Genomic DNA, 57473 nt, shown 5'->3' on the forward strand with positions numbered 1-57473 from the left:
GGGTCGGTAGGTCGATGATGTGGTCCTTCATCTTGCCGATCACATGCATCTCGCAGGGTTTGCAGTCGAACTTGAGGGTCAGCACTTCATCGCCATGCACCAGTTGCATCGGTGCGACCTTGGTACGTACGCCGGTGACGCCCTTGGCCTGTTTGGGACACAGGTTGAAGGAGAAACGCAGGCAGTGCTTGGTGATCATCACTGGCACCTCGCCGTGCTCTTCGTGCGCTTCGAAGGCAGCATCGATCAGCTTCACGCCATGGCGATGATAGAAGTCGCGTGCCTTCTGGTTGTAGACGTTGGCCAGGAACGACAGGTGCGCCTCAGGGTAGACCGGTGGTGGGGTGGTCTCGGCCTTGCGCCCGCCACGGGGGTGAGCCTTGACCCGCGCCTCGGTAAGCGCCTCGATGGCTTCGCGGCGCAGGGCCTTGAGCTGCGAGTTGGGGATGAAGTACGCCTGCGGAGCGTCCAGCTCGATGGCGTCTGCGTGGTACTGGGTGGTGCCCAGTTGGCCGAGCAGGTCGTGCAGTTGATCCAAGGCCTGCTGGGGCTTGTTGGCTTCACCGAACGGGCCGTCCAGGGCGACCTGCACGCTGACGCCCTCTTCACTGGTGACCGTCAGCGCCAGGCGCTGTTCGCGCAGCACCGCGTGCCATTCGACACCCACACGACGCTCGGCGGAGGTGCGTTGCAGCGCCTGCTGCCAGTTGTGGTCCAGGTTGCGTGAGAGCGGATGGTTCGGGCGCAGCTTGTGCAGGCCCTCGGGCATCTCGTTGGGTTCGACGCGGTAGCGGTAGCGTTTCTGGCCGTCTTCGTCGAACTCGCCCTTGGGTTCGGCGATGTTGGCCCGGAAGCCCACCACTTCACGCTTGACCAGCACGTTGAGGCCATCGCCGTTGGTCAGCGGCACCTCGGTGACCACCAGCAGGTCGCGCTTGCCGACTTTCTCCACCACGCCCACCGGCAGGCCGGTGAAGGTGGGCGAGTCGAAGGCGCCGATGTCGATCTTGCGGTCACTGACGAAGTAGTCGGTGCTGCCGCGGTGGAAGGTCTTGTCCGGATCGGGCACGAAGAAGTGCTCGGTGCGACCGCTCGAAGCGCGGGCCAGGTCCGGGCGGTCTTCGAGGATGGCGTCGAGTTCCTTGCGGTAGTGGGCGGTGATGTTCTTCACATAGCCCATGTCCTTGTAGCGGCCTTCGATCTTGAACGAGCGCACGCCGGCATCGACCAAGTCGCGCAGGTTGGCGGTCTGGTTGTTGTCTTTCATCGACAGCAGGTGCTTTTCGAACGCCACCACACGGCCCTGGTCATCCTTGAGGGTGTAGGGCAGGCGGCAGGCCTGGGAGCAATCGCCACGGTTGGCGCTGCGGCCGGTCTGGGCGTGGGAGATGTTGCACTGGCCGGAGAAGGCCACGCACAGGGCGCCATGGATGAAGAACTCGATGGTCGCATCGGTCTCGCTGGCGATGGCGCGGATCTGCTGCAGGTTCAGTTCGCGCGCTAGCACCAGCTGGGAGAAGCCGGCCTGGTCGAGAAACTTGGCTCGCTCCAGGGTGCGGATGTCGGTCTGGGTGCTGGCGTGCAGCTCGATCGGAGGGATGTCCAGCTCCATCACCCCCAGGTCCTGGACGATCAGCGCATCGACACCAGCGTCGTAGAGCTGGTGGATCAGCTGGCGGGCAGGCTCGAGTTCGTTGTCATGCAGGATGGTGTTGATGGTGGTGAAGACGCGCGCGTGGTAGCGGTGGGCGAACTCCACCAACTCGGCGATATCGCTGACTTCGTTGCACGCGTTGTGGCGGGCACCGAAGCTCGGGCCGCCGATATAGATGGCGTCAGCGCCGTGCAGGATCGCTTCGCGGGCGATGGCCACGTCACGGGCAGGGCTGAGCAGTTCCAGATGATTCTTTGGGAGGGACATGTCGTTAGGGTCGGGCTGTCACGGTCAAGGCGCGCATTGTACCGGTGAAATGGCCCGGGGGCATCCATCGGCTGTCCGATGGTGGCAGGCGGGTACGGCTGACGATGAATACGTCGGTGATTTCACCATCGCATTCGCGGGTAAACCCGCACAAGGTCGATCCCACCCCCTGGGCGAGGGGTAAACACACTCCCAACAGGCCACGCGCAGACCCTGTGGGAGCGGGTTTACCCGCGAAGCAGACGCCGCGGAGCCAGACGTTTGGGCTTAACGTGCAGCAGTCAATGACACCGGGCTTTCAACAGGGGGTCAGGCCTTGGCCGCCATCGCCGTGACTTCCACGCGCATCCCTTCGACCGCCAGCGAGGCCACGCCAACTGCCGCCCGCACAGGCCAGGGCTTGGCGAAGAAGCGCTGGTACACCTCGTTGAATGCCGGGCGATCGGCCATGTCGGTCAGGTAGATGGTCAGGTGCAGCACGCGGTCCATGGAGCTGCCGGCGCGCTCCAGGGCATCCTTGAGGGCCTGCAGGGTGCATTCGCTCTGCTCGACGATGCCGCCAAGCTCCAGGCTGCCGTCGGCGCGGGTCGGGATCTGGGTGGTGACCAGCAGGCCGCGAAAATCCGCGACGTCGGAGGAGATGGACTCAGGATCCGGGTCCGGGATGAAGGTGATGTCTGCGTTTGCCATGAGGTATTTGCCTTGCAACGGAAGGAAACCGGCAAGCCTACGCGAGCGGCCCGGGCGGGTCGAGCGGTGGCTCTGGTCGGCGGTATTTGAAATGCCGGGCATTGCTCGTCAGAATCGCGCCCCGAACCGGCCAATGGCGCCGGTCGAATGTTGCGAAAAAGGGGCAAGGGTTGAACGAACAGACATTGTCGATGCGCCTGGAGCGCGTGGCGGCCCATGTGCCGGCCGGGGCACGACTGGCCGATATCGGCTCGGACCACGGCTATCTGCCGGTGGCGCTGATGCTGCGTGGCCGCATCGAAGCCGCCGTGGCTGGCGAGGCGGCGATGACGCCGTTTCGCTCAGCCCAACGCAAGGTGCGCAAGAACGGCCTGGAGCAGGCGATCACCGTGCGTCTGGCAGATGGCCTGGAGGCCATCGAGCCTCAGGACCGCATCGACGCCATCAGCCTGTGCGGAATGGGTGGGGAGAAGATTCGCGAGATTCTCGAACGGGGCAAGGATCGGCTGAGCGGCAAGGAGCGGCTGATTCTGCAGCCGAACGTACGCGAAGGCACCCTGCGCGAGTGGCTGATGCAAAACGACTACCGCATCGTCTGCGAGGAGTTGCTGGAGGAAAACGCGTTCACCTACGAGATCATCGTGGCCGAACCTTGCCAGGCGGTGGCGTATACCCCCGAGCAGCTGTACTTCGGGCCTTTGCTGATGCAGGAGCGCAGCCCGGCGTTTCTGGCCAAGTGGGGCCTGAACCTGCAACGCAAACAGCGGGTCATGGCGCATTTCGCCCGTGCCCGCCAGGCAGTGCCTGAACAGAAGGCCCAGGAAGTGGCCCTGCAGGTGCGCTGGATCCAGCAGTTGCTGGCGTAAGCCCCGTTACAGCTGCGAGCAGTTGCCCATTTCCCGGTAGTCGACCTTGTGGGTTTGGCCTTGGTGGTCGATGTAGACCATATGGGCGGTACCCACCGCGCAATCGACCGCGTTGCTGGCTGGGGTGATGGAAATCACTTTGGCCACATCCAGGGGCATGCCGTATTCGTAGGTCTCGCTGGTGGCCGCGACGGGTTGGTTGCTCGCAGGATCGGCGACGGCGCCGAACGAGGCCAAGGCAGCGAACAGGGCGAGGAAGGCGATCGAAGGTTTCATGGCAGGTTTCTCTTTTGGCGATGACTCATGATGTATTTCTTGGGGATTGCCAATAAAGAGACTGTTCCGTGATAGATTCCTGCTTCGAATGCACGAATAGGTCACAAGGAACGACGCACCATGGACATGCTGCACGCCATGCGAACTTTCGCCCGGGTAGTGGAATGCGGCAGTTTCGCCGCCGCCGCCAACGCCCTGGATATTTCTGCCGCCCAGGTGTCTCGGATCGTCGCGGAACTGGAAAACCAGCTGCAGACCCGCCTGCTGCACCGCACTACCCGGCGTCTGCGCATGAGCGAGGCGGGCGAGCGGTTCCTTGAGCGCTCGCGGCAGATCCTGTCGCTGACTGATGAAGCGATGGACGAGGCACGCGGCGCCCACCTCACGCCTCGGGGGCGGTTGCGCCTTCATTGCTCCCATGGCCTGGGGCTATTGATGATGCCGCTGGTGGCCCGCTACAACGCCAGTTGCCCGGAAGTGGTCATGGAGCTGACCTTGTCCCAGCGCAACCCGGACCCTCTGGCGGACGGCCAGGACGTGGTGATCGCCATCGGCCAGGGCCTGCCGGATTCACAACTGATCGCCATCCCTCTGGGCAGCATCCACAGCATTCTCTGCGCCTCTCCCGACTACCTCGCCCGCCATGGCGTGCCCCAGCGCCCGGAAGATCTGCACGGGCATGTATGCCTGCGCACGGTGGACCCGTTGTTCGAGGAGGACTGGTCGTTCGAGGGGGAGAACCCTTGCGTGATCGTGCCCCAGGACACTTTCCTGACCAACGTGGCCGACGCCATGCTCAAGGCCACGGAGCTTGGCATGGGCATCGGCCTGCTGCCGTACTACTCCGCGACCCAAGCGATCGAGCAAGGGCGGCTGTGCCGCTTGCTCGCGCCCCATCGGCTGCGTCAGCGGGAGATCTATGCGATCTACCCGTCACGGCATTACCTGGACGCCAAGGTGCGCACTTGGCTGGACTTTCTCAAGGAGCAGTTGCCGCTGTTGTTCCAGGCCCATGAGCAGGTGGCGGACGATCCGCGCTACTGGCGCTGACCCTTGCGGGGCGGCCCTGAGGTGTCCTCTTGGCGGTTGAACCCACAACACGATCCAGGGCAGCACCTCATGCCATCCTCGGGTTTGGCCCGGCATCTATTCCAGGCCAATCCAACGTCTGTTCAGCGGCTGTCCTGATCCTCGGCGGCACCGCCCGAGGCACCTGCACCGGTGCCGGTGGCCTCACCTGTGTTGTTCGAGCCCCCGGTGGTGCCGTCGGGTACGTCGGAGCTGGGGTTGGTTTCGCTGCTGTCGTTGTCGCGGGTGCTGTCTGGGTCATTGACACTGTTGCCTTGGCCGCCGGTGTTGCCTTGGGAATGCTCACCGGAGGAGTGGTCGGCCTTGGGGTGGGTGTCGGTGCCGTTCATGTCGGTGGCGGCCAGGCTGGCGGTGGTGGTCAGGCCCAGGCACAGGGCGAGGAACAGGGGCTGGAAGCGAACCATGGCGAATCTCCTGTCGGGATGATTGTCCTGTGTTCGGCCGTGGGAGACGGGGCAGGGTGCCTTTCAGGCGACGGATGGTCAGGGGATAAATAGGTGGGAGCGTCGGTTCGACGCTCCCACAGGGCCTTGCCGGGTCAGCCCATCATGAGGCGGATTCGGCGCGCTGCGAGGAGGTGTCGCTACTCGCCGCCTCGCCCATGGGCGGATGCTCTTGGGCCGCATGCATCAGTTCCTCGGTCACCCGCAGCTCGGCGCCGGTCGGCGAAAAGGTCGCCGTCGGTGCGAAGGGCGCCGGGTGTTCCGGGGCCGGTCGCTTGCCGCGGCGCCACAGGAAGAACCCCACCATCGCCAGGTTGATCACGGCAAAGGCCCAGAACAGCCCGGTCTCGCCATAGGCGTTCATCACCGGGGAGATCGCCAGCGGGGCCATGGACGAGCCCAGCGAGTTGATCAGCAGCAGGCCCTGGATCATCGGCACCAGCGCATCGGCCGGGGCACGGTCGGCCGCACTGCTGACTGCCACCGGGTACATGGCGAATACGCCGCCGCCGAGCAAGAACAGCATGGCTGGCAGCAGTTGCGAGTCAGCCGGCAGCAGCACGATCACGACGGACAGCAGGGTACACATCGCCGCCAGGGCGACCAGCACGGTTTGCCGGTCCTTGCGGTCGGACCAACGCCCTACCGGATACTGGAGCAGCATTGCGCCGAGGATCACCCAGGCCATCATGTTGCCGATCTCGCCCACGTCCAGGCCGATGCGTTGCAGGTACAGCGGCAGCAGGGCGTAGATCCCGGCGATGGCCACGCCTGAGCCGAAGCAGCCGACCAGGCCGGTCGGGGCGATGCCCAGCAGCTGGCGCGGCTTGAGGGGCTCGACCTGATCGAGCAGCGGCGAGACCCGCGGCAGGATCACGATCGGCAGCACAGACAAGGTGGCGAGCATGCCAGCGACCATGAACGGTGCGGTCTCGCCCCAGCCGGTGACTTCGCCTAGCGTCGCCTGGGCCAGCACCCCGGCGCCGTAGAAGGCGATCATGTACAGCGCCAGCAGGCGGCCACGGATCTTCGGATCGCCCGCGAGCAGCAGCCAGCTCTCGATGACCAAGAAAACGCCGACCGCGGCCCAGCCGTTGATCAGGCGCAGGGCGAACCACCAGGTGGTGTCATAGAACAGGCCCTGCAACAGGATGGTCGCGGCGATCAGCGAGGCGAAGCTGGTATAGGCGCGGATATGGCCGATGCGCAGAATGAGCCTGTCGTTGAAGATCGCCCCCAGCGTCAGGCCGATGAAGTAGGCCGACGAGACGATGCCGATCATGGTGGCCGATTCGCCAGCCGAGCCCAGGCGCAAGGTGGTAAGGGAGGACAGAAAGCCGTTGCCCAGGGCAATGATGAACAGCCCGAGCAGGGGTGCCAGCGCCATGGCCAGCAAACGCGGAGACATAGTTACCTCTAGTTGGAAAACGCCGAACGTGTGCCTTTTCGGTGGGCGCAAGGGCTGCGCGGGTGTGCCTGGCTGTCGGTGCGAGCGAGGTGCGGCTCGGCCGTCTGGGATGACGGGCATGGCCGCAGAGCGAAAAGGCGGCGCGATTCTAAGGCCTGGGCGATGGCCCGGCCCTGCGACCAGAAGCCGCACCGAGCAAAACTCAAGCCGTTGCACGTCCTTGTCGGCGCGGCATACAGAAAACGTGGGACCGGGAGAAAAGCGTTTCCACCGTTCTGGAAGGAAAACCGCATAATGTCGCTTCGACTCTCGGGGGATCCGCTTCATGCTGGCTTCGTTGTTCGCCGTCCTGGCGCCTGTCTTCATCGTTGCCGGTATCGGCTATGGCTGGGCCCGCCGTGGTCTGGACTATCCCACCGAATTCATCGCCCGCATCGTCATGACGGTCGGCACGCCATCGCTGGTGCTCTCGACCCTCAGCCGCACGCAACTGGACCCCGCAGCCTTCACCAGCATGGCCGTCGCCTGCGTGCTGTGCATGCTGGGCATGGCGCTGGCCGGGTTTCTCGTCAGCCGCGCGTCGGGCCAGCACTGGCGTGTGCTGATGCCGGCGTTCATGTTTCCCAACACCGGCAACATGGGCCTGCCGATCAGCCTGTATGCCTTCGGCGAGCATGGCCTGGCGTTGGCGGTGGCGTTCTTCCTGACCTTGTCGATCTTCCAGTTCACCTTAGGCATTGCCATGTCCGGTGCCAGCGCGTCCTTCAAGGCCCTGCTGCGCAACCCGATCGTGATCAGTCTCGCAGGGGCTCTGCCAATCATCTTCCTGGACCTGGAATTGCCGCGCTGGCTGGCCAACACCGCCGACCTGCTCGGTGGCATGACCATCCCGCTGATGCTGCTCACGCTGGGCGTGTCCCTTGCCAGCATCCGTCTGCATCACGTCGGCAGCGGCTTGTTGCTCGGCGGTCTGCGCATCGTGCTGGGTGCGGTGGTGGGGTGGGGCGTGGGCACCGCACTGGGGTTGGAATCGCTGGAGCGCGCGGTACTGGTGGTGCAGTCCTCGATGCCGGTGGCGGTATTCAACTACCTGCTCGCGGTGCGGGCCAACCGGTCTCCCGAGCAGGTGGCCAACCTGGTGATGTGTTCGACGGTGCTGTCCTTCGCCTGGCTGCCGGCGGTGCTGGCCTGGTGGCTGTAGGCCGCGGGTGCGGCATCCTGTCTCGCCGACAGGCAAAGTGCCACGGCTCATCCATACTCCACTGGCCTGTCGCGTCCATGCGCCAGGCTCAGGCGTCACCGGCAGCGCCGGGACAACCCTCGGTTTGCAAGAGGAGCATGCGATGGCCAAGGCCGTGAACAAGAAGCACAAGGATGAGCTCCCGGAAAAACTGGGACGCAAAGCCTACGAACAGGAGCTCAAGCGCCTGCATGTGGAGCTGGTCAAGCTCCAGCAGTGGGTGGTGGCCAAGGGGCTCAAGGTGTGTATCGTTTTCGAGGGGCGCGACGGTGCCGGCAAGGGCGGTACGATCAAGGCCCTCACCGAACGGGTCAGCCCTCGCGTCTTTCGTGTGGTGGCGCTGCCGGCGCCAACCGAGCGCGAGAAGACCCAGATCTATGCCCAGCGCTACCTGACCCACCTGCCGGCGGCGGGCGAGGTGGTGATCTTCGACCGCAGTTGGTACAACCGCGCCGGGGTCGAGCGGGTGATGGGCTTTTGCACCGAGGAGCAGGCACACAAGTTTCTCGCCGTGGTGCCGCTGTTCGAGCGGATGATGATCGATTCGGGGATCATCCTGATCAAGTACTGGCTGGAGGTGAGCGCCGAGGAGCAGACCCGCCGCCTGCAGGATCGCATCAACGATGGGCGCAAGCTTTGGAAGCTCTCGCCCATGGACATCAAGTCCTATACCCGCTGGGACGACTACACCCGCGCCCGCGACGACATGTTCGCCGCCTCCGATTCATCCTGGGCACCATGGTTCATGGCGCGCTCCGAGGACAAGCGCAAGGCGCGGCTGAACATCATCAGCCATTTCCTGCAGCAGATCCCTTACCAGGACCTGAGCGCCAAGCAGAAGATCGTCTTGCCCAAGCGCGGCAAGATCGGCAAGTACAAGGCGGTGCCATACCCGTTCAAGATGGTCTCCGAGCGCTACTGAGGCCCGCACATGGACACCTCGACACCACCGCCAAAGCCCTTGGCCTATGCGGCGCGCCCGCTCGATCGCGGCTGGCAGCGCTGGGTGCCGGGCCTGCGTGTGGCGCGCCAGTACCCGATGGCGTGGCTGCCCAAGGATCTGATCGCAGGGCTGGTGCTCACCGCCATGCTGGTGCCGGTCGGCATCGCCTATGCGCAGGCGTCCGGTGTCCCGGGCATCCACGGTCTGTACGCGACCATCGTGCCGTTGCTGGCTTACGCCCTGTTCGGTCCCAGCCGCATCCTGGTGCTGGGCCCGGACTCTGCGCTGGTGCCGATCATCCTGGCTGTGGTGCTGCCGTTGGCGGCAGGCGATCCGGGGCGGGCTGTCACCCTGGCGGCGGCCATGGCGCTGGTCTCGGGACTGATCTGCATCGGCGCAGGCCTGATGCGCCTGGGGTTCATCACCGAGCTGCTGTCCAAGCCCATTCGCTATGGCTATATGAACGGCATTGCCCTAGCGGTGCTGGTCAGCCAGGCGCCCAAGCTGTTCGGCATCTCCGGCCAGAGCACCGGGCCACTGCGCGATACCGTGCAACTGTTCAACGCCCTGTTGGAGGGTAAGGCCAACTGGCATGCCTTCGCCTTGGGGGCGGGTACGCTGGTGATCATCTTGCTGCTCAAACGCTGGGAGCGCTTGCCGGGCATCCTGATCGCCGTGGTGGCCGCGACCGTGGTCTCCGGGCTGATGGGGTTGGAGGCCGCCCATGCGGTGAAGGTGGTGGGTTCGCTGCCTCAGGGCTTGCCTGGGTTCGCGCTGCCGTTGATCGGCTTCAATGACCTGGCCACCGTGGTCATCGGTGGTGCGGCGGTGGCGCTGGTGTCGTTCGCCGATACCAGCGTGCTGTCACGTACTTATGCCGCCAAGACCCGCTCCCAGGTGGATCCGAACCAGGAGATGGTCGGGCTGGGGCTGGCCAATCTGGCCACCGGGCTCTTCCAGGGCATCCCGGTCAGCAGCAGTTCCTCCCGCACGCCGGTGGCCGAGGCTGCGGGGGCGCGCAGCCAGCTGGCGGGTGTGTTCGGTGCGCTGGGCGTCGCGCTGTTGCTGGTGCTCGCGCCCGACCTGCTGCGCCACCTGCCACAGAGCGCCCTGGCGGCGGTGGTGATCGCTGCGGCGCTCGGGTTGTTCGAATTCAGGGACCTGGCGCGGATCTATCGCATCCAGCGCTGGGAGTTCTGGTTGTCGATCACCTGTTTCGTCGGGGTGGCAGTTTTCGGCGCGGTGCCGGGCATCGGCATCGCGGTGGTCATCGCAGTGATCGAGTTTCTCTGGGATGGCTGGCGCCCGCACTATGCGGTGCTGGGCCGGGTCGATGGGATCCGGGGCTACCATGATGTGTCCCGCTATCCCCACGCTCGCCGAGTGCCGGGGCTGGTGCTGTTTCGCTGGGATGCGCCGCTGTTCTTCGCCAATGCCGAACTGTTCCAGCGCTGTGTGCTGGAGGCCGTGGCAGGGGCAGGGGGCGAGGTGCGGCGGGTGGTGGTCGCTGCGGAGCCTGTGACCAGCGTCGACGTGACGTCCGCCGATATGCTCGTGGAACTGGAGCAAACCCTGCGCGAAGCCGGTGTGGAGCTGCATTTTGCCGAGGTCAAGGACCCGGTGAGAGACAAACTGCTGCGCCTTGAAGTGCTGAGTCACATCGGCAGCGATATCTTCCAGCCCACGGTGGGCGCTGCCGTGGACACCTATCTGGAGGACCACGCCGTGGATTGGACACCGTGAGCGGCCAGGTCACTCACGGGTATCGATGCTCACCACCACCGACATCCCCGGGCGCAGCCGCTTGGCCTCCGGTTGGTCGGGCTCGACGGTGATCCGCACCGGAATGCGCTGGGCGATCTTCACGAAGTTGCCGGTGGCGTTGTCGGCCTGCAGCAAGGCGAACTCGGAGCCGGTGGCCGGCGAGATCTGCTGCACCTGCCCCCGCAACTTGAGGTGGTCGAGCGCATCGACGGTGAAGGAGACCGGCTGGCCGATGCGCACATGGGCCATCTGGGTTTCCTTCATGTTGGCGATGACCCAAAGGGTATCGGGGACCAGCGCCATCAACTGTGCGCCTGAGTTGACGTAGGCGCCCAGGCGCGTGCCGATCTGCCCCAACTGACCGTCGCGCGGCGCGGTCACGCGGGTGTTGTCCAGGTCGATGCGGGCGAGTTCGACCGCGGCCTTGGCGTTTTCCACGGCCGCTTCCAGGGCCGCGCGGTTGACCACCACGGTGGCTTTGTCCTGACGGGCGATTTCCAGTGCCGCCTTGGCCTGTTCCAGAGTGGCGATCGCGGCGGCATGGCTGGCCCGGCTCAGGTCCAGCTCCCGGCGTGAGACCGAGCCATCGCTGACCAATGCCTGGTTGCGGCGCAGGTCGGCCTGGGCCTTGTCCGCCTGGGCGGTGGCATCCAGGATGGCGGCCTCGCGCTGGGTGATGGCGGCTTCGGCACTCTTGCGCTGTTGCAGGTTGTTGGCCAGCGCCGCCTGCTGCTGTTGCAACTGGGCGATGGACTGCGCCAGACGCTGGGTGTAGATGCGATCGTCCAGGCGCACCAGCAGGTCGCCACGTTTGACGAACTGGAAGTCATGCACCGGCACCTCGACGATGTAACCGGCCAGTTGCGGGCCGATGATCGTCACCTGGCCGCGCACCAGGGCATTTTCGGTACTTTCGATGGCGCTGCTGAACGGCGGCAGGCGCCAGGCATAGAGCACCAGCAGGATGCCGGCCAGCGCCACACAGGCGAAACTGAGCGAGGAAAGCAGACGCACGCGGCGCGTGCGCGTCGGGTCGCCCGGCCCGCTGGGCGGTGCGGTGCCCTCCGGGGTTTCGGCGATGGCAGTGGTGGTCGTGGATTGGGTGGGCTGGGTCATTGGGTCGAAGCGCCGCTGGTGGTGTCGGGGGAGGCCACAGGTTGCGCCGCGCGGCGCAGCCAGTAGCTGCGAATCAAAATCCAGATCATGGTCGCCACGGCGATGGCGCCGATGAGCATGAACACATCGTTGTAGGCCAGGATGTTGGCCTCACGGGTCGCCGCGCTGGCCAAAAGACGCGTGCCGATCTCGGTGCGCAGGGCGGGGTCGGCAATCAGCCCGGCGTACCCGCCGCCGCCGCCCTGGACCCTGGCGTTGACCAGCGGTTCGAGCGCGCTCAAGCGTTCGACCAGGTTGCTGGAGTGGAACTTCTCCCGCGCCGTCTGGAAGGTGCCCAACAAGGCCGCACCGATCAGTCCGCCGAGGTTGTTGCAGATCCCGAACATCACCGAGAAGCTGACCAGGTTGCGTGGGTTGGCGCGCACGTGACTGATGCCCAGGGCCATGGAAGGGCCCAGGAAGAACGTGCTGCCAAAGGCCAGCAGGAACTGGCTCAGGTACATCTGCTCGGGCCGGGTCAGGTTGCTGGAGCTCGCATCCATGAAGGCCCCGGTGGCCATCGCCGCCAGGGAGATGAACAGCGGCGTGACCAGGTGCGTCGGGTTGATGGTCAAGGCGCTGGTCGCAAGGCCTGTGGCCGCGCCCAGCAGCATGATCCAATACAGGCTGCGCATCTGTTCACTGCCCATGTTCAGTGCCTGCAGGAAGCCCACCGCACCGGTGGATTGCTCGGAGGTGACCATGCGTATGAGCACCACGCACAAGGCCAGGCGCACCACTGCGCCGCTGCCCAGCCAGCGTGTCATCAGCAATGGGTTGGTGCGGTTGTGCTCGATGGCAAGGCCCGAGCAGACCAGGGCGATGGATGACGCCAGGGCCACGCCGATCCAGGGCGCCTCAAGCCACCAGTCGATACGCCCGAGTGAAAGCACGGCGCAGAGCAGGGCGGTGCCGCTGGCCATCAGCGAGAAGGTCAGAAAGTCCAGGGGTTCGAAGGTCTTGAAGCGATCCCCAGGTGGCAGTTTGAGCTGCAGGACGCAGCCCAGCGCGGCGAGCGCCAGGCCCAGCTCGAACATGTAGAGGCCACGCCATTCGGCGATCTGCAACAGGTCTTCGGAAAACACCCGGGCCAGCGGCACCGCCAGTTGCGAGGCGCCCAGGCCCAGCACCATGGCCTTGAGCCGCCACTGCGCGGGGAAGGCCTGGATCATGTAGTAAAGCCCCAAGGAACTGAGCGCCGCGCCGACCATGCCGTGGGCGGCGCGGACCGCGATGGCCGAGTTGAGGTCGTTGACGAACAGGTGGGCGAAGGTGACCAGGGCGTAGAGCACCAGGAAGACCTCGGTGAACGCGCGCAGGCCGAACTGCTGACGAAACTTCACCAGCAGCAGGTTCATCGAGACGTTGGTCATCACGAACGCGGCGGGCAGCCAGGCCATCTCTGCGCTGGTCGCGCCCAGGGCGCCCTGCAGGAAGGACAGGTTGGCGGTGACCAGCGCATTGCCCAGGCCGCCGGTGATCGCCACCAAAAGGCCCACCGCGCCATAGGCCAGGCGTTTGCCGGGGGCGTGCAGGGGCGTGGAGGGCGAGCCAGGCAGACTGGGCTTTTCGTGGGGGAGCCATTGGCGTGGCGCGTATTTGTCCATTGGTGATGCAGCCCTTGGTCGCGTGGAAAAACTCTACGCGACTGGTGGTGGGAATGAAAATACCGTGCCGAGCCTTTGGGAGCGCTTCACACCCCAGAATCCAGGCCACCCCACACATTCGGGGTATGTTCCCGCTCAGCGATTGTCCCGATAGTACGTCCACCGGCTCATCCCGAGCAGTCACACGATGGAGTTGCTATGGGCAAGGCACTGAAGGTGATTGGCAGTCTGTTGCTGGCGTCCGCCGCCACGGTCACAGTGGCGGCGCAAGAGGACACCAGCAACACGCTGCGGTTGTACAACTGGACCGACTACATCGGTGAAACCACCCTGGCCGATTTCGAAAAGGCCACGGGCATCAAGGTGATCTACGACACCTTCGATGGCTACGAGACCGTGCAGACCAAGCTGCTGACCGGCCGCTCCGGCTACGATCTGGTCATGCTCAACGCGTCCTTGGTGCCGCCGCTGATCCAGGCCGGGGTGTTCCAACCCCTGGACAAGCGCCAGTTGCCCAGTTGGCACAACCTCGACGCCAAGGTGGTCAACGAGCTGCAAAGCTACGACCCAGGCTTGAAGTTCTCGGCGCCCTACACCTGGGGCAACTCCGGGGTGACCTACAACGTCGAGAAGATCAAGGCACGCATGCCCGATGCCCCGATCGGCTCGCTGGCCATGCTGTTCGACCCCAAGATCGTTTCGCGTTTCGCCGACTGCGGCGTCACCTTGATGGACGCGCCCAGCGAAGTCATTCCCCTGGCCTTGCAATACCTGGGCAAGGACCCGCACAGCGCCGCACCCGCTGACCTGAAGGCCGCCGAAAAGCTGCTGATGGGCATCCGACCCTACATCAAGAAGTTCGATTCGGTGAACTACCTCACCAGCCTGCCCAACGGGGACGTGTGCATGGCCCTGACCTGGTCCGGTGACTACGCCACCGCGCAGGCCCGCGCCGAGGAGGCGAAAAAGAACATCACCCTGGACTTCTTCATACCCAAGGAAGGCTCGCTGATCTGGTTCGACAACCTCTACCTGCCCAAGGACGCGCCCCACGTGGCCAATGCGCACCGTTTCATCGAGTTCCTGCTGCAGCCGCAGACCATGGCCAAGGTGACCAACTATATCCACTACGCCAACAGCAACGGTGCCGCCACGGCCCTGGTGCAGGCCGACATCCGTGACAACCCGGCGATCTACCCCGACGACGACACCCGTGGTCGTCTGTTCGCCCAGAAGACCCAGGCCCCACGGGACATGCGCGCCATCACCCGCGTGTGGAGCACGGTCAAGACCGGTTACTGAGTTCTCTTTCTTCGTTTTCTGCCAAGGAACTGCCTTATGGCCATGCCCAGCAAAGCTTTCGCTTCGACACCTGCCCAGGACGCATTGGTGGAGGCCGACAAGGCCCACTACATGCACGGCTACCACATGTTCGACGAGCACCGGGAACAAGGTGCGTTGAACATCGTGGCCGGGGAGGGCGCGTACATCCGCGACACCGAGGGCAATCGCTTCCTCGATGCCGTAGGCGGCATGTGGTGCACCAACATTGGCCTGGGCCGCGAGGAAATGGCCCTGGCCATCGCCGACCAGGTGCGCAAACTGGCCTATTCCAACCCGTTCTCCGACATGGCCAACGATGTGGCCATCGAGCTGTGCCAGAAGCTCGCAGAACTGGCCCCCGGTGACTTGAACCACGTGTTCCTCACCACAGGCGGCTCGACGGCGGTGGACACCGCCTACCGGTTGATCCAGTACTACCAGAACTGCCGCGGCAAGCCGAACAAGAAGCACATCATCGCCCGCTACAACGCCTACCACGGCTCCACCACCCTGACCATGTCCATCGGCAACAAGGCCGCCGACCGGGTGCCGGAGTTCGATTACGCGCACCCGTTGATTCACCACGTCTCCAACCCCAACCCGTACCGTGCCCCGGATGACATGGACGAAGCCGAGTTCCTCGACTTCCTGGTGGCCGAGTTCGAGGACAAGATCCTCTCGCTGGGCCCGGACAACGTCGCGGCCTTCTTCGCCGAGCCGGTCATGGGCTCGGGCGGGGTGATCATTGCGCCCAAGGGTTATCTGCAGCGCATGTGGCAGCTGTGCCAGACCTACGACATCCTGTTCGTCGCCGACGAAGTGGTGACTTCGTTCGGTCGCCTGGGCACCTTCTTTGCCAGCGAGCAGCTGTTCGACGTGCAACCGGACATCATCACCACCGCCAAGGGCCTGACCTCGGCCTACCTGCCGCTGGGGGCGTGCATCTTCTCCGAGCGCATCTGGCAGGTGATCGCCGAGCCAGGCAAAGGCCGCTGCTTCACCCACGGCTTCACCTATAGCGGCCACCCGGTGTGCTGCACCGCGGCCCTGAAGAACATCGAGATCATCGAGCGGGAGAACCTGCTGGCACACGTTAACGAGGTGGGCGGCTACCTGGAGCAGCGCCTGGCCACCCTGCGCGACCTGCCGCTGGTGGGTGATGTGCGCTGCCTGAAGCTGATGGCGTGTGTCGAGTTCGTCGCCGACAAAGCCAGCAAGGCGCTGTTCGACGACGCGGTGAACATCGGCGAGCGCATCCACCGCAAAGCCCAGGCCAAAGGGCTGCTGGTGCGGCCGATCATGCACCTGAACGTGATGTCGCCACCGTTGGTGATCACCCATGCCCAGGTCGACGAGATCGTCGAGATCCTGCGCCAGTGCATTCTCGATACTGCCCAGGAACTGCGCAGCGAAGGGCTTTATCACGGCCAATGACTCACCTAAGACAGGCTGTGCGCGCACCTGCCCGGCAGGCTAGACTGCCGGGCATGACCCAGCCTACCCCCGATACGCCCATCACCCTGACTTTCAGCGCCCTGCAGCAGTGGCATGCAGCCTTGCAGCACGCCTTCGCCCACAGCGACACGGCCGATGCCCTGGCCCATCTGGGCGCCGCGCTCGGCCAGCTGGTGTCGGTCGAATCGATGATGATCAGCTTGGAATGCCGGGGGCGGGCACCACGGTTGCTCTACCAGCAGGGCATCCCGGAATGCCACCGCGATGCAGTGCTTAATCGGTATTTCGCCGCAGGCTACCTGCTCGACCCGTTCTGCCTGGCGGTGGAAAACGGGTTGGCCGAGGGTTTCTATCATCTGGCCGACATCGCGCCGGACAACTTCTTCGACAGCGACTATTACAAAGCCTATTACCTGGGCACCGGTTGCAGCGAAGACAGCTACTTCATCGCCGACATCGCCGAGGACCGCAAAGTCTCCCTGAGCCTGTTCCAGGGCTGCAGCGGCACGCGCCTGAGCGCTGCGCAACTGGACCTGCTGCGGGCAGTGGAGCCGATGGTGCGCGAACTGCTGGGGCGCTATGCCCGTGCGCACCTGTTGGAAGCCCCTCAAGCTAACGAGCCCGGCGACCTGCAGGCGGCGTTCGACAGTTTCGGCTGCCAGGTGCTCACCGACCGGGAGCGCGAAGTGGCGCACATGATCCTGCGCGGGCACTCGGTCAAGTCCACGGCCATCGAGCTGGGGATCTCACCGGAAACAGTGCGCATGCACCGCAAGAACCTCTATCTCAAGCTTGAGATCAATTCCCAATCGGAGCTGTTCGCCCGTTTCATCGACTGGTTGCGCCAGGGCTGACCCGCGCAGTCTCTTCAGCGGTGCTGGCGAGAAAGGCGTTGATCTGTTCGGCGGCGGCCTGTGGGTGTTCCCAGGCCAGGTTGTGACCGGCATCGGCGAAGGCGTGGAACCTGGCCTGAGGCAGGGCCTGTCGTAGCGCGGTTTGGGCATTGGCGTCGAACAGCGAATCCTGGCTGCCATGCAGGATCAACACAGGTGCCTTGAGTTTGGGCAAGTCACGGCCGAATTCGGTGACCTGCAAGGCGTGCAGCACGCCACGCCAGACCTGCAAGGGCACGGCAGCGCTTTCGACCCGCTCCCGAGCGATGAAGTCCGCATCGACCGGCAGCGGGTTGGCGTACCACTCACGCATGAAGGGCGAGTCGGGGTCGATCGGTGCCTTGAGCGCGGCGATCTGGGTGGCCAGCCAACTGCCTTCCTGGCTCAACTCGGTGGTGGAGCCGGTACTGGATACCAGCACCACTTTGTCGACGCGCTCGGGGTATTGCTCGGCCAAGGTCTGGGCGAGGATGCTGCCCAGCGAGTGCCCCACCAGGCTGGCCTTGGCGATGCCCAAGCGGTCGAGCAGCAGGCGGATGTCATAGGCCATGTCGTTCAGGGCGTAGCAGCATTCGGGCGCGCTGCTGCGGCCATGGCCACGCAGGTCGACGGCGATGATCCGGTAGCGCGCGTCCAGGTAAGGCAGGGTCAAGCTCCAGGAGCGGGCATTGTCGGTGAACCCATGCAGCAGCACCAAGGCCGGGCCTTTCGGATCGCCGGCCTCGTAGTAGGCCAGGGTGGTGCCGTTGGGCAGCAAGGCCTGCTGCTTTTGGCTGGCGAAGCGTTGTTGATCGATCGGTTGTGGCTGGGCATGGCCTTGGGTGGCGAACACGCTCACGGCCAGCAGCAGAGCAGGGGTCAGGCGCATCATGTTGTCTCCAGTCTCCAGGGGGCTGGCCAGGACTATTGTTTTTCTTGAGCGGTGGATCGGTTCCGTTAACGACAAAGGCGCTGTCAATGCTCGCCAAACATACCTGTGGGCGACATGTGTCGTTTCTGGAGTCGCGTTGTGCCTGCATTCGGGCATTCAATGTGCTGCCGGGCTGTCTGTGTGGGAGCTTCTGTGTCTTCGCATCTCTATGACCCAGTCGATCACGACGCGCTACGCGCCGCCTACCTCAAGGTCGCCGACCCGCCCAGCGGGCCGGACCCTGCGCTTGAGGGCATCATGGAGGGCTTACCACCGCCTGCGGATAGACGCGTGGGGCGGCACAACTGGCTGGCCTATCCCTACAGCACCTGGGCGTTTCGCAATGTCAGCAAGTTGTTTCCCACTGAGGCGATCCGCCGCGAAGGCGCAACTCCCGCCCCCTCGCGCCATACCCCCTGGCCCCTGGAAGACCTGGCCTTCGACAGCGTCTGTGGCCTGAGGGTGACCTTGGACATGCACCTGCGAGCCAGCCAGACCTGTGGCCTGCTGGTGATCCGTAACGGTGCGGTGGTCTTCGAACGCACCTACAACGGCCTGCAGGTGGGCGATCGCCATGCCTGGTTCTCGGTGAGCCAGGTGCTGGTCGGGCTGATCGTCGAGGAGCTGATCTACCGCGGCGCCCTGAGCCACGACACCCAGGTGGCGCAGCTGATTCCCGACCTGGCTGGCACCGCCTACGCCAGTGCCAGCGTTGGCCATTTGCTGGACATGGCGGTGGGCGTCGACTACCGCGAGGACTACACCGACCCGACCTCGCACGCTTCGCATTACACCTACGCCAGCGGGTTGATCCGCCCAGCTGACGGGCAGGTGTGCGCGCAGTCACTGCACAGCTACCTGCTGTCGCTGCGTCAGAACCGCGCCCACGGTGGATTCTTCCAGTACGTGACGGCCAACAGCGAGGTGCTGGGCTGGGTCGCCGAGGTGGTCACGGGGCTTGCGTTTCCACGGCTGGTGCAGCGGCTATGGCGCAGCCTGGGGTGCGAGGATGACGGCTTGTACATCACCGATGCCTGGGGGCGGGGCATTACCGGAGCAGGGGTGTGTTCCACCCTGGCGGACCTGGGGCGCGTCGGCTTGCTGCTGGCGAACAAGGGGCGGTTGGACAATCGCCAGGTCCTGCCGGCGAAGCTCTTCGAGCGGATCCTGGCCAGCGCCGAGCCTGCGTACCTGCGCGACAATTGCGATTACAGCCGCTGGCTGCCGGGCGGTGCCTACAAGAGCCAGTTCTACGTGCTGGACGACCGCGCCCTGATGGGCAGCGGCATCCACGGCCAGTACCTGTATGCCGATACCCGCACGCAAACGGTAGTCGTCAAGTTCTCCGCGGCCCGGGAGGCGGCAGGGCTGCTGGACATCGACACGGTGAGGCTGCTGCGGCTGATCGCCGACCTGCAGGTCTGATGATGCGCTCGCCGTTTATGGGGGAGACTGTCTTTCGTGGCTTGCACGGGTTGGTTCGCGGGTAAACCCGCTCCTACAGGTACCGCGGTGCTGTCCAGAGCACCGATGGACCCGGCGGGGGCGGGCTCAGTCGCGAATGCGGCGGCGGCCTTGGTGGGCAGGGATCAGTTGCGATCCAGCCAGACGGTCTGCACGTTGCAGAACTCGCGCACACCAAAGTGCGACAGTTCACGACCGAAACCGCTCTTCTTCACACCGCCGAAGGCCACGCGTGGGTCGGAGGCGCAGTAGCCGTTGATGAACACGCCACCGGTGTCCAGGGCGGCGGTCATGCGCTCGGCCAGGGCGAGGTCGGCGGTGTAGATGGTCGAGGCCAGGCCGAATTCGCTGTCGTTGGCCAGTTCCACTGCATGGTCGGCATCGCGGGCGGTGATGATCGCAGCAATTGGGCCGAACAGCTCTTGCTTGAAAGCGGTCATCTCGGGGGTGACATCGCCGAACACGGTGGGCTCGTAGTAGTTGCCCACGCCTTCGGCCTTGTTGCCGCCGAGCAGCAGGGTGGCGCCTTCGGCCAGGGTCGCCTGGACTTGGCCGTCGAGCTCATCGCGCAGGTCGAAGCGGGCCATGGGGCCGATGTAGGTATCGTCGTGCAGCGGGTTACCCACTTTCAGTTCACGGGTCGCCTCGACGAACTTGCGGGTGAATGCCTCGACGACGCCTTGCTCGACGATCATGCGCTTGGCGGCGGCGCAGACCTGCCCGGTGTTCTGGTAACGGCCGATGACGGCAGCCTTGACCGCCGCGTCCAGGTCGGCGTCGGCCAGGACGATGAATGGGTCCGAGCCGCCCAGTTCCAGCACGCATTTTTTCAGCGCCGCGCCGGCCTGGGCACCGATGGCCATGCCGGCCCGTACGCTGCCGGTGAGTGTGACGGCGGCGATGCGTGGGTCATTGATGGCCCGGGTGACGCCCTCTGGAGTGACGTTGATCACTTCGAACACGCCTTCGGGCAGCCCGGCCTGCTTGAAGGTTTCGAGCAGCAGGTAAGCGCTGCCCATCACGTTCGGGGCATGCTTGAGGACATAGGTGTTGCCGGCCAGCAGCGCGGGCACGGCGCCACGCAGGACCTGCCAGATCGGGAAGTTCCACGGCATCACGGCCAGGATCGGCCCCATCGGACGGTACTCGATGCGGGCTTTCTCGATCTGGGTCGGCTCCGGCGCAAGCATGGCCGGACCGTGTTCGGCGTACCACTGGCACAGGCCGATGCACTTGCTCACTTCACCACGGGCCTGGGTGATCGGCTTGCCGATCTCGCGGGTGATCATCTGGGCGAAGGCTTCGTGATTGGCTTGCAGGGCGCCTGCCAGGGCGAGCAGGTATTCACTGCGCTGACCCAGCGACACCTGGCGCCACCGGCCAAAGCCTTGCTTGGCGCGTTGCAGCGCCGCTTCCAGTGCGGCGTCGGTGTCGAAGGCGTAATGGCCGATCCGTTCACCGCTGTGCGGGTCGACGGAAATGGCATGGGTCAGGCTGCTGATCTCGCTCATGGCGGGTTCCTCGTTGTTGTATCCGACTGAGGCTCAGACTAGTGGTGTGCGGTTTTAATGAAAACTGAATAATAATGAGCGAAACATTCACGAATGGAGAAAGACCGTGGACCTGGTGCAACTGGAAATCTTCAAGGCCGTGGCCGAGCACGGCAGCATCAGTGCTGCGGCGCAGCAGATCCATCGCGTTCCGTCCAACCTGACCACGCGTATCAAGCAACTGGAAGAGGACTTGGGCGTCGAGCTGTTCATCCGGGAAAAAAGCCGGCTGCGGCTGTCGCCGGCGGGTTGGAACTTTCTCGAGTACACCCGGCGTATCCTCGATCTGGTGCACGAGGCGCGTTTGACCGTGGCCGGCGAGGATCCCCAGGGCACCTTTGCCCTGGGATCGCTGGAAAGCACGGCGGCGGTGCGCATTCCCGGGCTGCTGGCGGCCTACAACCAGCGTTTTCCCAAGGTCGACCTGGACCTGTCCACCGGCCCGTCGGGCACCATGCTCGAAGGGGTGCTGTCCGGGCGCCTGGTGGCGGCGTTCGTCGACGGTCCGGTGCTGCATCCCACCCTTGAAGGCATGCCGGTATTCGAGGAGGAAATGGTCATCATCGCGCCGCTCAATCATGCTCCGGTGAGCCGTGCCCGCGATGTGAACGGGGAGAGCATCTATGCCTTCCGGGCCAACTGCTCCTATCGCCATCATTTCGAAAACTGGTTTGTCCAGGACCAGGCGGTGCCGGGCAAGATCCATGAGATGGAGTCCTACCACGGCATGCTGGCCTGCGTAAGCGCCGGTGCCGGCCTGGCCTTGATGCCACGCAGCATGCTCGACAGCATGCCAGGCTGCAGCACGGTGAGCGTCTGGCCGTTGTCGGAGGATTTTCGCTACCTCAAGACCTGGCTGGTGTGGCGCCGGGGCACGGTCTCGCGCAGCCTGAGCATGTTCGTCAAGCTGCTGGAGGAGCGGCGCACGGCCTGACCGACGGCCACCCCCGGGCCGAACACCACTGGCGACGTGGCGTCGAACATTGTGTAGACCATCCCCTCGAAGGGAGGAATGCACCATGCGCAAACACCATTACGGGCTGTGCGCCGCCTTGCTGGTGGCCTTGGCCTTGCCTTGGACCCTCGCCGCTGCGGCCGACCTGAACGCGCCGATCGATCCGCAGGCCGTACAGTTGCAACCGCAGGAGCAGAACGGCGTGCGTTACCTGCAAGGCGGAATCGGCCAGGATGAAGCCAATGCCTTGCGTCGCACCACCGGCTACGACCTGCACGTCACCTTGTCCGTTGGCGCGGACGACAAGTTCCAGAGTGGCGCCACGGTGGATATCCAGAACGCCCAAGGCCAGCCGGTGCTGGCGTTGCAGGATGTCGGCCCACTGTTATTCGTGCAATTGCCGCCAGGGCAGTACCGGGTCACCGGCAATGCCGATGGGCAGACCGTGCAGCAACAGGTGACGGTGAGCGGCAAATCCCCCGCCAATGTGAGCCTTCACTGGCAGTGAAGAGCCCTTGAATGCGTAGGAGTACATTTGTACCCCTACGGGAATCAGCCTATAGGCCAGATCGTGGCCTCCTGCAGGAGGAAGCGATCGGGCCTATATTTTTTGAACGATCCTGATTCCGCGTCCTTCTGATATTTCAGCAGAGCGCCTGCCGGAGCATGGCCATGAACCTGGAAACTCAGTTGAAATCGCTGGATGAATGCGGCTACGTACTGATTCCAGGCGTTCTGGAGCCACTGCGCGTTGCCCTGCTGCGCTGCGCCATCGACGAGTTGCAGCCGCTTCATTGGGATTACCAAGGGCTGTTGGAACACTACAAATGTGTGTTCAACCGCAATCCGCTGTGGTTGTCGTTCCTGGACCTTCCGCCATTGATCGATCTGGCCGAGGCCGTCCTGGGGCACGACTGCCACGTGATCGGCCAGACAGCCTGGCGCAGCCATCCCGGCTACCCCGGAATGGGGCTGCACCTGGATTACCTGCCGCTGGAGTTGCCGGACTGGATCCGCGCCCGCAAGGACTACTGCCAGCCGGTCCAGATACTCACAGCGCAGTTGTATCTGTGCGATGTCGATGAGTCCGTTGGCCCGACGCGCATCGTGCCAGGTAGCCACTTCGCCGGCCGCCCGCCTCAGGAGGGCGAGGACAGCTGGCTGGGGCAGGGCGCCAGGGAGATACGCTGCCATGCCGGTGATGCGCTGGTGTTTCGCAGTGACCTGTGGCACGGCGGTGGTGCCAATCACAGTGCAGGGGATACGCGCGACATGCTGCAAGTGCACTATGGCCGGCGTATGGTCGCGCAGAAGTTCTCGCCCTATTTGACCTGGCACTTCAACCCTGACGTGCTGGAAGAGGCGACGCCCCGGCAGCGGCGTTTGTTGGGTGAGCACGAGGAGTCGGTGTATGACTGAGGGGCCTGCCGACAGCCTCTGCGGGAGGCAAATTAGTCGGCATGTTTAAGGTAATTCTGAGGGGCCTTTTGGCGCTGCGATATAAAAATTCTGCGCAGCGCCTGGATTATTTACAAATGTGCAACAGAGTGTTTTATCCGTAGGTGGCAAACAACCTTTCAACTTTTTGTTTGATTGGCCGATAATCCAAAAAGTATTACGTCTTGTAACGTGGTTGGATGCACGCGATTCAGGACACTAAAAAGGAGGGGCAAAAGCCCCCCATTTGGAATCAAGCCGGCAGATAGTGCGCTGGCTTGTCCGTGAAGACCATCAGGAGATTCATAGATGAAAACCCGTCTCGCCGCTTCGCTGGCCGCCGCCGTCCTGGCTTTCGCCGGCGCCAACATGGCCCAGGCCGCACAAGTGTCCGGCGCCGTTGGCGCCACCGGCCAAGGCGACATGACCTACCGTATCGGCCTGTCGTTCGACTGGGACAAGAAGTGGTTCGAAAGCAACACCGGCCACCTGACCGGTTACTGGGATGCGGCCTACACCTATTGGGAAGGCGGCGAAGCCAGCGGGGCGCACTCGCTGTCGTTCAGCCCGGTATTCGTCTATGAGTTCAGCGGTTTTACCTATACGCCGTTCATTGAAGCCGGTATTGGTCTTGCAGCCTTCTCCAAGACCGATGTGGGTGATCAGCGCCTGGGCTCTTCGGTCAACTTCGAAGACCGCATCGGCTTTGGTCTGAAGTTGCCAGCCGAACAGAAGATCGGCGTGCGTGCGATGCACTATTCCAACGCCGGCCTCAAGCAGCCTAACGACGGCATCGAGTCCTACTCGCTGTACTACAGCAAGGGCTTCTGATCCCCATCGAGCAGTAGCGCGGCTGCAGGAGCGCTACGCGTTGCCTGGCACCGGCTGCGCCGGTCTTCGCGGGTAAACCCGCTCCTACAGGGATCACCGCCAATCCTCTGGGAGCGGGTTTACCCGCAGAAAGGCCAGCGCAGGCAACGCGAGACAACGGCTTTAGCACGCCTGCAACGTCTCTGCATGTCAGCGCACCGCCTTGATCGCCAGCACATTGCACAGCGGATGCTCCACCACATGGGCGGTGGTGCCGCCGAGGAAGGTCTGCATCGCATCGTGACGATGGCTGCCCATGACGATCACATCGGCCCGGCTGTGGCTGACGAACTGGGCAATCGCGCGGATGGCCGGCCCTTCGAGAAAATGCCGACGCTCAAGATCGATCTGATGATGATCGCCCAGGCGGTTGAACGCCGCGCGTTGGGCCGTGCGTACGCTGCCGTCGAAGCCTGGCATGGTCACGGTACCGGCGCCGAAGTCGGCGATATGGGTCTTGGCCGCGTCGCAGACGTGCAACAGGTGCAACTCGGCGTTGCATTGCAGGGCCAGGGCATGGGCGCAGTGGATGACCTGTTCGTCCAGGTGCTCGCCGGCACCATGGCAGTTGAGATCGACCGCCGCGGCGATCTGCCGGGGCAGGGGCAGGCGGATGTCGCTGACCAAGTGCACGGCCACAGGGCTGTCCTTGAGCAACTGCCAGTCCAGCGGTGTCACCAACAGGCGTTTGAGTACGGGTTCGTGCTGCACGTCCTTGATCAGCAAGTCGCAACCCAGGCGCTCCACCTGCTCCAGCACGCTGCCCAGCGGGTCGCGGGTCAGCAGCAACTCGGTGGACACATCCAGTCCGGCGTTGCGTAACTGCTCGACTTCATCGGCCAGCCACTGACGGTTGTGCTCAAGCAGCCGCTCACGCTCGCGGCTGTCGCTCATCAGACCAAAGGTGTCGATATCGTCAACGAACACGTTGATATCCAGCAGGGCTCCGCTGGATTCGGCCAGCGCCGCGGCCCGTTGCAGGGCAGGTGTATGGCGCATCTGGGGGCCGAGCATCACGAACAATCGCTTGAACTGGCTCATCTCATACCTCCACGTGTGGCAGCCCCCAAACTGCCCGTGCCGGTTTACGCGCCAAGCGGCGCCCAAGTTTCTCTCTCAGTCTAGACGCTGGTGGCTGATGGGCCCTGCGCCGATGCCTCCAGTGCCCGGTGACTGGGGTATGATGCGTGCCTTTTCTCCTACATCGAGGCCCGATCCATGTCCCTGAGCGTTGAACAGATTGGCGAATTCCGCGCCTTCGCCGAGCAGTTGGCCGATGCCGCCGCTGCGGCGATCAAGCCGTATTTCCGTGCAAGCCTGGACGTCGAGGACAAGGGCGGGCGCTTGTACGACCCGGTGACCGTGGCCGACAAGGCCGCTGAAGAGGCCATGCGTGAGCAGATCCAGGCACGCTACCCGGCCCATGGCATTCTCGGGGAAGAGCAAGGCGTGGCCACAGGCAGCAGCCCGTTGACCTGGGTGTTGGACCCGATCGACGGTACCCGCGCGTTCATCACCGGCCTGCCGCTGTGGGGCACGCTGATCGCCCTGAACGACGGCGAACGCCCGGTGGTGGGGGTGATGAATCAGCCGTTCACCGGCGAGCGCTTCGTCGGCACCCCAGAGGGCGCCTGGCGCAGCGGCACGCCGCTCAAGACCCGCGCCTGCGCCGATCTGGCTTCGGCAACCTTGATGTGCACCACCCCGGACATGTTCGACACCCCTGAGCGCAAGGCGGCCTTCGAGGCGGTGGCCGGCAAGGCGCGGCTGATGCGTTATGGCGGCGACTGCTATGCCTACTGCATGCTGGCCTCGGGCTTTGTCGATGTGATCGTCGAAGCGAGCCTGCAGCCGTATGACGTACAGGCGCTGATGCCGATCATCGAAGGCGCAGGCGGTGTGATCACGGCCTGGGACGGCAGCTCGGCGCAGAATGGCGGCTGTGTGGTGGCCTGTGGCGATCCGGTGCTGCATGCGCAGGTGATCGAAATGCTGCGCCACGCGATGTGATCGCTTCGCGGGTGAACCCGCTTGGTTCTGCGGTGCTTCCAACAACACCGCTGTACCTGTGGGAGCGGGTTCATCCGCGAAGAGGTCGGTGCAAGCAACACAAGGCCGTTGTTCTCTCAAACGTTTCGCTTGCCCACCGCACTTTTCTCCATTCGCACGCTCTATCAATGGCCAGGCTGAGCCGATGCCCGACCCAGCCGTTGATCCCAGACCCCGGTGCCGATGGTTGTTCCACTGTTCAAACCCTTCTACCGCCTGCTCCTGGCAGCTACCTTGATCGCCCTGTGCGCCTGCACCCAGGAGCAGGGGCGCGACATCCTCACCCAGTTCGGTGACGGCAAACCCAGCGAGCTGTTCCAGACCAGCGTCGACCGCATGGCGACCATCGCCATGCGCGACAATCTGCAGAGCCTGTACCTGCTGATGAACAAGCTCTACCAGCGCAACCCCAACCAATGGAAGCAGTCGGGCTACCTCGATGCCGCCACCGCCGAGCGGCAGATTCGCCTGGCCATCGAGCAGCGCCAGCCTTTGGCCCAGTTGGGCGATCGGCGCGACCTGGCGGCGTTGAGCTACGCCTTGAGTCCTGAGTTTCGCGGCGACCGGGTCGGTGCCTTCATCTATGCCATCGGCAGCATGCTGATCACCGCCCACGGCGGGCGCACCGAGTTCTACATGACCGACACCATCGACCCGCTGTTCGTCAACAACGCCGCCCGTAACATCGAAAAAGCCACGTGGATGCTGAGCCAACGCCAGGACGCCAACGGCGTGCTGCTGTTGTTCTCCAACGAAATATCCGAAGAGGGCAGCAACCTGAGCTTCGCCGTGGAGTTCGGCAAGATCGTCGCGCGCCTGGACCTGTTGGCCCAGATGCTCGACGAACGCTACCGGCGGATCGGCCTGAACTACGCGCAAAGCTTGCTGTTGCTGAACTTCCTGCCGGTGCAGTAGGCCATCGATGAGCGGGTGTCATGGGCTCTGCTGCCAGCCAAGCACTACGCCCCGTTCCGTGCCCTTGTAGGAGCGGCCTGTGCCGCTTCTACAGAAAGCGAGGTGTTCGATTATCGAACTCAGAGGGTAGGCGCCTGTCCGCTATCCGCACGGCGTTTGCTTTGGTCGCATTGCCTAAGGCCCGGCTTTTTGATTATGTGTCGCGAACAGTACGCCGATGGTCGCCTACCCACATGCACCCTCCATCGGCTCGATAGACTGACCGTGAACGACCGCAACCACTGGCCCCAGTGCCCGTAGGACGCGGCGACCAGAACAATAACGAAGCCGAGTGCCTTGCCTATGGAAAGCCGCCTGTTGAGCGAGCGCAGCAGCGTGTTTCATCGCGCCGACCCTTATGTCGTGTCCGACTACGTCAACCGGCACGTGGGCCAGCATTGCATCGGCCTGTCCCGTACCACCCATCCTCAATCCAGCCTCAGCCACCGCAAGATGGCCGAGCTCGACCTGTGCCGCATCAGCTACGGCGGCAGCGTGCGGGTCACATCGCCTGCGCTGGAGACCATCTTTCACCTGCAGATCCTGCTCAACGGCAACTGCCTGTGGCGGGGGCATCAGCGCGAGCATTACCTGGTGCCGGGCGAGCTGCTGCTGATCAACCCGGATGAGCCGGTGGACCTGACCTATTCGGAGGACTGCGAGAAGTTCATCCTCAAAGTACCTACCCATCTGCTCGACTCGATCTGTGACGAGCAGCGCTGGCAGCGGCCCAGCGGCGGGGTGCGTTTCCTGCGCAATCATTACCGGCTGGAGGAGCTCGATGGCTTCGTCAACCTGCTGTCGATGGTGTGCCATGAGGCCGAGGTGAGCGATTCGCTGCCCAGGGTGCAGGGCCACTACAGCCAGATCGTCGCCAGCAAGCTATTGACGCTGATGAGCACCAATGTCCAGCGCGAACCCCTGGGCGCGGCGGGTGCGAGCCTGGAGCGCATCCTCGAACACATCGACCGCCACCTCAAGCTCGAACTCACCGCCGAAGGGCTGGCCGAGCAGGCCTGCATGAGCGTGCGCTCGCTGTATGCGTTGTTCGACCGCCACCTGGGCACCACGCCCAAGCAGTACATCCGTCAACGCAAGCTTGAGCAGGTCCATGCCTGCCTGCGCGATGCCAGCTGTTCGGTGCGCAATGTCACTGAGCTGGCGATGGACTATGGGTTCCTGCACCTGGGTCGGTTCTCCGAGCACTACCGGCAACGCTTCGGCGAGCTGCCGTCCGAGACCCTCAAGCGCCGCAACTGACCTCCGCTCGCGGGCTGGCCCGCGATTGCGCAAGCCCATACAGACAACGCGCCGACCTGTCTGCACAAAGTGGATAGCACTCTGCACGATCCGGATATTGCCCCCGCCGCCCAATCCCTAACCTGACCTGGCCTGAACAATAACAATGGAGACCCTGGCCATGTCCCTGGGATTCGACTACCTCAATGCCATGCTCGAGGACGATCGGGAAAAAGGTGTCTACCGCTGCAAGCGGGAGATGTTCACCGACCCGCGCCTGTTCGACCTGGAGATGAAACACATCTTCGAGGGCAACTGGATCTATCTGGCCCATGAAAGCCAGATCCCCGAGAAAAACGACTTCCTCACCCTGACCATGGGGCGCCAGCCGATCTTCATCGCGCGCAACAAGGACGGTGAGCTCAATGCCTTCCTCAATGCCTGCAGCCACCGCGGTGCCATGCTCTGCCGTCACAAACGCGGCAACCGCTCAAGCTACACCTGCCCGTTCCACGGCTGGACCTTCAACAACAGCGGTAAGCTGCTCAAGGTCAAGGATCCGGCCAACGCCGGCTACCCCGACAGCTTTAACTGCGACGGCTCCCACGACCTGACCAAGGTCGCCCGCTTCGAGTCCTACCGCGGCTTTCTGTTCGGCAGCCTCAACGCGGATGTCAAACCGCTGCGCGAGCACCTGGGCGAGTCGGCCAAGATCATCGACATGATCGTCGACCAGTCCCCCGAGGGCCTGGAAGTGCTGCGCGGTTCGAGCTCGTACATCTATGAAGGCAACTGGAAGCTCACCGCCGAGAACGGCGCCGACGGCTACCACGTCAGCTCCGTGCACTGGAACTACGCCGCCACCCAGAACCAGCGCAAGCAGCGCGAGGCCGGGGACGAGATCAAGACCATGAGTGCCGGCGCCTGGGCCAAGCAGGGCGGGGGGTTCTATTCCTTCGACCACGGCCACCTGTTGCTGTGGACCCGCTGGGCCAACCCCGAGGACCGTCCGGCCTACGAGCGCCGCGAACAACTGGCCGCCGATTTCGGTCAGGCCCGCGCCGACTGGATGATCGAAAACTCGCGCAACCTGTGCTTGTACCCCAACGTGTACCTGATGGATCAGTTCAGCTCGCAGATCCGCGTGGCCCGGCCGATCTCGGTGAACAAGACCGAGATCACCATCTACTGCATCGCGCCCAAGGGCGAGAGCGCCGAGGCGCGGGCCAAGCGCATCCGCCAGTACGAGGACTTCTTCAACGTCAGTGGCATGGCCACCCCGGATGACCTGGAAGAGTTCCGCTCCTGCCAGACCGGCTACGGCGCCGGCACCGGCTGGAACGACATGTCCCGCGGCGCGACCCACTGGGTCGAAGGCGCCGACGAGGCCGCCAAGCAGATCGAACTGCAACCGCTGCTCTCGGGCGTGCGCACCGAGGATGAAGGCCTGTTCGTGCTGCAGCACAAGTACTGGCAGGACACCATGCTCAAGGCGTTGGAGCAGGAACAGCGTCTGATCCCCGTGGAGGCTGTGCAATGAGCATTTACGAGACCGTGCGCGACTTCCTCTACCGCGAGGCGCGCTACCTGGATGACGCCCAGTGGGACCAATGGCTGGAGCTGTACGCCGCCGATGCGACCTTCTGGATGCCCTCGTGGGACGATGACGACACGCTCACCGAAGACCCGCAGAGTGAAATCTCGCTGATTTGGTATGGCAACCGTGGTGGTCTGGAGGACCGGGTGTTCCGCATCAAGACCGAGCGCTCCAGCGCCACGGTGCCGGATACCCGCACCTCGCACAACCTCAGCAACATCGAGATCGTCGAGCAGGGCCATGGCCAGTGCCGGGTGCGTTTCAACTGGCACACCTTGAGCTTTCGCTACAAGACCACCGACAGCTACTTCGGCACCAGCTTCTACACCCTCGATCTGCGCGGCGAACAGCCGTTGATCCTGGCCAAGAAGGTGGTTCTGAAGAACGACTACGTCCGCCAGGTCATCGACATCTACCACATCTGATTCCAGGCCACGACGAGGGCCGCTCGGGGTGCCGCAAGGCGCGCCGCGGCCAGGCTCGCCCCGGAGGTACGCCATGAGCTTCCAGATCGCACTGAATTTCGAAGACGGGGTCACCCGTTTCATCCAGGCCGATGGCCACGAGACCGTCGCCGATGCCGCTTACCGCCAAGGCATCAACATCCCGCTGGACTGCCGCGACGGCGCCTGCGGCACCTGCAAATGCCAGGCCGAGGCCGGGCGCTACGACTTGGGCGACAACTTCATCGAAGACGCCCTGAACGAAGACGAGATCGCCCAAGGGTTCGTCCTGACCTGCCAGATGCGCGCGCTGAGCGATTGCGTGGTTCGCATCCCGGCCTCCTCGCAGCTGTGCAAGACCGAGCAGGCCAGTTTCGAGGCGGCCATCAGCGATGTGCGCCAGTTGTCCGAAAGCACCATCGCCTTGTCGATCAAGGGTGAGGCGTTGAATCGCCTGGCGTTCCTGCCGGGGCAGTACGTCAACCTCAAGGTGCCGGGCAGCGAACAGACCCGCGCCTATTCGTTCAGCTCGCTGCAGAAGGACGGTGAGGTCAGCTTCCTGATCCGCAACGTGCCGGGCGGCCTGATGAGCAGTTTCCTCACCAGTCTGGCCAAGGCGGGCGACCAGATGACTCTGGCCGGCCCGCTGGGCAGCTTCTACCTGCGGGCGATCCAGCGGCCTCTGTTGCTGCTGGCCGGTGGCACAGGCCTGGCGCCCTTCACCGCGATGCTGGAAAAGATCGCCGAGCAAGGCAGCGAGCATCCGCTGCACCTGATCTACGGGGTCACCAACGACTTCGATCTGGTCGAGCTGGACCGCTTGCAAGCCTTGGCCGCGCGGATTCCCAACTTCACCTTCAGCGCTTGCGTGGCCAATCCCGACAGCCAGTACCCGCACAAGGGCTATGTGACCCAGCACATCGAGCCACGACACCTCAATGACGGCGACGTGGACGTCTATCTGTGCGGCCCGCCCCCGATGGTCGAGGCGGTCAGCCAGTACATCCGCGAACAAGGCATCACCCCGGCCAACTTCTACTACGAGAAGTTCGCCGCGGCGGCGGCCTGAGGTTTTACGGGGCTGCCCGCATCGTGCGGGTGAGGGCGGCCTCTTTTTATTGCGTACGCGAACGCTGGGGGAGCGGGTCTACCCGCGAAGCAAGCCACTCGGTGTATGGCACCGGCTGTGCCGGTGTTCGCGGGTAAACCCGCTCCCACAGGGACGGCGGGCAACTGGAGAATCGCTGATGAACAACAGATTCCAAGGCAAGGTCGCCCTGGTCACCGGCGCCGCCCAAGGCATCGGCCGGGGTGTGTGCTGGCGGCTCAAGGCCGAAGGCGCCCAGGTGGTGGCGGTGGACCGCTCCGAGCTGGTCCACGAGTTGGCCGGGGAGGGCGTGCTGACCCTGATCGCGAACCTTGAGCAACACACCGACTGCGCCCAGGTGATGGCACAGGCGGTCGCGACCTTCGGCCGCCTCGACATCCTGATCAACAACGTCGGCGGGACCATCTGGGCCAAGCCGTTCGAACACTACGACATCGAGCAGATCGAGGCCGAAGTGCGTCGCTCGTTGTTCCCGACCCTGTGGTGCTGCCACGCGGCGCTGCCCTACATGCTCGAGCGTGGCAGCGGCGCCATCGTCAACGTCTCGTCCATCGCCACCCGTGGCGTCAACCGTGTGCCCTACGGCGCTGCCAAGGGCGGGGTCAACGCGCTGACCGCCTGCCTGGCCTTCGAAACCGCCGGGCGCGGTGTACGCGTCAATGCCACCGCGCCCGGCGGCACCGAAGCGCCACCGCGGCGCATCCCGCGCAACAGCGCTGAGCAGAGCGAGCAGGAAAAGACCTGGTACCAGCAGATCGTCGACCAGACCCTCTCCAGCAGCCTGATGAAGCGCTACGGGACCATCGACGAGCAGGTCGGCGCGATCCTCTTCCTGGCCTCCGACGAGGCCTCCTACATCACCGGCGTCACGTTGCCGGTCGGTGGTGGCGACCTCGGCTGAGGCCGCCTGCGGCAAGGTTTTCTTCACACAACAAAAACAACAGAGAGAGATGCCATGCGAACCCTCGACGTCCAAGCGATCATCGACAATGCCCGCTTCACGCCCTTTCACTGGATGGTCATGGCCTGGTGCGGCCTGTTGCTGATCTTCGACGGCTATGACCTGTTCATTTATGGCGTGGTTTTGCCCGTCATCATGAAAGCGTGGGGGCTGACCCCATTACAGGCCGGAGCACTGGGCAGCTATGCGCTGTTCGGCATGATGTTCGGCGCCCTGGCATTCGGCAGCCTGGCCGATCGCATCGGCCGCAAGAAGGGCATTGCCCTGTGCTTTGCGCTGTTTTCCGGGGCGACCATCCTCAATGGCTTTGCCACCAGCCCCGGCGAGTTCGGTATCTACCGCTTCATCGCCGGGCTCGGCTGCGGCGGCTTGATGCCCAATGCCGTGGCGCTGATGAACGAATACGCGCCCAAGCGCCTGCGCAGCACTTTGGTGGCGATCATGTTCAGCGGGTATTCCCTGGGCGGCATGCTCTCGGCGGGTGTCGGCATCTACCTGCTGCCACGCTTTGGCTGGGAGTCGATGTTCTTTGCCGCGGCGCTGCCGCTGCTGCTGTTGCCGGTGATTCTCTACTACCTGCCGGAGTCCATCGGTTTTCTGGTGCGCCAGGGCCGCGTCAAGGAGGCCGGCGCGTTGCTCAAGCGCCTGGATCCAGACTGCGACGTGCAGGCGGACGATGTGCTGCAGGTCGTGGAGCGCAAGGCCAAGGGCGCTTCGGTGGCGGCGTTGTTCCGCGAGGGCCTGGCGGTGCGCACCCTGGCACTGTGGCTGGCGTTCTTCTGCTGCCTGCTGATGGTGTACGCGCTCAGCTCCTGGCTGCCGAAGCTGATGGCCAATGCCGGCTACAGCCTGGGTTCGAGCCTGTCGTTCCTGCTGGTGTTGAACTTTGGCGGCATGGCCGGGGCGATCTTCGGCGGCTGGCTGGGGGACCGCTACAACCTGGTCAAGGTCAAGGTGGCGTTCTTCCTGGCTGCGGCCCTGTCGATCAGCCTTCTGGGTGTGAACAGCCCGATGCCGGTGCTCTATGGGCTGATCTTCATCGCCGGCGCCACCACCATCGGTACGCAGATCCTGCTGTATGCCGGCGCGGCTCAGTTGTACGGCCTGTCGGTGCGCTCCACAGGGTTGGGCTGGGCGTCGGGTATCGGCCGCAACGGCGCCATCGTCGGCCCGCTGCTGGGCGGTGCGCTGATGGGCATCAACCTGCCGCTGCAACTGAACTTCATCGCTTTTGCCATTCCTGGAGCCATCGCCGCGCTGGCCATGGCCGTGCACCTGGCCAGTGGCCGGCGCCACGGCCTGGTCGCGCCTGCCCAGGCCTGATCGTTCACTGACGCAACTGGAGGCCTTGCATGACAAGCCCGACTATCGACCGGCTGGAGGCGATCATCGTCGACCTGCCGACCATCCGCCCGCACAAGCTGGCGATGCACACCATGCAGCAGCAGACCCTGGTGATCCTGCGCCTGCGTTGCAGCGACGGCGTGGAGGGCATCGGCGAGGCCACCACCATCGGCGGGCTGGCCTACGGCTACGAAAGCCCCGAGGGCATCAAGGCCAACATCGACGCGCATCTGGCGCCAGCGTTGATCGGCCTGCCGGCGGACAACATCAACGCTGCCATGCTCAAGCTCGACAAACTGGCCAAGGGCAACACCTTCGCCAAATCCGGTATCGAGAGTGCGCTGCTCGATGCCCAGGGCAAACGCCTGGGGCTGCCAGTCAGCGAACTGCTCGGCGGGCGGGTGCGCGACAGCCTGGAAGTGGCCTGGACCCTGGCCAGCGGCGACACCGCCCGTGACATCGCCGAGGCCGAGCACATGCTTGAGGTGCGTCGCCATCGGGTGTTCAAGCTCAAGATCGGGGCCAATCCGGTGGAGCAGGACCTCAAGCACGTGGTGGCGATCAAGCGTGAACTGGGCGATCGCGCCAGCGTGCGGGTGGACGTCAACCAGCACTGGGACGAGTCCCAGGCCATCCGCGCCTGCCAGGTGCTTGGCGACAACGGCATCGACTTGATCGAGCAGCCGATCTCGCGCATCAACCGCGCCGGCCAGGTGCGCCTGAACCAGCGCAGCCCGGCGCCGATCATGGCCGATGAGTCGATCGAAAGCGTCGAGGACGCCTTCAGCCTGGCCGCCGATGGCGCCGCCAGCATCTTCGCCCTGAAGATCGCCAAGAACGGTGGCCCACGCGCCGTGCTGCGCACCGCGCAGATCGCCGAAGCCGCCGGCATTGCCCTGTACGGCGGGACCATGCTCGAAGGCTCGATCGGCACCCTGGCCTCGGCCCACGCATTCCTTACCCTGCGTCAGCTGACGTGGGGCACCGAGCTGTTCGGGCCCTTGCTGCTGACCGAAGAGATCGTCGCCCAAGCGCCGCAGTACCGCGACTTCCAGCTGCACGTGCCGCGTACGCCGGGGCTGGGCTTGACCTTGGACGAAGCCCGCCTGGCGCGCTTCGCCCGCCACTGAAGGAACTGACACCACCCCGTGGGAGCGGGCAGACAACGCGATGGATGTCACCGGCTGTGCCGGTGTTCGCGGCTAAAGCCGCTCCTACAACGACTTAATCAGACGCGAGGAGAACCCCATGCTGTTCCACGTGAAGATGACCGTGAAGCTGCCAGTCGATATGGACCCGGCCAAGGCCGCGCAACTGAAGGCTGATGAAAAGGAACTGGCCCAGCGCCTGCAGCGCGAGGGTACCTGGCGCCACCTGTGGCGCATTGCCGGCCACTACGCCAACTACAGCGTGTTCGACGTGCCCAGCGTCGAGGCCCTGCACGACACCCTCATGCAGTTGCCGCTGTTCCCCTACATGGACATCGAGGTCGACGGCCTGTGCCGCCACCCCTCGTCGATCCATAGCGACGACCGCTGATTAGAACCCTTTGCACAAGAACAAGATGAGGTACGCATCATGACCGTGAAGATTTCCCATACTGCCAAGATCCAGGCGTTCTTCCAGGAAGCCGCAGGCTACGGCAACGACGACGGCAACCCGCGCATCAAGCGCATCATCCAGCGCGTATTGCAGGACACCGCCCGCTTGATCGAGGACCTGGAGATCACTGAAGACGAGTTCTGGCTCGCCGTTGACTACCTCAATCGCCTGGGCGGACGCGGTGAGGCCGGGTTGCTGGTGGCAGGCCTGGGCCTGGAGCATTTCCTCGACCTGCTGCAGGACGCCAAGGATACCGAGGTAGGTTTGACCGGTGGCACGCCGCGCACCATCGAAGGCCCGCTGTATGTCGCCGGTGCGCCGATCGCCCAAGGTGAAGTGCGCATGGACGACGGCAGCGAAGAGGGCGTGGCCACGGTGATGTTCCTCGAAGGCCAGGTGCTCGACCCGCAAGGCCAGCCGGTGGCAGGCGCCACGGTCGATCTGTGGCATGCCAATACCCGCGGCACCTATTCGTTCTTCGACCAGAGCCAGTCGCAGTACAACCTGCGCCGGCGCATCGTCACCGACGCCCAGGGCCGCTACCGCGCCCGCTCCATCGTGCCGTCGGGCTACGGCTGCGACCCGCAGGGGCCGACCCAGGAGTGCCTGGACTTGCTGGGCCGCCATGGCCAGCGCCCGGCGCACATCCACTGCTTCATCTCTGCGCCGGGCTATCGCCACCTGACCACCCAGATCAACCTGGCGGGTGACCAGTACCTGTGGGACGACTTCGCCTACGCCACCCGTGAGGGGCTGGTCGGTGAGATCACGTTCCGCGAGGACGGCGCGCGGGGTGTGCAAGGGCGGTATGCCGAGCTTTCGTTCGACTTCCAGTTGCAGAAGGCCGTGGACAGCGAAGCCGAGCAACGTAGCAGCCGGCCGCGGGCGTTGCAGCAGGCTTGATACACCGAGGTGTCCTCTTCGCGGGTAAACCCGCTCCCACAGGGACGGTGTCGCTGTCGCCACCCAGGCCTCCACCCTTGTTGAGGTTGCTGTGGGAGCGGGTTTACCCGCGAAGAAAGCACCGCAGAAGCAGCGCCAGCCTGCGATGAAGTCAACGGACAGCGCTGTTGAGAGGTTGGCGCGGACCCTGTGGGAGCGGGTTTACCCGCGAAGAAAGCACCGCAGAACCGGCGCCAGCCTGCGATGAAGGCAACACAAAACACGTGCCAGCCACCAAGGCCGGCCAGAGCTTGCGAGAGGTCCTATGAAAGACCTGTTCAACGATTGCTCCGTGTCGGCCGTTGTCGCCGGCATGATCGCGACGATGATTTCCTACGCCGGACCCTTGGTGATCATTTTCCATGCGGCCGAAGCCGGAGGGCTTTCCCACGATGTGCTGTCTTCGTGGGTCTGGGCGGTGTCCATGGGCAGCGCGGTGCTGGGGGCATGGCTGAGCCTGCGCTATCGGGTACCGGTGGTGATCGCCTGGTCGATCCCAGGCTCGGCGCTGCTGGTCACCGCCTTGCCGGAGTTGGGCCTGGAGCAGGCCATCGGCGCCTACCTGGTGGCGAATCTGGTGTTGCTGGTGATCGGCATCAGTGGTGCCTTCGACCGCATCATCGCTCACCTGCCGGGCTCCATTGCCGCCGGCATGCAGGCCGGGATTCTGTTCAGTTTCGGCACCGAGGTGTTTCGTGCGCTGCCGGTCCAGCCGACGCTGGTGCTGGCGATGTTCGCCACTTACGTGTTGATGCGCGTGCGCCAACCGCGCTATGCGGTGGCGGCGGTGCTGCTGGTCGGCGCGTTCGTCACGGTGCTCAGCGGTCAGTTTCGCAGTGACGCGCTGGTGCTGGAACTCGCCTCGCCCCGCTTGATCGCCCCGCAGTTCAGCGTCACGGCCCTGTTCAGCCTGGCGTTGCCCCTGGTGCTGGTGGCCCTGACCGGGCAGTTCATGCCCGGCATGGCGGTATTACGCAATGCCGGTTACGCCGTGCCCGCCAGCCCATTGATCAGCACCAGCGCCCTGGGGGGCGCCTTGCTCGCGCCCTTTGGCTGTCATGGGCTGAACCTGGCGGCGGTCACTGCGAGCCTGTGCACGGGCCGTGAAGCGCATGAAGATCCACGCCGACGTTATGTGGCGGCGGTGTCCGGCAGCGTGCTTTACCTGCTGCTGGGAATCGCCGGCGCCACCTTGATGTCGTTGTTCGCCGCCTTTCCCGCCGCGCTCATTGCCGCACTGGCGGGCCTGGCCCTGTACGGCGCGATCAGCGAGGCCTTGGCCAGGAGCCTGTCCGAACCGGCTGAACGCGACGCGGGGCTGTTCACCTTTCTGGTGACCGCCTCCGGCGTGTCCTTCCTGGGGCTGTCGGCGGCGTTCTGGGGCCTGTTGTTCGGGCTTGCCGCCCACGCCTTGCCACACCTGCGCCGACCCCGTGCCCACACGGCCTTGCGCCGCGCCCGCTGAAAGAGGAGAGCGATCACTCGATACCCACGCGTTCCCAGCGCTTTACCCATAAAAACAAGATCAAAGAGAGCTTCGGAATGAACCACACCCCTTGCGTCGCCCTGGGCATCACCTTGCTCAGCCAACCCCTGCTGGCCTCTGAAAACGGCTTTTTCGAGGATGCCAAGGCCAGCCTGAGCGCCCGCAACTATTACTTCAGCCGCGACTATTCGGACATCGTCGGGGCCAATCAGCAGTCCAAGGCCGAGGAGTGGGCCCAGGGCTTCATCCTCGACTTCAAGTCCGGCTACACCCCCGGCACCGTGGGGTTCGGTATGGATGCCCTGGGCCTGCTGGGCATCAAGCTCGACAGCAGCCCGGACCGCGTCAACACCGGGCTGTTGCCGGTGCACAGCGATGGCCGCGCGGCGGATGAGTACAGCCGTCTGGCACCGACCTTCAAGGCGCGTCTATCCAAGACCGAGCTGCGCGTCGGTGAATTGCAGCCCAACCTGCCGGTGCTCACCTTCAGTGACATTCGCCTGCTGCCACCCACCTACCAGGGCGTGAACCTGAGCTCGACCGAGCTGGCGGGCCTGACGCTGCAGGCCGGGCACCTCACCTCCAGTCACCTGCGCAATGAGGCCGGCGACGACAAGATGATCGCCATGCTCGGTCATGTACCCATGCGCCAGGCACAGAGCGATGCGTTCAACTATGTTGGCGGCGACTACGCCTTCAACGACAACCAAAGCAGCGCGAGCCTCTGGTACGGCCAGCTGGAGGACATCTATGAACAGGGCTTCGTCGGCCTCAAGCACAGCAAGCCTGTGGGCGATTGGGTGCTGAGCGCCAACCTGGGCTACTTCACGGCGCGCGAGGACGGCGATGCACTGTTGGGCAACATCGATAACCAGGCGTTCTTTTCGTTGTTCACCGTCCGGCAGGGTGGGCACAGTTTCCATGTCGGCTACCAGGGCATCTATGGTGACAGCCCATTCCCACGGGTGTTCGCCAACATCTCGCCGCTGGGCAACGAGGTGCCGACCTATGAGTTCGCCTACACCGACGAACGCTCCTATCAGGCGCGCTACGACTACAACTTCGCCGCCCTGAGCATCCCCGGGCTCACCGCCACCGTGCGCTACATCACCGGTAACAACGTGGATACCGGCCAAGGTTACGAGGGCAAGGACCGCGAGCGTGACATCGACCTGGGCTATGCCGTGCAGGGAGGGCTGTTCAAGGGGTTGGGGGTTCGTGTGCGCAATGCCATGGCACGCTCCAACTACCGCAGTGACATCGATGAGAACCGCCTGATCCTGGTGTACACCTGGCAATTGTTCTAATCAGCAGCGCGCGTCCACAGGCTTGTTCCTGTGGGCGTGCCAGTGTCCAGCAACGCGTTTCAAACCAAGCAATATGTAGGGGTTCTGGCGCCAAGTCGGTCTTTATCCTGCGTGGCTCACCCATCAGGAGCCCCGTCATGCCCCACGTTCTGGACCACAAACACGCCGTGGCAATGCAGTTCGCCAGCCGCCCGACCCTGCGTCAGGTGGCTGGCCAGCAGATCATGAAAGTGATGATCGAGCGCTATCCACTGATCGCCAGCCAAAGGCCGGAGCTGACCAGTGCCGAAGCGTTCAAAGTGATGATTCCCAAACCAGGAGGGTTCTGGTCGGTCCGCTCGTTCGTCGACTACGTGCTCCAGGCGTGGCTGGAGGGTGAGCGACTGGACTTTTCCTTCGTGGACGGCCTGGATTACCGCCTGAGCCTCGAAGTGCCGTCGCGTTTCTATGCCATCAAAGACCCACGCAAAACCGCCGATGGCGATCGGATCAAGCTCGAAGACCTCGGTGACGCCCTCAATGAGCTGCTTGAACTGTTCGAGGAGCTGTTTTGTCAGGCGCAGGTCGACTATTGGCGTGAAGATGCCAACGCAGGCGTCAGCCGCGACCGGTGGTTGCAGCAGACGGTGAAGTCCGTCTTGCTGGAAAACCTGGCGCTGCAGAATCTGGACGCTGAGCAACAGACCTGTATTCGGGACCTGCTCGCGATCGGCGCACAATCGGCGGGCGTGTGCATTGTGGAGGTGCACATGAAGAAGGGAGGCCAGGCATTCTCCCGGTTGCTGCCCAACCTGCTGGTGATGGCCGAGAACGATGCGCGCAAGGTGTTTCTCTGGTGCGCGCCGTCCAGCGTGATCCAGGCATTCGACTCGCTCGGTGCCTTTGCCCAGGCGCTGCAAGACGAACTGGCCGACGCCTATGACTTCGATACGCTCACCTGGGACCGTCACGAGCTGGCCGGGGACGTATTCGGCCAATGGGCTGCGGCGATGCTGGAGGCATTGCTGGCCGCTGCACGCCGGCTACAGCACACGCAGTTGACCAACGTCGACGAAGCTGAGCAGGTGCTGGCTGCGCTGACGGACCCCTCGCAGTATTTCATCGAAGGGTATCGAGTTGCGACCGACACCCACCTGTCGTTGCCCAGCGAGGTGCAAAACGCATCGCACGAGGACAGCTTCGCCGATCAATGTGCCCTGTTCGACCTGGCACTGGCGCAGGCACGGAGTCAAGGCGTCTCGGCCCTGGCGGACGTGCTCTCCCTGCATGCCTACGCCAGCCAGCGTCTGCGCGAGCAATTGCTCAAGGACCACCCGATCGATGCCAACTACTTTCCCGACGACCTCGACCTGACGCTCACAATGGCCCATGGCACGCCCGGTGGCGCCGGGGTAGGGGTGGGCGATGGAAGCGTGGAGCGGCGCAGCATGACCCTGACCGAGTTCGCGATCGGCAATCTGAGCTCGCTGCAGGGCGCTCAGCTGACAGGCATCACGCACCGTGAAGGGCAACTGATCATGGATTGGATGACCATCGACTACGCCAAGTCGCTGGTGCAGCGGGTGGACATCGGCGCGCATTATCCGACCTATGTCGCGAAGTGCCTGGATGACCCCGCAACGCGCGAGCAGAGGGTTGAACGGTTTGCCCGGGAATGGCGTTGCGGGTTGTTGTTCAGCGCTCTGTCGGCCAAGCGCGATGGCAGCCTGGACGAAGAGGCCTTGCAATGCGTCGTGGACTACTGCCGTGGTGATGTCGACGAAACGCTGCCCGCCACGATGTTGATGCCATTGGCATTCAAGCGTGAACCCGAGGCGAAGGCTGAGGATCGGGTCGGCGGGATGTATGTGCTGTTCTGCGCCCAACCGTCACGGGTGCTGCTGTACAGGCCGCTCTATGCCGACGCGCCACTGATGATGTTCAGCAGCCTCGACACCATGATGCAGGCCATTCGACAGAAAGGTTCGCTACAGGACAGTGTCCTGCAATGGCTGGCAGCCGATGCGCGGCCGGTGTATGCCCACGGCGGTTTTCATGAGCCTCACCTGATACGACCGATCCTTGATACCTCGCTGACACTTGCGCCTGTGAAACCTGTCAAGTTCGCCCCTCAGTATTGGCGCATCGACGTCGATGCCAAGCTCTACCAGGCCAACCGTGATCTGTTGGTCGAACTGGCCGACCGCCAGTCGGTATCCAACGCTGAAAGTCGCTGGGCGATCCTTGCCCAAGGGGCGTGGCTGCTGTTCGACGTGGCCACGCTGTTCTTGCGTGGGCCGGTGGCGACGGTCGCTTGGGTGATCCAGGCCATCAATGCCGTGAGCAACGATGTGGCGGCGTTGAGCAGCGCCAGCGCGTTCTCGCGCTCCAGCGCCGTGGTGGATCTGCTGTTGAACGCTTCGATGGCACTGATGCACCAGCATTTGCCGACCCAGGCATCGACGGTCACGCCCCGAACGCGGCAGGCGCCGGCGTTTGCACAGCACAGGCTGCCGCAGCCGACCGTACAGGTGGCATCGATCGAACGCGTGCAAGGTAAAGTGGGGCTACCGGGGTCATTGGGGCGCTTGAACACGCAGTTGGACTTCTCCTGGCGAGGTGCCCATGGCCTGAACGTGCTGCCAGCCGAGCGCCGGCAGGCACTTCTGGCGATGCGCTCAAGTGTGTCCCTGGGTAAGCAGCCGATCATCACCACCGGAGCCCATCAGGGGTTGTACGAGATTGCTGGTCGTCATTACCTGTCGTTCGCAGGGGATGTCTATCAGGCGCAGGTGAGCGAGGACGGTATTCGCATCATGGACCCGGCCGGCGGCGAGGGCCCGCAGATGACCTTCATCGAGGAGAGCTGGCGGATCGACCATGCGCTGCAGCTGCGCGGTGGCATGCCCAAGAGCCGTGTGCAGAAACTCCGGGAGAACAACGAGGCATTGGTCCAAGCACTGCGCCTTCAGGACCAAAGCCTGACCGAGAAGCACAACAACCTGACCACCGCCGTGGAAAAGCACCGCAAGTTGTTGAGCGAGAAAGACCAACGCATCGAGCATTTGGAGGCGATGGCGGACCGTGATGCGTTGACCGAGCGTGACCTGAAGCTGACACGAAGCCTGCGCAAACAGATCAACCAAACGATCCTGCGTGAGCTCAAGGAACTGATCGAAAATGGCGTGGAGCACGATCAAGTGCTCTCGAAGCTTGCCGACATGAGGCTCAGCATCGGGCTCTCGGCCATGGTCGGCGAGGCCGAGGATCTGGAGCGCGCCAGCCGTGTGGTCATCGATCTTCGCAATGCGACACGTCAGGAACTCATCGAGAACCTGTCGGCGTTCTATGACGAAATGGCCCAGATGATCAACACCGAGGACCTGGACAGCCTGGCCAAGGACGTTGTCGTCAAACCGGAGAGCAAAGAGGAGGTTCGTCAGTACGAGAGCTTCAGAAAGCGCCTGGAACAGATCATCGAGTGGGAGACCCAACTGATCGAGATGTCCAGGGTTTTCGACCTCCAACTCAGCGACACCCTCAAGGACACCTCGATCGTCTTCAAAGGCAGCAGGGGGGAGCGGGTCAACAAGGACGGCAAACTCAGGGAAATCATCGAACGACGCCGGTTGTCCGCGATCGATCTGGAGTTTCAACAGTTGATGGACCTCGCCGAGGCCAGCGTCGATCGACTTGCCGATGTGGATGAATCCACGTTGACGCAGTATTCCGACTACTTGGCCAACGATGCCCTGAAAAGCGCCGGCAACGCTCACGGTGACCTGCCTGGCAGTGGGGTTTCGCTGACCGAGCAGATCGAGGTCCTGACGGGGGTCGTGGAGGCCTACCAGGAGGCACGCGTGTTGGCGGACTATCTGGAAAGCTGTGGTGGGCCGGCGGTCAAGCTGTCGTGGTTGCAGCGTTACGTCAGCAGCCTTGAAAACATCATGAGTTTGGCGGAGCGGGACTTGGCACAGGCGGTCAGGGAGCTGGAACTCGAAGAGCCACCGGTGCCCAGAACCTCTACCTACGCCGGACGCGGTGGTCGGCGGCATGTGGTCAGGACCAACCGCGGGCGAAGCGTTTTGGGCGAAGAAGTCCAGGTCGGTGACACCTCGGTGATGCAACAACGGGACTACCGCACCCAGGCGGTCATCAAGACGTTCCACAAGACGGGCGAGCAATGGGTCGAGAGCACTGCCCAGCCCAGCACCGGGGGCGAGCGTCCTGTGCCTTCGGCCGATCCGCGCATCGTGCGCAAGCAGGCCCAGACACTCATCGATCAGGTCGACTCGGTGGTCAAACTAGCCCGCTTGTACGTGAAAACCGATGAGCCCACCGGATTGTCGACGGTGATCGATGGGCATCTGGACAAACTCAAGCAAGCGCAGGCCGGGCTGCCCCGCCTCACCCCCGAAGATGAACTGCTCGAAGGGCTGACTGAAGGCGCGACCCGTCTCAAATCGGTCAAGCGCGACCTGCTGACGGGCATGTACCTGGCGACCTCGCACCCCACGGCCGACAGCTTGCGTTTTCTGTTCGAGCAGCGGGCGATCACGGTGCTGCGGGCCGGACAGCGCAAGGCGCTTGCTGCCAACGACTACCTGGATGTCTATGAAATTCGGCGCAGGATTCGCTCGGGCGAGCAGGAGGGTGAGGGGCTCTGGGAGGCCCACTTTCATTACCCAAGCGCCACGACGCCTGCGCGCCAGTTCAGCCGAGGGCATCTGAAGCTCTGGACGCAACGTAAGCTGGGACGTAAAGCGCAGCTTCAGGCCGCAGCCAGTGGCAGGGACTTTTTGGCGATCTATCGTGGCGAGCTGCGTCTGGAGCAAATAGAGGGCATCATCCCGTTCTGATCGAGCGGCCAGCGATCGGGTTTGCGCGGGCTGGCAGGATGACGGTAGGTTGCTGGAAAAACCTGCTCAGGAACCTTCATCTTGGACTCACTGACCCAAGCCGTCCTCGGCGCCGCCCTTCAAGGCGCGGTGCTGGGGCGCATCCAGGGGCGTCGCGCGCTGTTATACGGCGCGGCTCTGGGCACGTTGCCCGACCTCGACGTGCTGATCCGCTACGCGGACCCGGTATCGCAAATGACCTACCATCGGGGCTTTTCCCACTCGATCTTCGTGCTCACCGCCCTGGCGGCGGTGCTGGCCTGGCTGGTGAGCACGATCGCCCGAAGGCGTTGGCCCGACAAAGGCTACCGCTTGCCGAGGTTGTTCCTGGCGTTCTGGCTGGCCTTGGTGACCCATCCGATACTTGATGCTTTCACCGTCTATGGCACCCAGCTGTTCTGGCCGCTTAACCTGACCCCACAGAGCTGGGCGGCGGTATTCATCATCGACCCGGTGTACACCTTGCCGTTGCTTGGCGCAGTGCTGTTCGCGGCCTTCAAGGGCCTGGGCGGCCGGGCGATCCCGGTGTTGGTAGTGGCATTGGCGTTCAGCACCGCCTACCTGGGCTTCGGGCTGGCCGGACGCGTGGCGGCCGAACAGCGTTTCGCGCAAGCCCTGGACCAGCAAGGCATCGCCGTGACGCAGGTGCGCGCCGTGCCCATCGCCTTCAACAGCCTGGTCTGGCGCGTGCTGGCCAAGACCCCGGACGGTGAGTATTACGAAGGCATCAGCAGTGCCTTCGACCGCGCACCGCCGGAGATGCAGCGCCAGCCACGCAACCTTGAGGCTGCCCAGGTGTTGCGTGGCGTGCCGCTGCACGAGCGCCTGCGCTGGTTCACCGACGATTGGCTGCGCTACGACGTGGTGGGCGATGCCTTGGTGGTGACTGACCTGCGCATGGGCATTCCCGGCAACTACACCTTCCGTTTCCAGATGGCCAGCCGCGATGGCGCCGGGCGCTGGAGCGTGGTGACGCCGACGCTGTGGTTGGGCAATGGTGTGGGCTCGATGCTCAACGGTGAGGACCTGGCGTTGATCTGGCGGAGGATCGTCCAGCAGCAGCCTGCGCTGCCGTTGGCGGCCTGGACGCAGAAGTACCTTGGCCAGAGCGAAGCAGCTCGGTGAGCCTGCCAATCGCCCGAGGCTGAGTGACTGCAGTGGGGGCGCTGCGCGCCACATCGCAGGGTTCCGCGAAGCAGGTTATGCGGTGGATGGCACCGGCTTTGCCGGTGTTCGCGAGAGGAGTGCCGAACCGCCGCTCCCACAACGCCCGTGTCCAATCGAAAGGCATCGCTTAATCTTCCCACCGCTGGACTGCGCCGCTCTTAAGCGTTGCGCGGTGCCTGTGGGAGCCGTTGGTTGCATCGAAGCGCAGGGTTACCACACCTTCATGACGTTTCGTGTCGTGCAGGCAGTGGGCTGCGGCTGTTTCGTTTTGAGCCAGGCATTGGTGCAGGACATTTACACGGGGCGTCGGCGTAACGCCATGCGTATTTTTCTCACCAGCGCCAGCGGCGTGTTCATTTCACTTTCCCCTCTGGCAGGTAGCGCACTTCAGCAATCGTTGGGGTGGGCGGGGAGTTTTCAAGTATTCCTTGGTCTGTCGTGGATGGCCTGTCGGTGGTGGGCATCTTGTTGCCAATGGCCATCTGTACCATTGGCACGACGATTGTCCGTCCCGCCGCTACGACCTGTGCGCTGGACTTGTATCCCCAATTCGCCGGCGCAGCTGCTGCGCTCAACAACACTCTGCTGTTCGCCATCTGTGGCGTGGCCAGCGCTCTTGTAGCGATGACAGATGCCGGTTTGCCGTTCAGTCTGGCTGTGGGATTCATTGCCACTGCGGTTGGCGGCAGTTGGCTAGTTAAACGATCAGTCCAGAAGGAGGCCGTCGAGCATATTCTCAGGTCGTGATCTCAACCTGGCCACGCATCGATCAGCTCGCGCGCCTCGCGGCTGGTCAACGGGCGTTTCATCCGTTGCGACATCACGGCCATGGCGCGCGCGTAGCCCTTGGCGATCACGGCCTCGACCTGGTCGTCGATGCACTGCAAGGCGATGAAGTCGCCTTTCTCCGGCTCGCCCACATACTCGATGCGGTTCCAGTGCTGCCCATGGCCGAGCACCTCATAGGTGCGCCCGTGCTGGTAGGTCCAGAAGAACGGCACGTCGTCGTAACGGCGCTGTTCGCCTAGCATGTTGGCCGCGGCGATCACGCCGTGCTGCTCGGCCAGGCGCCAGTGCTCGATGCGCACGGGGCGACCGACCAGGGGGAAGGTGGCGATGTCGCCGGCGGCCCATAGCCCTTCGGCGGCGTGCAGTTCGGCGTCCACGGGCAGGGACTGGTCTTCAGCCAGGTCCAGGCCGTGCACGAAACCTGTGGCCGGTTTGACGCCCACGCCCAGCAGCACCAGTGCGGTGTCCAGCCGCTCGCCATTGGCCAGCACCACGGCCTGGACGTGGTCGGTGCCTTCGAAGCGCTCGACGTCGGTCGGCCCATGGAACACCACGCCCTTGCGCTCGTGCAGCTCGCGCAGGGTGCGGCCGATGCGTTCGCCGAGCTGCCTGGCCAGTGGGATTTCATGGCGGGTGACCACATGCACCTGCGCGCCATACTTGCGCAGGGCAGAGGCAGCCTCCAGGCCGATGAACCCGTCACCGACGATGACCACCGGCTGGCCCGGCTCGGCGGCATCGAGCAGGTGCGCGGCGTCGTCCCGGGAGCGCAACAGACAGACACCGGGCAACTGGGCGCCGGGAAGGTCGGGGCGCTTGGGTTTGCCGCCGGTGGCCACCAGGGCTGCGTCGTACTCCAGGCGCTTGCCGTCGGCCAGCATGATCTGGCGCTTGGCGACATCCAGCGCCCGCACCTTGGCGTGCCAACGCTCCAGATGCCCCTGGCGCAGGGCATCAGGCTCCAGCAGGGCGGGGACTTCGTCGGGCGCCATCTGCCCGGCGATGACGAATTTGCTCAAAGACGTGCGGTCGTAGGCGGGGTGCTGTTCCTGGTCGATCCACACCAGGCGGCCGCCGAAGCCATGGCCGAGCAGGGTGGCCACCGCCGCGCAGCCGGCCGCGCCCGCACCGATCACCGCAAAGCAGCGGGCATCGCTGTGCCGAGGTGGGTTGACCTTGGGCAGCGGCTGGTCGTCTACCAGGATATCGCCGTTTTTCACCTGCACCGGATAGCGCCGTAGATCGGCCAGGGCCGGCGGTTCGCAGACCGCGCCTTCGTCCACGGCGAACGCTGCCTTGTGCCAGGGGCAGACCAGCAACCCGCCGCACAGGGCGCCTTCTTCGAGGGGAGCGCCTTCGTGGGGGCAATGCGCCTGGTAGGCATGCACCAGGTCGCCCTGGCGGATCAGGATCACTTCCTCGCTGCCGGCCTGAACGCGCAAGGGCGTGCGTTCATCGAGCTGTTCAAGGCGGGCCACGCTGTGCTGGGTCATGAGGCGTCTCCGTAGAACCGTTCAGGTTCATTTGACGCCTTCGCCGAGCAGGGGATGCAACAGACCGACGATCGGGGGCGGCAGGTCCGCCGAGCGGCCGACGACGATCATGGCAGGTGATGTCTTTGCCTTGGTCAGGGGCGGGGCTGTATGCCATGATCGGGTTCTCTTTTTCATGGTTGTCGCGCTGTCGCCGGTTCCGGCGCTCGCCACGACGAGTCTCGGTGAGCGCGACACCCCAAGGACCCTTGAATGTCACGACCTGGCGCAGGACATCGTCGACTGGGCGATGGCTATCCTGCCGTGCAACGTCAACGTCATGGACAGCCAGGGTTTGATCCTGGGCAGCGGCGAACCTGAGCGCATCAACACCCGCCATGAGGGCGCACAATTGGTGCTGGCCAACGGGCGAATCGTCGAGCTGGATGTGGACGCCGCCAAGTGCCTCAAGGGCGTGCAGCCGGGGGTGAACCTGCCGCTGATGCTCGATGACCGCTTGATCGGGGTACTGGGGCTCACGGGTGATCCGCAACAGCTGCGTACCTATGGTGAGCTGGTGCGCATGACCGCCGAAATGCTCCTGGCCCAACGCCATCTGCAGGTGGAGCATCAGTGGCGGCGTCAGCGCTGCGACGATCTGTTGGCCTTGTTGCTCGGTGGCAGCAGTGATTCCCCCCGTCTGCTCGATGAAGCCCAGCAGTTGGGCCTCAAGCCCCAGTTGGCCCGGGTGCCGTGCCTGTTCGAACTCGAACCCGGCCCCAGCGCGCAGGCGTTGTCCGGCTGGTTGATGAGCCGTTTTCCCGACAGTTGGTGCATCAGCCCGGCCCGGCATTCGTTGCTGTGGTGTCGGCCGGCAGGCGTCGCGCTGGATGAACAGCGCCTGGTCGAACGCCTGCAACGCCATGGCTGGCAGGTCGAGCGCCTGGCCATGGGCAACGTGGCGCAAAGCCTTGAGCAGCTGCGCCGTGGCTATCGGCGGGTGCGTGACCTGCTGGCCTACGGGCGCGAGGTCCTGCCCCAGGAGCGGTTGTTGAGTCTGTCCCGCTATCGTCTGCCTGCCTTGCTCTGGCGCCATCGCAACGATGACTCGCTGGATGAACTGCTCGAGCCCTTGCAGCGCATCCGCGCCAAGGACGCCAGCGGGCAGTTGCTGGCGACCCTGCGCGCCTGGTGCGCCCACGACGGGCAGAGCCAGGCCTGCGCCGATGCGCTGGGGATCCATCGCAACAGCCTGCGGTATCGCCTGGAGCGAATCGCCGAAGTGAGCGAGGTCGACCCGCTGCGCCTTGAGGGAATGCTCAGCCTGTACCTGGGGTTGCAACTGCTGCCGGCGCAGTGATTGGCCCCTTCCCAAAAGGCATTCGCCCAAACAACACCTCAACGCTTTTGTGCATTCGACAGAGGCCTCGCAGCGTCACAACTGGCAGCATGCGGGGTATCTGGACAGGAGAATCCCCATGAAAGTCGTCATCGCCCCCGATTCGTTCAAGGACAGCCTCGACGCTGCCGGTGTCGCACGCGCCATCGCTGCGGGCCTGGCCGAAGTGTGGCCGGACGCCGAGCGGGTCGAATGCCCCATGGCCGATGGTGGCGAGGGGACCATGGACGCGATCCTGGCCGCCAGCCATGGCGAGTTGCGTCGCCAGGTGGTGCGCGGCCCGTTGGGACAGAGCGTCGAAGCCGGCTGGGGTTGGCTCGCGCACAGTCGCACGGCGATCATCGAAATGGCTCAGGCCAGTGGCCTGCAACTGGTGCCGACCGACCAGCGCGATGCCTGCCGCAGCAGCACCTGGGGCACCGGCGAGCTGATCGCCGCAGCGTTGGCCGCCGGCGCCACGCGTATCGTCCTGGCCATTGGCGGCAGCGCCACCAACGATGGCGGCAGCGGCATGCTGAGAGCGTTGGGTCTACGTCTGCTGGATGCCGACGGCCAGGACCTGGAGGAGGGCGGGCTGGCCTTGGGCCAACTGGCCAGGATCGACGCCAGCGACCTGGACCCGCGCCTGGCGGAGGTTCAGGTGGAGGTGGCGGCCGATGTCGACAACCCCTTATGCGGCCCCAATGGCGCCTCGGCGATCTTCGGCCCGCAGAAGGGGGCCAGCCCCGCGCAGGTGCAGGCACTGGATCAGGCCCTGGGGTATTTTGCCGATCTGTGCGCGCAATTGCTGGGTGAGGATGTGCGCGAGTTCCCAGGGTGTGGCGCGGCAGGCGGCATGGGCTTTGCGGCCAAGGCTTTCATGGGGGCGCAGTTCCGCCCTGGAGTCGAGGTGGTGGCGGAGCTGGCAGGGCTCGATGCACTGGTGCAGGGGGCGGACCTGGTGATCACCGGGGAGGGGCGCTTCGATGCCCAGACCTTGCGCGGCAAGACGCCGATGGGCGTGGCCCGGGTGGCCAAGCGTCATGGTGTGCCGGTGGTGGTGCTGGCCGGGACCTTGGGGGAGGGTTACCAGCAGTTGTATGCCCATGGCATCGATGCGGCTTTCGCCCTGGCCAGTGGGCCGATGAGCCTGGAGCAGGCGTGCGCGCAGGCAACCCAGTTGCTCCAGACGCGGGCCAGCGACATCGCCCGACTGTGGCAGGCGGCACGGGGCTGAACGCGGCGGCGACGCGGTGCCTGGCACCGGCTCTGCCGGTGTTCGCGGGTGAACCCGCTCCCACAGGTTTCGTGTAAGACTCAAAACCATCACCGCCTCTATAGGCGCTGGCGATAGCCTGTTGGATGACGCCGTTAGAGGTTACAACAGGCGCTTTCCCGGGCGCCGCTGAAGGGGGGGTACTCCAACAATTGCACTGGCGAAAGGGGCCGGCTGAAGTGGTAGCCCTGGGCGGTGTCGCATCCGGCAAGCTTCAGGCACACGACCTGTTCGCGGGTCTCCACGCCCTCGGCGATCACCTCCAGGCCCAGGCGTTTGGCCAGGATGATGGTGGACGAGACGATCGGGCTGTCGTCGTGGCTGTTGCACAAGGGGGCGATCAAGGCGCGGTCGATCTTGAGCTTGGTCAGTGGTAACGATTGCAGATGGGCAAAGCCGGCATAGCCTCGGCCGAAGTCGTCCAGGCTGATGCCCAGGCCCGCCCGGCGCAGGCGGTGCAGGTGCTCCAGCGCGGTGCCTTCGGGGTCGAGCACGGTGGTTTCGGTGATTTCCAGCTCCAGCTGGTGCGCGTCGATGGCATGGTGGCACAGCTCGGCCAGCAGGCGCTCGCTGAAGTCCGTCTGGCGCAGTTGCAGGGCCGAGACGTTGACCGCCAGACGAGCATCTCGGCCTTGTGCCTGCCACCGGGCGAGTTCTTCGCAGGCAAGACGCAGGACCTCCCAGCCCAGCTCGACGATGAAACCACTGCGCTCGGCCATGTCGATGAAGCGATCAGGGTACAGCAGGCCGAACTCAGGGTGGTTCCAGCGCACCAGCGCTTCGTAGCCCTGCACTTTGAGGGTGTCGAGGCGAATCTGGGGTTGGTAGTGGAGGAGGAACTGGCGTTCGGCCAGGGCGATACCGAAGGCTTGTTCGAGGGTGAAGGCCTGGATATCGGACACGTTCAAGGACGGGTCGAAGAAGCGGTACTGGGCACGTCCGGCCTGCTTGGCCGAGTACATCGCGGCATCGGCGCAGCGGATCAGCGTGTCGATGTCCTGACCGTCACGCGGGCAGATACTGACCCCGACGCTGGGGCTGGTGTTGACCTCCTTGCCGTCCAGGGCATAGGTGGCCGACAGCTTGCCCACCAGTTCGCGCACCCAGGTGTCGATCTGTTCCTCATCGCGCTCGCCGGCCAGCAGCACCACGAACTCGTCCCCACCAAAGCGCGAGGCCTCGTCGCCGGGATCGAGCAGGCGCTGGATCCGCCCAGCCACGGCCTGCAGCAGCAGGTCGCCAATCTTGTGGCCCAGGGAGTCGTTGATCGACTTGAAGCGGTCCATGTCGATGAACAGGATCGCCATCAGCTGGCGCCTGCCCCGTTGCCGGGCCAGGGCATGGGTCGCCACTTCGACGAACTGCCGGCGATTGTGCAAACCGCTCAGATGGTCGGTTGCCGCTGCGTGGCTGCTGCGTCGATGCTCATCCTCCAGGCGACCGATCAGTTGCTGGTTGACCTGCTGGGCATGTTCCAGAGCACTGAACGCCTCTTGGCGCTTGCCTAGCAGGCGCAGGCTCCAGGCGAGGCTGGCGAGGATCATCAGGGTCATGCTCAGGTTCAGCCAGAACTGGCGGGCGTAGGTCAGCGCCGAAGGGGCGAGGATTTCATCGTGCTGTTGGCTTACCACCACGCTGAAGCCTCGGTTGGCCACGCGACGGTACAGGCTCTGGTAGGCGCCTTCGACGCTGTACTGAGTGAGCAACCCGGCCTCGTCACCGGTTTCGGGCAGGTTCGGCATCAACCGGTCGCCGGCCATCACCACGCCGTTGGAGTCGATGCGCAGGCGCTCCTGGCCATCATCCTGGAGCAGGCGCATCAGCCCGGTGCGGCCAAGGTCGATGTGCTGGAGCAGAACGGCGAGATAGCCGACGTCCAGTTGCACCACCAGGATGCTGTCGATCTCCCGCCCGCGTACATCGGTCAGCGGCAAAATGAAGGGCAGCCGCCAGCTGGGCCGGGGCGGTGGGGTGTCGGCAGGGGCGATGTGGGGCATGAAAGGTTTGAAACCATCGTGGGAAACCCGCACCTTGAGCTGGTCAAGCCAGTCCTGGGGCAGGGCCTGGGGTTCGTCGGCATGACTGGAACAGAGCAGCCGACCCTGGCGGTCATACAGGCTCATGCGCTTGAACGCCGGGTCTTCGGCGAGGATGCGCGCCAGGCTCAGGTTGCCCTGTCTCAGGGATTTCATGTCGTCCTGGGTCACCCGGCCCACTGCTTGGGCGCGGTCGACCAGCTGGCGCAAGTTCTGTGCGACGATGCTGGCCAGGTTCATGTGCTCGGCGGCCTTGGCCGACAGCGCATCCTGGCGCGAAGCGGCCTTCTGGGTGACGTGCAGCCCCCACAGGAAGGCGAGGGTGATGGCGCAGAGCGTCAGTATCAGCAGGGGAAGCAGCCCTGCGGACGATAAGAAACGGCGAATCACTGCTGAAGTTCCCGACCCTGGGTAGTGCCCGGAAAATACGACAGAAAGATGACAGCTGCATGACTGGTGGCACATGGCCTTTACTTGCTGGCGCACCGCAAGTCGTGTGCGGCAATGGCACCCAGTTGGCTGGACTAGACTGCCCGATTGACCTCAGAAAGGCTCGCCCGGCGGGTCTTCTGGCAGGGACTCTCACCGACACCACGCCTGTTGGAGGATGCCATGACACACTCGCACGATGACAAACGCCCGACACCAGACCCGGCCGAGGACAACGCGTTTTTCCCCTCGCCCTACTCACTGAGCCAGTTCACCTCGCCCAAGTCCGACCTCAGTGGTGCCGACTACCCCCGGCCTTACACGGGAGGCCGCTGGAAGGTGCTGATGATCGGCGCTGACGAGCGCTACCTGCTCACTGACAACGGCACGATGTTCTCCACCGGCAACCACCCGGTGGAAACCCTGCTGCCGATGTATCACTTGGACAAAGCTGGCTTTGCCTTCGATGTGGCGACTTTGTCCGGCAATCCGGTGAAGTTCGAGTTCTGGGCGATGCCTTCGGAGGATGCCGAGGTCAAAGGCCTGTATGAGCGCTACCGCGATGCCTTCAAGCGGCCGCTCAAGCTCGCTGAGGTGATCGAGCGCGCGTTGGGCCCGGATTCGGACTACATCGGCGTGTTCATCCCGGGTGGCCATGGTGCGTTGATCGGCCTGCCCGAAAGCCAGGATGTCAAGCAAGTCCTGCAATGGGCGGCCAAACAAGACAAGTTCGTCATTTCCCTGTGCCATGGCCCGGCGGCGTTTCTCGCCGCAGGGCTTGGCGAGACGCGGGAAAGCTGTATCTACAACGGCTACCGCATCTGCGCCTTCCCGGACGATCTGGATGCCAAGACCCCGGACATCGGCTACATGCCCGGGCACCTGACCTGGAAGTTCGGTGAGCAGCTCAAGGCCCTGGGGGTGGAGATCGTCAACCAGGATATTTCCGGCGCCACCCTGCAGGACCGCAAGCTACTGACCGGCGACAGCCCGCTGGCCGGCAACGCACTGGGCAAGCTGGCGGCTGCGGCGCTGCTCAAGGAAGTCGGCGCCGGCTGAGCATGAGGCTTGGGCTCAGGCGTCGACGGTCAGCACCACCTTGCCCATGTGCTGACGGTTTTCCATCAAGGCGTGGGCCTGGGCGGCGTCGGCCAGGGCGAAGGTGCGGAAGATCAGTGGCTTGACCGCGCCACTGCGCACATGGGGCCAGACGTGTCGTTGCAGATCGGCGATGATTTGCGCCTTGTCGTCGGCGCTGCGCGCGCGCAGGGTCGAGCCGATGTGGGTCAGGCGCTTGACCAGCATCGGGAACAGGTCAAGCTGTGGCGCCGGGCCCTTGATGACGCCGATCTGCACGATGCGGCCGTTCATGGCGGCGGCCTGGAAGTTACGCGCGACATAGTCGCCGGCGATGATGTCGACGATCACGTCCACACCCTGGCCCTCGGTATGGCGCTGAACCTGCTCGACGAAGTCCTGGCGGTTGTAGTCTATCGCCACGTCGGCGCCCAGGGCCTGGCTGGTCGCTTGCTGTTTAGGGTTGGCGACGGTGGTGAAGATCCGCGAGGCGCCAAGTGCTTTGGCCAGCATCGTCGCGGTGGTGCCGATGCCGGACACGCCACCGTGGATCAGCACCGACTCGCCGGCCTTGAACCCGCCACGCTGGAACAGGTTGACCCAGACCGTCATGAACGTCTCGGGCAGGGCGGCGGCTTCGACCATCGTCAGGCCCTCGGGTAGGTGCAGGGTGGTACGCTCGTCGGCCACGGCGTATTCGGCGTAGCCGCCGCCGGTCACCAGGGCGATCACCGGATCGCCGACGGCAAAGCCTTTGACTTCACTCCCGAGGGCGACGACGTCGCCTGCGATCTCAAGGCCTGGAATGTCCGAAGCGCCTGCGGGCGGGTCGTACAGGCCCTTGCGCTGGAGCAGGTCCGGGCCATTGACGCCGGCGGCGCGGACCTTGATCAGGACTTCGCGCGGGGCAGGCTCGGGAATGGCCCGACGGCTAGGTTGGAGGACATCGGGGCCACCGGGTTGGGTGATCTCGATGGCGGTCATGCTGGAAACGTTGTTCATGGGTGCTGTGCCCTTGTGAGGTGAAGGTTCGCCGCGTTGACGACTTGCCCCAAGGGTACGGAACCTGCAGACCCTGGGCGCGCGGCGATTTCGCGGCGCCCTGTTGCAGATGTGCTGTGAGGAAAGACCTTCGATGAATTGGGATGACGCAAGGATCCTGCTGGCCCTGGGCCGCGAACAGACATTGCGCCGCGCCGCGCGCGTGTTGCGGGTCGATCAGGCCACCGTGGGCCGACGCATTGCCGCGATGGAGGCTGACCTGGGATCGACCCTGTTCCTGCGCACCCCCGCGGGCTATCAACTGACCGCCATTGGCGAGGAGGCGTTCGCACTTGCCCAGAACGTCGAAAGCGCGGCGCTTGAGCTGACCCGACGTATCCGTGGCGTGGACAACGAAGGCGCCGGGGAGGTGCGCATTTCCACCACAGACTCCCTGGCCTGCGATTTCGTGATGCCGGCCCTGCGCCGGTTGCACCTGGCACACCCTGAAATCCGTGTGGTGCTGCATGGCTCTTCGGATCTGGTCAACCTGTCGCAGCGCGAGACCGATATCGCCATTCGCAATCAGCGGCCAGACAACCCCGATCTGATTCTGCGCAAGCTGGCGAGCTGGCCGATGGGCCTGTACGCCAGCGCCGATTACCTGGCGCGCCAGGGCGAACCAGTGCCGGGCAGTGGTTTCGCCGGGCACGATTTGGTGATGTACGAGCCGTACTGGCGGGATCGGGCATTGCCGACCTTGGTCGATGAGGGGATCGACCAGGGGCGGGTGGTGGCGGCGGTCAACTCCAGCATGATGGTGCGCCGGGCCATCGCCGAAGGCTTAGGCATCGGCGAAATCCCCATCGACATGGGCGAGCGAGACGGCCTTGCGCGGATCTGGCCGTCACGCGAGCGCAGCGCGCCTTACGAGGTGTGGATGGTCACCCATAAGGATCTGCGCCACACGGCCCGGGTTCGCCTGGTCATCGACCAGTTGGTCCGGGCCTTCGAGGGCTGAGCGTCAGTCTTTGAGCAGGGCGCGCAAGGCGGCCTTGGCTTCGGGGGTTTGCAGGCGCTCGACGAACAGCTGGCTTTCACGCTCGACCGTGGCTTCGAGTTCGGCGCGGTGGGCATCTTTGATCAGTCGTTTGCTGATGAGCATGGACGCGCGAGGCATCGCCTGCAGGCGCCGGGCGAGTTTCTGCGCAGCCGCCAGGCACTGCTCGCCGTCCTCGTGCAGTTCGTTCGCCAGGCCCCAGTCCACCGCTTGTTCGCCGGTCAGCAGCTCGTTGGCCAGCAGCAGGCGAGCGGCGCGGGCATGGCCGAGCAGGCGGGGCAACAGCAGGCTGGAGCCGAACTCGGGGCATACGCCCAGCGGCGCGAAGGGCATGCGCAGTTTGGCCGAGCGGCTGACCAGCACTTGGTCGCAGTGCAGCAGCAAGGTGCTGCCGATGCCGATGGCCGCGCCGTTGACGGCGGCGATCAGCGGCTTGCTCACGCCGATGACCACGCGCATCAGGTGAAATACCGGGCTGTCCCGGTCGCGTGGCGGGTTGTCGAGAAAGTCGCGCAGGTCGTTGCCGGCGCTGAAACACTGCGGGCCGCCGGTGAGCAGGATGACTTCGACCTGCGGGTCTTCGTCAGCCGCCAGCAACTGCTCGGCGAGCTGTTGGTACATGGCGATGTTCAGGGCGTTGAGCTTGTCCAGGCGGTTGAAGGTCAGGGTCAACAGGCCTTGGTCCAGCTCGCGTGTGATCAGGTCGTTCATGGCAGCCGCTTTTGTTGTTGGGGTCGGGGTTCGGGCACAAGCCGCCGTGAGGGTTTATCACGGTGCTTGGCTTGTTGTACAGTCGTTCAGCCAGACTAGTCCCCTTGTGGGGCCCCCAGTCTCCCTGGCGCAGAGAGAATGAAAATCGCCGCAGCCACAGGCGCGTGCCAACTCGATAACGCTGTTTTTTCCAGGAGCACCGATGAGTCAGGAAGCCCGCTACAACCGCATGCTGCCGGAACTGCGCAAAGCCAACCTGGTCGAGGCGACGCTGGTGTGCCTGAAACGGCACGGCTTCCAGGGCGCCTCGATTCGCAAGATCTCTGCCGAGGCGGGGGTGTCGGTGGGGCTGATCAGCCACCACTACTCGGGCAAGGACGAACTGGTGGCCGATGCCTACATGGCGGTCACCGGGCGGGTCATGGGCTTGTTGCGCGAGGCCATGGCCAAAGCTGCGCCCAATGCCCGCGAGCGGCTGTCAGCGTTCTTTCGCGCATCGTTTGGCTCGGACGTGCTCGACCCCAAGCTGCTCGACGCCTGGCTGGCGTTCTGGGGCGCGGTTAAGACGGCTGAGGCGATCAACCAGGTGCATGACCATTCCTACGGCGAATACCGCAACGAACTGAGCCAACTGTTGGCGTCACTGGCCTCGGAGGAGGGCTGGGAGGGGTTCGATGCGGACCTTGCGGCCATCAGCCTCAGTGCCTTGCTCGACGGATTGTGGCTGGAGTCCGGGCTCAACCCGGGGACGTTCTCGCCGGAGCAGGGCGTGCTGATCTGCGAGGCCTGGGTCGATGGGCTTCAGGCAGGCGGCCGACGTCGCTTCAGTATCAGCGAGGGCTGTTGATCGCCTGTTCAGTAACGAGTACGCTGCTGCCGCGGGTTCGATGAACAACACCTATAAAAAAGAGACAACACGCAATGACGCC

At 64.3% G+C, this 57473-nt stretch carries 48 protein-coding genes and 1 pseudogene (2 of these 49 cut by a window edge); 35 read left to right on the forward strand and 14 right to left on the reverse strand.

What is annotated here, in order from left to right:
* A protein-coding gene (locus IEC33019_RS07350) for a peptidase U32 family protein (protein WP_070090911.1) crosses the window boundary here: on the reverse strand, positions 1-1921 show its 5' portion. The gene continues 80 nt to the left of window position 1, outside the view; only the first 1921 of its 2001 coding nucleotides appear in the window; its start codon is at positions 1919-1921; its stop codon lies beyond the left edge, outside the window.
* Positions 1922-2230: 309 nt separating this feature from the next.
* On the reverse strand, positions 2231-2611 hold the full coding sequence (locus IEC33019_RS07355) for a RidA family protein (protein ID WP_070090910.1): 381 nt from the start codon (positions 2609-2611) through the stop codon (positions 2231-2233).
* A gap of 170 nt (positions 2612-2781) precedes the next feature.
* Here IEC33019_RS07355 and IEC33019_RS07360 point away from each other — a divergent pair, with 170 nt between their 5' ends.
* Positions 2782-3477 carry a tRNA (adenine(22)-N(1))-methyltransferase gene (locus tag IEC33019_RS07360; RefSeq protein ID WP_070090909.1) on the forward strand — a complete coding sequence of 232 codons (696 nt, stop codon included), beginning with the start codon at positions 2782-2784 and terminating at the stop codon, positions 3475-3477.
* 6 nt (positions 3478-3483) lie between these two features.
* Here the strand turns inward: IEC33019_RS07360 and IEC33019_RS07365 are convergent, their stop codons facing one another.
* Positions 3484-3753: a DUF2790 domain-containing protein gene (locus tag IEC33019_RS07365; RefSeq protein ID WP_070090908.1), complete on the reverse strand. Its 270-nt coding sequence runs from the start codon at positions 3751-3753 to the stop codon at positions 3484-3486.
* A 120-nt stretch (positions 3754-3873) separates the two neighbouring features.
* Here IEC33019_RS07365 and IEC33019_RS07370 point away from each other — a divergent pair, with 120 nt between their 5' ends.
* Positions 3874-4803 (forward strand): LysR family transcriptional regulator, encoded by a 930-nt coding sequence (locus IEC33019_RS07370; RefSeq protein ID WP_070090907.1) that lies wholly within the window; start codon positions 3874-3876, stop codon positions 4801-4803.
* A gap of 122 nt (positions 4804-4925) precedes the next feature.
* Here IEC33019_RS07370 and IEC33019_RS07375 read toward each other — a convergent pair whose 3' ends face one another.
* Entirely contained in the window at positions 4926-5246 is a 321-nt protein-coding gene (locus IEC33019_RS07375) for a hypothetical protein (RefSeq protein ID WP_070090906.1), read from the reverse strand.
* A 142-nt stretch (positions 5247-5388) separates the two neighbouring features.
* Positions 5389-6693, reverse strand: a complete 1305-nt coding sequence (locus tag IEC33019_RS07380; RefSeq protein WP_070090905.1) for an MFS transporter — start codon at positions 6691-6693, stop codon at positions 5389-5391.
* A gap of 325 nt (positions 6694-7018) precedes the next feature.
* Between IEC33019_RS07380 and IEC33019_RS07385 the strand changes: the two genes are divergently transcribed.
* The 3 genes from IEC33019_RS07385 to IEC33019_RS07395 all read left to right on the forward strand — a co-directional run bounded on the left by IEC33019_RS07385 (position 7019) and on the right by IEC33019_RS07395 (position 10619).
* Positions 7019-7894 carry an AEC family transporter gene (locus IEC33019_RS07385; protein ID WP_070090904.1) on the forward strand — a complete coding sequence of 292 codons (876 nt, stop codon included), beginning with the start codon at positions 7019-7021 and terminating at the stop codon, positions 7892-7894.
* 142 nt (positions 7895-8036) lie between these two features.
* The gene (ppk2, locus tag IEC33019_RS07390) at positions 8037-8855 is read left to right on the forward strand and encodes a polyphosphate kinase 2 (protein ID WP_070090903.1); all 819 of its coding nucleotides are present in this window, start codon (positions 8037-8039) and stop codon (positions 8853-8855) included.
* Positions 8856-8864: 9 nt separating this feature from the next.
* Entirely contained in the window at positions 8865-10619 is a 1755-nt protein-coding gene (locus IEC33019_RS07395; RefSeq protein ID WP_070090902.1) for a SulP family inorganic anion transporter, read from the forward strand.
* 9 nt (positions 10620-10628) lie between these two features.
* On the opposite strand, the gene IEC33019_RS07400 is transcribed toward IEC33019_RS07395, so the two are convergent.
* Entirely contained in the window at positions 10629-11756 is a 1128-nt protein-coding gene (locus tag IEC33019_RS07400; RefSeq protein WP_070090901.1) for an HlyD family secretion protein, read from the reverse strand.
* The gene (locus tag IEC33019_RS07405; protein ID WP_070090900.1) at positions 11753-13402 is read right to left on the reverse strand and encodes an MFS transporter; all 1650 of its coding nucleotides are present in this window, start codon (positions 13400-13402) and stop codon (positions 11753-11755) included. The genes IEC33019_RS07400 and IEC33019_RS07405 overlap by 4 nt, the downstream gene beginning before the upstream one ends.
* Positions 13403-13600: 198 nt before the next feature.
* Between IEC33019_RS07405 and IEC33019_RS07410 the strand changes: the two genes are divergently transcribed.
* The 3 genes from IEC33019_RS07410 to IEC33019_RS07420 are packed head-to-tail and all read left to right on the forward strand — an operon-like array spanning position 13601 to position 17034.
* Positions 13601-14704, forward strand: a complete 1104-nt coding sequence (locus IEC33019_RS07410) for a polyamine ABC transporter substrate-binding protein (protein WP_099593239.1) — start codon at positions 13601-13603, stop codon at positions 14702-14704.
* A gap of 36 nt (positions 14705-14740) precedes the next feature.
* Positions 14741-16159, forward strand: a complete 1419-nt coding sequence (locus IEC33019_RS07415) for an aminotransferase (RefSeq protein ID WP_070090898.1) — start codon at positions 14741-14743, stop codon at positions 16157-16159.
* Between the two features lie 53 nt (positions 16160-16212).
* A complete protein-coding gene (locus IEC33019_RS07420; RefSeq protein WP_081337384.1) occupies positions 16213-17034 on the forward strand; it encodes a helix-turn-helix domain-containing protein in 822 nt (273 codons plus the stop codon).
* Here IEC33019_RS07420 and IEC33019_RS07425 read toward each other — a convergent pair.
* Positions 17009-17944, reverse strand: coding sequence for an alpha/beta fold hydrolase (locus IEC33019_RS07425; RefSeq protein ID WP_099593242.1), 936 nt, complete (start codon positions 17942-17944; stop codon positions 17009-17011). The two genes, IEC33019_RS07420 and IEC33019_RS07425, sit on opposite strands and share 26 nt — an antisense overlap.
* Before the next feature lie 192 nt (positions 17945-18136).
* On the opposite strand from IEC33019_RS07425, the gene IEC33019_RS07430 reads away from it, so the two are divergent.
* Entirely contained in the window at positions 18137-19408 is a 1272-nt protein-coding gene (locus IEC33019_RS07430) for a serine hydrolase domain-containing protein (protein WP_070090896.1), read from the forward strand.
* Positions 19409-19572: 164 nt separating this feature from the next.
* Here IEC33019_RS07430 and IEC33019_RS07435 read toward each other — a convergent pair whose 3' ends face one another.
* Positions 19573-20958 carry an aldehyde dehydrogenase family protein gene (locus tag IEC33019_RS07435; RefSeq protein ID WP_099593246.1) on the reverse strand — a complete coding sequence of 462 codons (1386 nt, stop codon included), beginning with the start codon at positions 20956-20958 and terminating at the stop codon, positions 19573-19575.
* 106 nt (positions 20959-21064) lie between these two features.
* On the opposite strand from IEC33019_RS07435, the gene ptrR reads away from it, so the two are divergent.
* The 4 genes from ptrR to IEC33019_RS07455 all read left to right on the forward strand — a co-directional run bounded on the left by ptrR (position 21065) and on the right by IEC33019_RS07455 (position 24220).
* Entirely contained in the window at positions 21065-21931 is an 867-nt protein-coding gene (gene ptrR, locus IEC33019_RS07440) for a putrescine utilization regulator PtrR (RefSeq protein ID WP_070090894.1), read from the forward strand.
* 85 nt (positions 21932-22016) lie between these two features.
* Positions 22017-22460: a hypothetical protein gene (locus tag IEC33019_RS07445; RefSeq protein ID WP_070090893.1), complete on the forward strand. Its 444-nt coding sequence runs from the start codon at positions 22017-22019 to the stop codon at positions 22458-22460.
* 164 nt (positions 22461-22624) lie between these two features.
* Complete coding sequence (locus tag IEC33019_RS07450; RefSeq protein WP_070090892.1) at positions 22625-23371, forward strand: phytanoyl-CoA dioxygenase family protein; 747 nt, start codon at positions 22625-22627, stop codon at positions 23369-23371.
* Positions 23372-23758: 387 nt separating this feature from the next.
* The gene (locus IEC33019_RS07455) at positions 23759-24220 is read left to right on the forward strand and encodes an acyloxyacyl hydrolase (protein ID WP_371906675.1); all 462 of its coding nucleotides are present in this window, start codon (positions 23759-23761) and stop codon (positions 24218-24220) included.
* A gap of 189 nt (positions 24221-24409) precedes the next feature.
* On the opposite strand, the gene IEC33019_RS07460 is transcribed toward IEC33019_RS07455, so the two are convergent.
* The gene (locus IEC33019_RS07460; RefSeq protein ID WP_070090891.1) at positions 24410-25300 is read right to left on the reverse strand and encodes a universal stress protein; all 891 of its coding nucleotides are present in this window, start codon (positions 25298-25300) and stop codon (positions 24410-24412) included.
* A gap of 177 nt (positions 25301-25477) precedes the next feature.
* Between IEC33019_RS07460 and hisN the strand changes: the two genes are divergently transcribed.
* From hisN to IEC33019_RS28155, 16 genes and pseudogenes are all read left to right on the forward strand, one after another.
* On the forward strand, positions 25478-26269 hold the full coding sequence (gene hisN / locus IEC33019_RS07465; RefSeq protein WP_070090890.1) for a histidinol-phosphatase: 792 nt from the start codon (positions 25478-25480) through the stop codon (positions 26267-26269).
* 222 nt (positions 26270-26491) lie between these two features.
* Positions 26492-27223 (forward strand): hypothetical protein, encoded by a 732-nt coding sequence (locus IEC33019_RS07470; protein WP_070090889.1) that lies wholly within the window; start codon positions 26492-26494, stop codon positions 27221-27223.
* A 342-nt stretch (positions 27224-27565) separates the two neighbouring features.
* Positions 27566-28522, forward strand: a complete 957-nt coding sequence (locus IEC33019_RS07475; RefSeq protein ID WP_070090888.1) for a helix-turn-helix transcriptional regulator — start codon at positions 27566-27568, stop codon at positions 28520-28522.
* Between the two features lie 160 nt (positions 28523-28682).
* Positions 28683-30041, forward strand: a complete 1359-nt coding sequence (benA, locus tag IEC33019_RS07480) for a benzoate 1,2-dioxygenase large subunit (protein WP_070091018.1) — start codon at positions 28683-28685, stop codon at positions 30039-30041.
* Positions 30038-30523, forward strand: coding sequence for a benzoate 1,2-dioxygenase small subunit (benB, locus tag IEC33019_RS07485; RefSeq protein ID WP_070090887.1), 486 nt, complete (start codon positions 30038-30040; stop codon positions 30521-30523). Before benA ends, benB begins: the two co-directional genes overlap by 4 nt.
* A gap of 73 nt (positions 30524-30596) precedes the next feature.
* Positions 30597-31610: a benzoate 1,2-dioxygenase electron transfer component BenC gene (gene benC, locus IEC33019_RS07490; RefSeq protein WP_070090886.1), complete on the forward strand. Its 1014-nt coding sequence runs from the start codon at positions 30597-30599 to the stop codon at positions 31608-31610.
* Between the two features lie 178 nt (positions 31611-31788).
* A complete protein-coding gene (locus IEC33019_RS07495) occupies positions 31789-32550 on the forward strand; it encodes a 1,6-dihydroxycyclohexa-2,4-diene-1-carboxylate dehydrogenase (RefSeq protein ID WP_070090885.1) in 762 nt (253 codons plus the stop codon).
* A gap of 54 nt (positions 32551-32604) precedes the next feature.
* The gene (locus IEC33019_RS07500) at positions 32605-33933 is read left to right on the forward strand and encodes an MFS transporter (protein ID WP_070090884.1); all 1329 of its coding nucleotides are present in this window, start codon (positions 32605-32607) and stop codon (positions 33931-33933) included.
* A gap of 29 nt (positions 33934-33962) precedes the next feature.
* Positions 33963-35084 (forward strand): muconate cycloisomerase family protein, encoded by a 1122-nt coding sequence (locus tag IEC33019_RS07505; RefSeq protein ID WP_070090883.1) that lies wholly within the window; start codon positions 33963-33965, stop codon positions 35082-35084.
* 118 nt (positions 35085-35202) lie between these two features.
* Complete coding sequence (gene catC, locus IEC33019_RS07510; protein ID WP_003256111.1) at positions 35203-35493, forward strand: muconolactone Delta-isomerase; 291 nt, start codon at positions 35203-35205, stop codon at positions 35491-35493.
* 39 nt (positions 35494-35532) lie between these two features.
* Positions 35533-36459 carry a catechol 1,2-dioxygenase gene (catA, locus tag IEC33019_RS07515; RefSeq protein WP_099593249.1) on the forward strand — a complete coding sequence of 309 codons (927 nt, stop codon included), beginning with the start codon at positions 35533-35535 and terminating at the stop codon, positions 36457-36459.
* Between the two features lie 304 nt (positions 36460-36763).
* Positions 36764-37963, forward strand: coding sequence for a benzoate/H(+) symporter BenE family transporter (locus tag IEC33019_RS07520; protein WP_070090881.1), 1200 nt, complete (start codon positions 36764-36766; stop codon positions 37961-37963).
* A 77-nt stretch (positions 37964-38040) separates the two neighbouring features.
* On the forward strand, positions 38041-39291 hold the full coding sequence (locus IEC33019_RS07525; protein WP_070090880.1) for an OprD family porin: 1251 nt from the start codon (positions 38041-38043) through the stop codon (positions 39289-39291).
* Positions 39292-39428: 137 nt separating this feature from the next.
* The gene (locus IEC33019_RS07530; RefSeq protein WP_070090879.1) at positions 39429-44129 is read left to right on the forward strand and encodes a DUF6543 domain-containing protein; all 4701 of its coding nucleotides are present in this window, start codon (positions 39429-39431) and stop codon (positions 44127-44129) included.
* An 81-nt stretch (positions 44130-44210) separates the two neighbouring features.
* On the forward strand, positions 44211-45293 hold the full coding sequence (locus IEC33019_RS07535) for a metal-dependent hydrolase (protein WP_070090878.1): 1083 nt from the start codon (positions 44211-44213) through the stop codon (positions 45291-45293).
* Between the two features lie 172 nt (positions 45294-45465).
* Positions 45466-46082 (forward strand): annotated as a pseudogene (locus tag IEC33019_RS28155) (hypothetical protein).
* 2 nt (positions 46083-46084) lie between these two features.
* Here the strand turns inward: IEC33019_RS28155 and IEC33019_RS07545 are convergent.
* Positions 46085-47617: an FAD-dependent oxidoreductase gene (locus IEC33019_RS07545; RefSeq protein ID WP_070090876.1), complete on the reverse strand. Its 1533-nt coding sequence runs from the start codon at positions 47615-47617 to the stop codon at positions 46085-46087.
* Between the two features lie 175 nt (positions 47618-47792).
* Here IEC33019_RS07545 and IEC33019_RS07550 point away from each other — a divergent pair, with 175 nt between their 5' ends.
* Together IEC33019_RS07550 and IEC33019_RS07555 are read left to right on the forward strand one after the other, a co-directional pair.
* On the forward strand, positions 47793-48956 hold the full coding sequence (locus IEC33019_RS07550) for a sugar diacid recognition domain-containing protein (RefSeq protein WP_301336680.1): 1164 nt from the start codon (positions 47793-47795) through the stop codon (positions 48954-48956).
* 118 nt (positions 48957-49074) lie between these two features.
* Positions 49075-50211, forward strand: coding sequence for a glycerate kinase (locus IEC33019_RS07555; RefSeq protein ID WP_070090874.1), 1137 nt, complete (start codon positions 49075-49077; stop codon positions 50209-50211).
* A gap of 134 nt (positions 50212-50345) precedes the next feature.
* Here the strand turns inward: IEC33019_RS07555 and IEC33019_RS07560 are convergent, their stop codons facing one another.
* Complete coding sequence (locus IEC33019_RS07560) at positions 50346-52676, reverse strand: bifunctional diguanylate cyclase/phosphodiesterase (RefSeq protein WP_070090873.1); 2331 nt, start codon at positions 52674-52676, stop codon at positions 50346-50348.
* Between the two features lie 222 nt (positions 52677-52898).
* Here IEC33019_RS07560 and hchA point away from each other — a divergent pair, with 222 nt between their 5' ends.
* Positions 52899-53774, forward strand: a complete 876-nt coding sequence (gene hchA, locus IEC33019_RS07565) for a glyoxalase III HchA (RefSeq protein WP_070090872.1) — start codon at positions 52899-52901, stop codon at positions 53772-53774.
* Between the two features lie 15 nt (positions 53775-53789).
* Here hchA and IEC33019_RS07570 read toward each other — a convergent pair whose 3' ends face one another.
* Positions 53790-54776: an NAD(P)H-quinone oxidoreductase gene (locus IEC33019_RS07570; protein ID WP_070091017.1), complete on the reverse strand. Its 987-nt coding sequence runs from the start codon at positions 54774-54776 to the stop codon at positions 53790-53792.
* A 151-nt stretch (positions 54777-54927) separates the two neighbouring features.
* Here IEC33019_RS07570 and IEC33019_RS07575 point away from each other — a divergent pair, with 151 nt between their 5' ends.
* Entirely contained in the window at positions 54928-55794 is an 867-nt protein-coding gene (locus IEC33019_RS07575) for a LysR family transcriptional regulator (RefSeq protein WP_070090871.1), read from the forward strand.
* 3 nt (positions 55795-55797) lie between these two features.
* Here the strand turns inward: IEC33019_RS07575 and IEC33019_RS07580 are convergent, their stop codons facing one another.
* Positions 55798-56544 carry an enoyl-CoA hydratase gene (locus IEC33019_RS07580; protein ID WP_099593253.1) on the reverse strand — a complete coding sequence of 249 codons (747 nt, stop codon included), beginning with the start codon at positions 56542-56544 and terminating at the stop codon, positions 55798-55800.
* A 202-nt stretch (positions 56545-56746) separates the two neighbouring features.
* On the opposite strand from IEC33019_RS07580, the gene IEC33019_RS07585 reads away from it, so the two are divergent.
* Entirely contained in the window at positions 56747-57391 is a 645-nt protein-coding gene (locus IEC33019_RS07585) for a TetR family transcriptional regulator C-terminal domain-containing protein (protein ID WP_070090869.1), read from the forward strand.
* A gap of 74 nt (positions 57392-57465) precedes the next feature.
* Positions 57466-57473, forward strand: the 5' end (the start) of a protein-coding gene (locus tag IEC33019_RS07590; protein WP_070090868.1) for a response regulator. It continues 709 nt past the right edge of the window; 8 of the gene's 717 nt are visible here — the first part of the coding sequence; the start codon lies at positions 57466-57468; its stop codon lies beyond the right edge, outside the window.

It is taken from the genome of Pseudomonas putida, from assembly GCF_002741075.1.
Taxonomy (GTDB): Bacteria; Pseudomonadota; Gammaproteobacteria; order Pseudomonadales; family Pseudomonadaceae; genus Aquipseudomonas; species Aquipseudomonas putida_T.

Bases quoted from the DNA above. Each gene is read 5' to 3' on its own strand.
- IEC33019_RS07355 (WP_070090910.1), bottom strand. From the start codon at position 2,611: ATGGCAAACGCAGACATCACCTTCATCCCGGACCCGGATCCTGAGTCC.
- IEC33019_RS07365 (WP_070090908.1), bottom strand. From the start codon at position 3,753: ATGAAACCTTCGATCGCCTTCCTCGCCCTGTTCGCTGCCTTGGCCTCG.
- IEC33019_RS07370 (WP_070090907.1), top strand. From the start codon at position 3,874: ATGGACATGCTGCACGCCATGCGAACTTTCGCCCGGGTAGTGGAATGC.
- IEC33019_RS07375 (WP_070090906.1), bottom strand. From the start codon at position 5,246: ATGGTTCGCTTCCAGCCCCTGTTCCTCGCCCTGTGCCTGGGCCTGACC.
- IEC33019_RS07380 (WP_070090905.1), bottom strand. From the start codon at position 6,693: ATGTCTCCGCGTTTGCTGGCCATGGCGCTGGCACCCCTGCTCGGGCTG.
- IEC33019_RS07385 (WP_070090904.1), top strand. From the start codon at position 7,019: ATGCTGGCTTCGTTGTTCGCCGTCCTGGCGCCTGTCTTCATCGTTGCC.
- ppk2 (WP_070090903.1), top strand. From the start codon at position 8,037: ATGGCCAAGGCCGTGAACAAGAAGCACAAGGATGAGCTCCCGGAAAAA.
- IEC33019_RS07395 (WP_070090902.1), top strand. From the start codon at position 8,865: ATGGACACCTCGACACCACCGCCAAAGCCCTTGGCCTATGCGGCGCGC.
- IEC33019_RS07400 (WP_070090901.1), bottom strand. From the start codon at position 11,756: ATGACCCAGCCCACCCAATCCACGACCACCACTGCCATCGCCGAAACC.
- IEC33019_RS07405 (WP_070090900.1), bottom strand. From the start codon at position 13,402: ATGGACAAATACGCGCCACGCCAATGGCTCCCCCACGAAAAGCCCAGT.
- IEC33019_RS07410 (WP_099593239.1), top strand. From the start codon at position 13,601: ATGGGCAAGGCACTGAAGGTGATTGGCAGTCTGTTGCTGGCGTCCGCC.
- IEC33019_RS07415 (WP_070090898.1), top strand. From the start codon at position 14,741: ATGGCCATGCCCAGCAAAGCTTTCGCTTCGACACCTGCCCAGGACGCA.
- IEC33019_RS07420 (WP_081337384.1), top strand. From the start codon at position 16,213: ATGACCCAGCCTACCCCCGATACGCCCATCACCCTGACTTTCAGCGCC.
- IEC33019_RS07425 (WP_099593242.1), bottom strand. From the start codon at position 17,944: ATGATGCGCCTGACCCCTGCTCTGCTGCTGGCCGTGAGCGTGTTCGCC.
- IEC33019_RS07435 (WP_099593246.1), bottom strand. From the start codon at position 20,958: ATGAGCGAGATCAGCAGCCTGACCCATGCCATTTCCGTCGACCCGCAC.
- IEC33019_RS07445 (WP_070090893.1), top strand. From the start codon at position 22,017: ATGCGCAAACACCATTACGGGCTGTGCGCCGCCTTGCTGGTGGCCTTG.
- IEC33019_RS07450 (WP_070090892.1), top strand. From the start codon at position 22,625: ATGAACCTGGAAACTCAGTTGAAATCGCTGGATGAATGCGGCTACGTA.
- IEC33019_RS07455 (WP_371906675.1), top strand. From the start codon at position 23,759: ATGGCCCAGGCCGCACAAGTGTCCGGCGCCGTTGGCGCCACCGGCCAA.
- IEC33019_RS07460 (WP_070090891.1), bottom strand. From the start codon at position 25,300: ATGAGCCAGTTCAAGCGATTGTTCGTGATGCTCGGCCCCCAGATGCGC.
- hisN (WP_070090890.1), top strand. From the start codon at position 25,478: ATGTCCCTGAGCGTTGAACAGATTGGCGAATTCCGCGCCTTCGCCGAG.
- IEC33019_RS07470 (WP_070090889.1), top strand. From the start codon at position 26,492: ATGGTTGTTCCACTGTTCAAACCCTTCTACCGCCTGCTCCTGGCAGCT.
- IEC33019_RS07475 (WP_070090888.1), top strand. From the start codon at position 27,566: ATGGAAAGCCGCCTGTTGAGCGAGCGCAGCAGCGTGTTTCATCGCGCC.
- benA (WP_070091018.1), top strand. From the start codon at position 28,683: ATGTCCCTGGGATTCGACTACCTCAATGCCATGCTCGAGGACGATCGG.
- benB (WP_070090887.1), top strand. From the start codon at position 30,038: ATGAGCATTTACGAGACCGTGCGCGACTTCCTCTACCGCGAGGCGCGC.
- benC (WP_070090886.1), top strand. From the start codon at position 30,597: ATGAGCTTCCAGATCGCACTGAATTTCGAAGACGGGGTCACCCGTTTC.
- IEC33019_RS07495 (WP_070090885.1), top strand. From the start codon at position 31,789: ATGAACAACAGATTCCAAGGCAAGGTCGCCCTGGTCACCGGCGCCGCC.
- IEC33019_RS07500 (WP_070090884.1), top strand. From the start codon at position 32,605: ATGCGAACCCTCGACGTCCAAGCGATCATCGACAATGCCCGCTTCACG.
- IEC33019_RS07505 (WP_070090883.1), top strand. From the start codon at position 33,963: ATGACAAGCCCGACTATCGACCGGCTGGAGGCGATCATCGTCGACCTG.
- catC (WP_003256111.1), top strand. From the start codon at position 35,203: ATGCTGTTCCACGTGAAGATGACCGTGAAGCTGCCAGTCGATATGGAC.
- catA (WP_099593249.1), top strand. From the start codon at position 35,533: ATGACCGTGAAGATTTCCCATACTGCCAAGATCCAGGCGTTCTTCCAG.
- IEC33019_RS07520 (WP_070090881.1), top strand. From the start codon at position 36,764: ATGAAAGACCTGTTCAACGATTGCTCCGTGTCGGCCGTTGTCGCCGGC.
- IEC33019_RS07525 (WP_070090880.1), top strand. From the start codon at position 38,041: ATGAACCACACCCCTTGCGTCGCCCTGGGCATCACCTTGCTCAGCCAA.
- IEC33019_RS07530 (WP_070090879.1), top strand. From the start codon at position 39,429: ATGCCCCACGTTCTGGACCACAAACACGCCGTGGCAATGCAGTTCGCC.
- IEC33019_RS07545 (WP_070090876.1), bottom strand. From the start codon at position 47,617: ATGACCCAGCACAGCGTGGCCCGCCTTGAACAGCTCGATGAACGCACG.
- IEC33019_RS07550 (WP_301336680.1), top strand. From the start codon at position 47,793: ATGGTTGTCGCGCTGTCGCCGGTTCCGGCGCTCGCCACGACGAGTCTC.
- IEC33019_RS07555 (WP_070090874.1), top strand. From the start codon at position 49,075: ATGAAAGTCGTCATCGCCCCCGATTCGTTCAAGGACAGCCTCGACGCT.
- hchA (WP_070090872.1), top strand. From the start codon at position 52,899: ATGACACACTCGCACGATGACAAACGCCCGACACCAGACCCGGCCGAG.
- IEC33019_RS07570 (WP_070091017.1), bottom strand. From the start codon at position 54,776: ATGACCGCCATCGAGATCACCCAACCCGGTGGCCCCGATGTCCTCCAA.
- IEC33019_RS07575 (WP_070090871.1), top strand. From the start codon at position 54,928: ATGAATTGGGATGACGCAAGGATCCTGCTGGCCCTGGGCCGCGAACAG.
- IEC33019_RS07580 (WP_099593253.1), bottom strand. From the start codon at position 56,544: ATGAACGACCTGATCACACGCGAGCTGGACCAAGGCCTGTTGACCCTG.
- IEC33019_RS07585 (WP_070090869.1), top strand. From the start codon at position 56,747: ATGAGTCAGGAAGCCCGCTACAACCGCATGCTGCCGGAACTGCGCAAA.